This is a genomic window from Dyadobacter diqingensis (assembly GCF_024220585.1).
GTDB lineage: Bacteria > Bacteroidota > Bacteroidia > Cytophagales > Spirosomataceae > Dyadobacter > Dyadobacter diqingensis.
In genome coordinates this window covers 1-57671 of the sequence record NZ_JAMXKF010000016.1, presented here as the reverse complement: position 1 = coordinate 57671, position 57671 = coordinate 1, and the positions used below count along the sequence as shown (strand labels likewise).

Annotated in this window: 47 protein-coding genes (1 of these 47 running past the window's edge); 20 read left to right on the top strand and 27 right to left on the bottom strand. The window is 43.6% G+C overall.

Annotated elements, in window-relative coordinates:
- The 5 genes from M1L62_RS28610 to M1L62_RS28590 form a co-directional block, all read right to left on the bottom strand.
- Positions 1-1053, bottom strand: partial view of a Gfo/Idh/MocA family protein gene (locus M1L62_RS28610; protein WP_254563067.1) — the 5' portion only. Its footprint begins 93 nt before the window's first position; 1053 of the gene's 1146 nt are visible here — the first part of the coding sequence; it begins with the start codon at positions 1051-1053; its stop codon lies beyond the left edge, outside the window.
- 74 nt (positions 1054-1127) lie between these two features.
- The gene (locus M1L62_RS28605; protein ID WP_254563066.1) at positions 1128-1943 is read right to left on the bottom strand and encodes a sugar phosphate isomerase/epimerase family protein; all 816 of its coding nucleotides are present in this window, start codon (positions 1941-1943) and stop codon (positions 1128-1130) included.
- Between the two features lie 196 nt (positions 1944-2139).
- The gene (locus M1L62_RS28600) at positions 2140-3531 is read right to left on the bottom strand and encodes a glycosyl hydrolase (RefSeq protein ID WP_254563065.1); all 1392 of its coding nucleotides are present in this window, start codon (positions 3529-3531) and stop codon (positions 2140-2142) included.
- A gap of 90 nt (positions 3532-3621) precedes the next feature.
- The gene (locus tag M1L62_RS28595) at positions 3622-4539 is read right to left on the bottom strand and encodes a helix-turn-helix domain-containing protein (RefSeq protein WP_254563064.1); all 918 of its coding nucleotides are present in this window, start codon (positions 4537-4539) and stop codon (positions 3622-3624) included.
- Between the two features lie 9 nt (positions 4540-4548).
- The gene (locus M1L62_RS28590; RefSeq protein WP_254563063.1) at positions 4549-5106 is read right to left on the bottom strand and encodes a DUF4126 domain-containing protein; all 558 of its coding nucleotides are present in this window, start codon (positions 5104-5106) and stop codon (positions 4549-4551) included.
- 204 nt (positions 5107-5310) lie between these two features.
- Here M1L62_RS28590 and M1L62_RS28585 point away from each other — a divergent pair, with 204 nt between their 5' ends.
- Positions 5311-7080: an ABC transporter ATP-binding protein gene (locus M1L62_RS28585; RefSeq protein WP_254563062.1), complete on the top strand. Its 1770-nt coding sequence runs from the start codon at positions 5311-5313 to the stop codon at positions 7078-7080.
- A gap of 688 nt (positions 7081-7768) precedes the next feature.
- Here the strand turns inward: M1L62_RS28585 and M1L62_RS28580 are convergent.
- The 3 genes from M1L62_RS28580 to M1L62_RS28570 form a co-directional block, all read right to left on the bottom strand.
- Complete coding sequence (locus tag M1L62_RS28580; RefSeq protein ID WP_254563061.1) at positions 7769-10324, bottom strand: penicillin-binding protein 1A; 2556 nt, start codon at positions 10322-10324, stop codon at positions 7769-7771.
- A gap of 82 nt (positions 10325-10406) precedes the next feature.
- Entirely contained in the window at positions 10407-10802 is a 396-nt protein-coding gene (gene msrB, locus M1L62_RS28575; RefSeq protein ID WP_254563060.1) for a peptide-methionine (R)-S-oxide reductase MsrB, read from the bottom strand.
- A 73-nt stretch (positions 10803-10875) separates the two neighbouring features.
- The gene (locus tag M1L62_RS28570) at positions 10876-12423 is read right to left on the bottom strand and encodes a DUF5723 family protein (RefSeq protein WP_254563059.1); all 1548 of its coding nucleotides are present in this window, start codon (positions 12421-12423) and stop codon (positions 10876-10878) included.
- Positions 12424-12778: 355 nt separating this feature from the next.
- Between M1L62_RS28570 and M1L62_RS28565 the strand changes: the two genes are divergently transcribed.
- Positions 12779-14209, top strand: coding sequence for a circularly permuted type 2 ATP-grasp protein (locus M1L62_RS28565; protein ID WP_254563058.1), 1431 nt, complete (start codon positions 12779-12781; stop codon positions 14207-14209).
- 143 nt (positions 14210-14352) lie between these two features.
- Positions 14353-15084: an esterase family protein gene (locus tag M1L62_RS28560; RefSeq protein WP_254563057.1), complete on the top strand. Its 732-nt coding sequence runs from the start codon at positions 14353-14355 to the stop codon at positions 15082-15084.
- 73 nt (positions 15085-15157) lie between these two features.
- Here the strand turns inward: M1L62_RS28560 and pheS are convergent, their stop codons facing one another.
- On the bottom strand, positions 15158-16198 hold the full coding sequence (pheS, locus tag M1L62_RS28555; protein ID WP_256527792.1) for a phenylalanine--tRNA ligase subunit alpha: 1041 nt from the start codon (positions 16196-16198) through the stop codon (positions 15158-15160).
- 484 nt (positions 16199-16682) lie between these two features.
- Here pheS and M1L62_RS28550 point away from each other — a divergent pair, with 484 nt between their 5' ends.
- The gene (locus tag M1L62_RS28550; protein ID WP_254563056.1) at positions 16683-16997 is read left to right on the top strand and encodes a LytR/AlgR family response regulator transcription factor; all 315 of its coding nucleotides are present in this window, start codon (positions 16683-16685) and stop codon (positions 16995-16997) included.
- 115 nt (positions 16998-17112) lie between these two features.
- Here M1L62_RS28550 and M1L62_RS28545 read toward each other — a convergent pair whose 3' ends face one another.
- A complete protein-coding gene (locus tag M1L62_RS28545) occupies positions 17113-17826 on the bottom strand; it encodes a porin family protein (protein WP_254563055.1) in 714 nt (237 codons plus the stop codon).
- Positions 17827-17994: 168 nt separating this feature from the next.
- Between M1L62_RS28545 and radA the strand changes: the two genes are divergently transcribed.
- A complete protein-coding gene (gene radA, locus M1L62_RS28540) occupies positions 17995-19368 on the top strand; it encodes a DNA repair protein RadA (protein ID WP_254563054.1) in 1374 nt (457 codons plus the stop codon).
- A 393-nt stretch (positions 19369-19761) separates the two neighbouring features.
- On the opposite strand, the gene M1L62_RS28535 is transcribed toward radA, so the two are convergent.
- From M1L62_RS28535 to M1L62_RS28525, 3 genes are read right to left on the bottom strand one after another with little or no spacing between them, the layout of a single operon-like run.
- Positions 19762-20907 carry a hypothetical protein gene (locus M1L62_RS28535; protein WP_254563053.1) on the bottom strand — a complete coding sequence of 382 codons (1146 nt, stop codon included), beginning with the start codon at positions 20905-20907 and terminating at the stop codon, positions 19762-19764.
- Between the two features lie 57 nt (positions 20908-20964).
- Complete coding sequence (locus M1L62_RS28530) at positions 20965-21879, bottom strand: DUF58 domain-containing protein (protein ID WP_254563052.1); 915 nt, start codon at positions 21877-21879, stop codon at positions 20965-20967.
- 17 nt (positions 21880-21896) lie between these two features.
- The gene (locus M1L62_RS28525; RefSeq protein WP_254563051.1) at positions 21897-22349 is read right to left on the bottom strand and encodes a septal ring lytic transglycosylase RlpA family protein; all 453 of its coding nucleotides are present in this window, start codon (positions 22347-22349) and stop codon (positions 21897-21899) included.
- Between the two features lie 271 nt (positions 22350-22620).
- Here M1L62_RS28525 and M1L62_RS28520 point away from each other — a divergent pair, with 271 nt between their 5' ends.
- Positions 22621-22941 carry a DUF3276 family protein gene (locus M1L62_RS28520; RefSeq protein ID WP_090335433.1) on the top strand — a complete coding sequence of 107 codons (321 nt, stop codon included), beginning with the start codon at positions 22621-22623 and terminating at the stop codon, positions 22939-22941.
- A 186-nt stretch (positions 22942-23127) separates the two neighbouring features.
- Entirely contained in the window at positions 23128-24231 is a 1104-nt protein-coding gene (ychF, locus tag M1L62_RS28515) for a redox-regulated ATPase YchF (protein WP_254563050.1), read from the top strand.
- Positions 24232-24309: 78 nt separating this feature from the next.
- Here the strand turns inward: ychF and M1L62_RS28510 are convergent, their stop codons facing one another.
- Together M1L62_RS28510 and M1L62_RS28505 are read right to left on the bottom strand one after the other, a co-directional pair.
- Positions 24310-24708 (bottom strand): hypothetical protein, encoded by a 399-nt coding sequence (locus M1L62_RS28510; RefSeq protein WP_254563049.1) that lies wholly within the window; start codon positions 24706-24708, stop codon positions 24310-24312.
- An 84-nt stretch (positions 24709-24792) separates the two neighbouring features.
- A complete protein-coding gene (locus M1L62_RS28505) occupies positions 24793-26076 on the bottom strand; it encodes a type IX secretion system plug protein (RefSeq protein WP_254563048.1) in 1284 nt (427 codons plus the stop codon).
- A 104-nt stretch (positions 26077-26180) separates the two neighbouring features.
- Between M1L62_RS28505 and M1L62_RS28500 the strand changes: the two genes are divergently transcribed.
- Complete coding sequence (locus M1L62_RS28500; RefSeq protein WP_254563047.1) at positions 26181-26762, top strand: Uma2 family endonuclease; 582 nt, start codon at positions 26181-26183, stop codon at positions 26760-26762.
- Between the two features lie 73 nt (positions 26763-26835).
- On the opposite strand, the gene M1L62_RS28495 is transcribed toward M1L62_RS28500, so the two are convergent.
- A complete protein-coding gene (locus M1L62_RS28495; protein WP_254563046.1) occupies positions 26836-28791 on the bottom strand; it encodes an ABC-F family ATP-binding cassette domain-containing protein in 1956 nt (651 codons plus the stop codon).
- 243 nt (positions 28792-29034) lie between these two features.
- Between M1L62_RS28495 and M1L62_RS28490 the strand changes: the two genes are divergently transcribed.
- Positions 29035-29619, top strand: coding sequence for a precorrin-2 dehydrogenase/sirohydrochlorin ferrochelatase family protein (locus M1L62_RS28490; protein ID WP_254563045.1), 585 nt, complete (start codon positions 29035-29037; stop codon positions 29617-29619).
- 23 nt (positions 29620-29642) lie between these two features.
- On the opposite strand, the gene M1L62_RS28485 is transcribed toward M1L62_RS28490, so the two are convergent.
- From M1L62_RS28485 to cobA, 7 genes are all read right to left on the bottom strand, one after another.
- On the bottom strand, positions 29643-30116 hold the full coding sequence (locus M1L62_RS28485) for a nitrate reductase associated protein (RefSeq protein ID WP_254563044.1): 474 nt from the start codon (positions 30114-30116) through the stop codon (positions 29643-29645).
- Positions 30117-30128: 12 nt separating this feature from the next.
- Entirely contained in the window at positions 30129-31592 is a 1464-nt protein-coding gene (locus tag M1L62_RS28480; protein ID WP_254563043.1) for a rubredoxin, read from the bottom strand.
- Between the two features lie 37 nt (positions 31593-31629).
- The gene (locus M1L62_RS28475; RefSeq protein ID WP_254563042.1) at positions 31630-31812 is read right to left on the bottom strand and encodes a hypothetical protein; all 183 of its coding nucleotides are present in this window, start codon (positions 31810-31812) and stop codon (positions 31630-31632) included.
- Positions 31813-31823: 11 nt separating this feature from the next.
- Positions 31824-35387, bottom strand: coding sequence for a nitrate reductase (locus M1L62_RS28470; RefSeq protein ID WP_254563041.1), 3564 nt, complete (start codon positions 35385-35387; stop codon positions 31824-31826).
- 24 nt (positions 35388-35411) lie between these two features.
- The gene (locus M1L62_RS28465; RefSeq protein ID WP_254563040.1) at positions 35412-36725 is read right to left on the bottom strand and encodes an MFS transporter; all 1314 of its coding nucleotides are present in this window, start codon (positions 36723-36725) and stop codon (positions 35412-35414) included.
- Positions 36726-36792: 67 nt separating this feature from the next.
- Positions 36793-38154: an alginate export family protein gene (locus tag M1L62_RS28460; RefSeq protein ID WP_254563039.1), complete on the bottom strand. Its 1362-nt coding sequence runs from the start codon at positions 38152-38154 to the stop codon at positions 36793-36795.
- A 234-nt stretch (positions 38155-38388) separates the two neighbouring features.
- Positions 38389-39147, bottom strand: a complete 759-nt coding sequence (cobA, locus tag M1L62_RS28455) for a uroporphyrinogen-III C-methyltransferase (protein WP_254563038.1) — start codon at positions 39145-39147, stop codon at positions 38389-38391.
- Between the two features lie 279 nt (positions 39148-39426).
- Between cobA and nirB the strand changes: the two genes are divergently transcribed.
- The 10 genes from nirB to M1L62_RS28405 all read left to right on the top strand — a co-directional run bounded on the left by nirB (position 39427) and on the right by M1L62_RS28405 (position 53103).
- Positions 39427-41943 carry a nitrite reductase large subunit NirB gene (nirB, locus tag M1L62_RS28450; protein WP_254563037.1) on the top strand — a complete coding sequence of 839 codons (2517 nt, stop codon included), beginning with the start codon at positions 39427-39429 and terminating at the stop codon, positions 41941-41943.
- Between the two features lie 125 nt (positions 41944-42068).
- Positions 42069-42422 (top strand): nitrite reductase small subunit NirD, encoded by a 354-nt coding sequence (nirD, locus tag M1L62_RS28445; protein WP_254563036.1) that lies wholly within the window; start codon positions 42069-42071, stop codon positions 42420-42422.
- Between the two features lie 5 nt (positions 42423-42427).
- Positions 42428-43855: an ATP-binding protein gene (locus M1L62_RS28440; RefSeq protein WP_254563035.1), complete on the top strand. Its 1428-nt coding sequence runs from the start codon at positions 42428-42430 to the stop codon at positions 43853-43855.
- 18 nt (positions 43856-43873) lie between these two features.
- The gene (locus tag M1L62_RS28435; protein WP_254563034.1) at positions 43874-44548 is read left to right on the top strand and encodes a response regulator transcription factor; all 675 of its coding nucleotides are present in this window, start codon (positions 43874-43876) and stop codon (positions 44546-44548) included.
- 400 nt (positions 44549-44948) lie between these two features.
- The gene (locus tag M1L62_RS28430) at positions 44949-48203 is read left to right on the top strand and encodes a SusC/RagA family TonB-linked outer membrane protein (protein WP_254563033.1); all 3255 of its coding nucleotides are present in this window, start codon (positions 44949-44951) and stop codon (positions 48201-48203) included.
- A gap of 14 nt (positions 48204-48217) precedes the next feature.
- Complete coding sequence (locus tag M1L62_RS28425) at positions 48218-49702, top strand: RagB/SusD family nutrient uptake outer membrane protein (protein WP_254563032.1); 1485 nt, start codon at positions 48218-48220, stop codon at positions 49700-49702.
- Between the two features lie 49 nt (positions 49703-49751).
- Positions 49752-50666, top strand: a complete 915-nt coding sequence (locus M1L62_RS28420; protein WP_254563031.1) for a zinc-binding metallopeptidase — start codon at positions 49752-49754, stop codon at positions 50664-50666.
- 27 nt (positions 50667-50693) lie between these two features.
- The gene (locus M1L62_RS28415; protein WP_254563030.1) at positions 50694-52010 is read left to right on the top strand and encodes a DUF4302 domain-containing protein; all 1317 of its coding nucleotides are present in this window, start codon (positions 50694-50696) and stop codon (positions 52008-52010) included.
- A gap of 117 nt (positions 52011-52127) precedes the next feature.
- A complete protein-coding gene (locus M1L62_RS28410; RefSeq protein WP_254563029.1) occupies positions 52128-52385 on the top strand; it encodes a hypothetical protein in 258 nt (85 codons plus the stop codon).
- A 280-nt stretch (positions 52386-52665) separates the two neighbouring features.
- Entirely contained in the window at positions 52666-53103 is a 438-nt protein-coding gene (locus tag M1L62_RS28405; RefSeq protein WP_254563028.1) for a hypothetical protein, read from the top strand.
- A 16-nt stretch (positions 53104-53119) separates the two neighbouring features.
- Here the strand turns inward: M1L62_RS28405 and M1L62_RS28400 are convergent, their stop codons facing one another.
- A complete protein-coding gene (locus M1L62_RS28400) occupies positions 53120-53890 on the bottom strand; it encodes a glycosyltransferase family 2 protein (protein WP_254563027.1) in 771 nt (256 codons plus the stop codon).
- A complete protein-coding gene (locus M1L62_RS28395; RefSeq protein WP_254563026.1) occupies positions 53887-55176 on the bottom strand; it encodes a glycosyltransferase family 4 protein in 1290 nt (429 codons plus the stop codon). The genes M1L62_RS28400 and M1L62_RS28395 overlap by 4 nt, the downstream gene beginning before the upstream one ends.
- Positions 55177-55389: 213 nt before the next feature.
- On the opposite strand from M1L62_RS28395, the gene M1L62_RS28390 reads away from it, so the two are divergent.
- Positions 55390-56298, top strand: a complete 909-nt coding sequence (locus M1L62_RS28390) for a class I SAM-dependent methyltransferase (RefSeq protein WP_254563025.1) — start codon at positions 55390-55392, stop codon at positions 56296-56298.
- A gap of 115 nt (positions 56299-56413) precedes the next feature.
- Here M1L62_RS28390 and M1L62_RS28385 read toward each other — a convergent pair whose 3' ends face one another.
- On the bottom strand, positions 56414-57223 hold the full coding sequence (locus M1L62_RS28385) for an FkbM family methyltransferase (protein WP_254563024.1): 810 nt from the start codon (positions 57221-57223) through the stop codon (positions 56414-56416).
- Between the two features lie 59 nt (positions 57224-57282).
- Entirely contained in the window at positions 57283-57480 is a 198-nt protein-coding gene (locus M1L62_RS28380) for a hypothetical protein (protein WP_254563023.1), read from the bottom strand.
- Between the last annotated feature and the right edge of the window lie 191 nt (positions 57481-57671).

The following is a 57671-nucleotide window of genomic DNA, read 5'->3' as shown; positions in this document are numbered from 1 at the left end:
CCACGGGAAAGGTGTATCTTTTACAACGTGTTTAAGGAATAGCTCCCATTGCGTTTTAAAAGCATTGTCGAAATTCTCCTGTTCCGGTACCTTCGACCAGCCTTCGAAAAATGGAATGGGCTGGGCAATATCCGGATTCCATACCGGTTTAGGCGTATTGCCATAATGCTGGGTATAACACTCGCGTAAACCTGCCACGGCCGAGCCTTTTGTGCCGTCTACCTGCAATGTCAGCAAATCGTCGCGACGAACACGTACCGTCCAGGATGAATTGAATTGTGCAATAACATCGTCTTCCAGCTCGAAAGTGGCATAACAGGCGTCGTCTGCGGTACAGTTGTAAGCCTTTCCGTTTTCGTCAATTCTTTCCGGGATATGGGTTGCGCCCAGACAAGAAACCGCTTTTACTTTTCCAAAAAGATTGTCCAGCACATAACGCCAGTGACAAAGCATATCGACGATAATGCCGCCGTCATCTTCCTTACGGTAATTCCATGACGGACGCTGCGCCGGAACCGAATGACCTTCGAAAACCCAGTAACCGAATTCCCCGCGAACGGAAAGAATTTTTCCGAAAAAGCCGTTTTCCATCAATCGCTTTAATTTAAGCATACCCGGAAGCCATAACTTATCCTGAACCACGCCATTTTTTAGTCCGGCTGCCGTAGCCAGTTCGTATAATTCCAGTGCTTCTTCGGTTGTCGTGCCGGTTGGCTTTTCACAGTAAATATGTTTACCTGCGAGAATAGCTTTTTTTACTGCCGGAGCTCTGCGGCCGGTAACCTGTGCATCGAAATAAATCTGATAATGAGGATCGGCTAAAACAGAATCCAGATCCGTTGTGAATTTTGTGATATTGGATTGTTTTCCCAATGCTTCGAGCTTAGCCAGGTTGCGGCCAACCAGGATGGGATCGGGCATAATGATTTCATCAGCTGAAATTTTAACACCACCTTGTTCAATAATTGCTTTGATGGAACGAAGCAAATGCTGGTTAGTTCCCATACGGCCCGTTACGCCGTTCATGATAATGCCAATGGTATGAGTCGTCATGTTTTAGGTTTTAGTGGTTGGCTATTAGCTTTTAGCTTATAGATAATTCAGATTTTTTGAAGCTTGTGCTTTTATTAAACATGTTGAACAAAAGCGTCCGTAATTTCTTTCAGGAAAATATCCTGATCTTTTGCCCAGTGAATGTTGGAGAAAATCTCAACCTCGCAGAAACCGTTAAAACCGGTAGATTCCACCCAGCCTCGGATTTTTTTGAGGTCAATACAGCCTTCTCCCATCAGCCCGCGGTCGTTTAACAGATCTATGGTATTTACTTTCCAGTCGCAAACGTGGTAGGCAAAAAGATTTCCGTTGGCTCCGCAGCGAATTATTTCTTTTTCCAGATCCTGGTCCCACCATAAATGATAAACATCCACGGCAACACCCACATAATCCGATCTGAAAAATTCTGCCATATCGTTGGCCTGTCCAAGTGTATTGATCGCAGAACGGTCCGCGGCGTACATCGGGTGCAAGGGCTCTATGGCAAGTTTTACGTTAAGTTTTTCAGCCAATGGTAAAATGGCTTCAATCCCTTCGCGGATCTGATTTCTGGAAACATCCAGCGATTGGTCAGGAGATGCCCCGCAAACCAGCACGATCATCGGTGCACCCAAAGTTGCGGCTTCTTCAAGTAACTTTTTATTGTGATCAATCGCTTGTGCACGTCCGGCACTGCTGGTATGGGGGAAAAAGCCGCCACGGACATAAGAAACAATTTCAAGCCCGGCCCCGCGGATGATTTCTCCGGCACGACGGGGGCCAATTCCCTCGGTCGCATTCTGCCAGACGCTGATCCCTTTAACCCCGGCAGCCGCATATTTCTCAACCGCCTCCGGTAATGCCCACGGTTTGGTAGTAATGGTATGAATACAGCAGCGATCGAGAGACATTTTTTAATGGTTAATGGTAAATTATTAATGGTTAATGACGGCGCGAGAGGGTAATTATTAATTGTTAATTGTTAATTGTTAATGATTGGTTTGGTCGTTGGTGTCATTGTGTATTGACCGTTGCTTTGACCACTGACCATAAATGGTTGGTTAACCATCTCCGTTGTTCCAGTCATTAACCCTTAACAATTAATAATTAACCATTATTTCTCGCTGCCCCCAGGTATGTGTAATACGGTAAGCCCTTGTTGATTCTGTGCAGATACAGGGCTACTTCACGGGCGTGATAGTCTCCCCACATGCTGGATTCGCCGTTGGGTACCTTTTGTCCTGCCGGAATATTATCCCAGCCATTTGGGCGGTGATAAACCGAATGCAGGATGAGTCCCTGATGCGTTGGATTGGTCGATAAATAAGGTTCTTCAAACAGGGTATTTAACGTTGTAAGTCCTGCCTGCCAGTATTTATTTCCTTCTTCTGTTGCATTTTTGTCATTCAAATATTTTCCCAATCGTAATAATCCCTGCGCACCAATGGCGGCCGCGGAGCTGTCGATCGGTTCAAAATCGTTATAGGGGTCGGATGTACGGCTTGTGTAATCACCCAATTTGTAAAGCTCGGGAGCTCCCGTATCCCAGTAAGGAATTCCGTCGGCAGCGGTGTTCGTGATATAAAAGTCGCAGGTTGCTTTGGCTGCTTTCAAATATATTTCCTCAATCAGCTGGCGGCCTCCCAGAGGTGCCAGTTCATCATCCGAGAATAAAGGAAGTGATTCAAGCTGCTCGGCAAATCCTGTCATGGCCCATGCAAGTCCGCGGGTCCAGGTTGTAAACCCTGAAAAACCCTGTTGCGAGTTCGGGCAGCGGAAATTTCCGTCGTTGGTGTTAAACACGCTTTCATGCGCGGTTCTTCCCCATAAATCATAACTGTCACGGCCTTCTCCGTAAAAGACAGAATATTTTGCCGTCGCCAGGGAATGATAAGTCCCTCTTTCAAGCAAACTGGTTTTGACGTCATTTTCACCCATGAGTCCATGTCCCAGCAGATGTGAAACCACAAGGGCACGAACGGAACGGATGGTATCCACAAATAGGGAATGAGGACCGTTGAAAGAGTGTATGTAACCCTGGCCGTCGCTGGTGTTGGTCCAGCGTTTTGCCTGTACCGCGCCTGAGATTTTCAGTGCAAGTTCGTAAAAATCCCGCTCCCATTTATTTTCGGCGATGCGGCCCTCGTTCATCAACCGCAGCAGGTTTCCATAAGTACTTACATTATTGAATCCGTGGTCATGAACCCCGAAATGTCCGACGTGCGATGCCATGTAATCGACTGTATTTTTTCGGGCTTTTTCCAAAAAGGATTCGTCGCCAGTGACATCGAATTGAAGAACTTCGGCACCATACTGAAATCCCTGTGTCCATTCAGTCCATCCGCGGGTGGTATACTTCCCGTTGACGGTAAAAACAGGAGAACCTTTCGAGGTGTCGTACTCTTTTGAAATAAGGTTAATTTTTTCAGCGGAAAGTTGCCACAACCGATCTATTTTCGGTTGAAGCGATGCTGCGGACAGGTCGTTACGAATCTCCATGATCTGATATCAAAAGTATTATTTAGCCTTTTTATTTTAGGATAATACAAAGATATGTTTCAGGAGATGTGTCGGCAAGGTACATTTTTGTTAAAAAATGGTACTTTTCCGAACATGTTCACGGTATTCATTTGGTGTCAGTCCGGATTTTCGTTTGAAGATCCGTCCAAAGTAGGACGGATCGTCCATATGGATGTGGTAGGCAATTTCCTTGCTGCTGAGGTTGGTGAAAACCAGCAGTCGTTTGGCTTCCAAAAGCAGTTTATCCAGAATGTATTCCTGCGTTTGCACGCCAAGGAATCGTTTTACAATCTTGCTCAGATAGTCGGGAGAGACATTCAGGATGGTAGCATACTGTTGTACTTCGTGCATTTCCCTGAAATTTTTCTCCACCAGTTCCTGAAAACGCCCGACCATTTCGGGTATGGAAGAGCTCGCGTTGGCTGTGGTATGTACTGTATTTTGGTTAATGATGGCACATTTTTGCAGGAGCAGACCCAGGTACTGCCCAAGCATATTCTGGTCGGTATCCGGGCCCAGATGGTCTTCTACCATGTTTTCCAGAATGTTGTGAAAATAGTGACGTTCCGTTTCCGTTAACCTGAGAACCGGCTGTCGTTTGTTAATCTGGAAAAATGGAAAATGAGATAAGGAAGGACTGGTGGGGTTGTAAAAAGTATAAAAATCTTCTGAAAAGGCCACAATAAATCCCTGGCATGGCGCTGCAAAAGTGAGCAGATGTACCTGGCCGGGTGTGATAAAGTGCATCCCGGTGCCCTGCATGGTATAGGAATGGAAATCAATCTCGTGAAAGCCCTGTCCTTCCTCGATAAAAAGAATTTCGTAATAGGTATGACGATGTGGCGTGTCCGTCGGAAGAGGGGTTATTGGCAAAGCTTCCGGTGCTTGCGCCGTGATTTCGTTGCTGTTTTTAAATCTGTAAATTTTGAGTGCCGGAACCGGACTTTGCGACTTTGGAAGCGAATGAACTGGTATGGCATCAGACATGAAAGTACGCTATTTGGTTTTTCTTAAATTGGCTATTTTTCTAAAAAGCCATAAGATCAGCAGAACTACCAGCACCATGGCGATTATTGGCAAAAAAATAGCCAGTCCTGATAACCCAAAAGAGGCAACATTTTCAGCGGTAGACACCACTGGATTTCCTAATCCTGCTGTTGTTTTTGACGATAATAACCGCAGCAGACCCGTACCCACCTGAACCATGCCCGCCGTTCCGCCGCCCAGAATAAGTCCCAGGCCCCATTGCAGCACGGGATTGTCGATCTGTATGAAGGAGGTGGATAACAAAGTACCGGCGATGATTGCGGCTGGTGTAGCAATGGTATCAAGCAGATTATCGATAAAAGGGACATAATAACCTCCGATTTCTGCGATGGTTGCTGTGAGTAATGCAAAAAATGCAGGCCAGGTCGCCAGCCAGGCAAAACTTTCAGCCGGTGATATCCAGCCGCTCATGGCGGCAATATTGGCAATGAGCATCGGGAGAAATACCCTGAAACCACTGCTTGCGCTGAGACCTAATCCGAGGCAGATACTAAGAAAAACTTCCATGGTCGTAGTGGTTTTAAATCATGATTTCAGAGGAAGACAATGAAGAAAGTTAGACAAAAAAATGAATTCTTCGTTTCTTTGGTGACGAATTTTACTTTTTCGTTGTTGATCAGTAGATATAAGTTAATGCGCTGAGTTTAATAAGCATGCTTGCAGGGCTCAGTTTAAAACAGCAAGAAAACCAGAACAAACAACCACCAGTCTGTGAATCAGGAAACCAAAAGCGGCCAGATATTTGATCTTCCCACCCTTAAACGTTTATATACGTTCGTTAGGCCTTACCAGAAGCAGTTTTATTTGTTGATCGCTATCATCATGATCAATGCTGTGCTGGCACCTTTGACACCACTTTTGATTAAATATACGATTGACAAACCTATCGCGGAGGGGAATTATAACCAGCTGGCTTTAATGCTGGTTGTTATGGTCGTGGTGTTGATTGTTCAGGGATTTGTGCAGTTCTGGAATACCTACATGGCCGGGTGGCTCGGACAATACATCATTCGTGATATCAGGGTGCAGCTTTATGAAAAGATTATCGGTTTACGGCTGAAATTCTTCGATAATACGCCGATTGGCCGTTTGGTTACCCGGACGATTTCCGACGTAGAAACGCTGTCGAATGTGTTTAGTGACGGTATGGCGGCCATTGCCGGTGATATTCTTCAACTCGTTTTGATCATTGGCGTGATGTTTTATACGGATTGGAAATTGTCAATCATCAGCCTTTCCATGATTCCGTTGATGCTGTTTTGTACCTATGTTTTTAAAGAGAAAATCAAGGATGCTTTCAACGAAGTCCGTGCCGCCGTTTCCAACCTGAATTCTTTTGTTCAGGAGCATATCACGGGTATGAGCATCGTGCAGATTTTCAGCAGTGAAGATATTGAATACAAGAAGTTTGAAGAAATAAACAAGGTACACCGGGATGCCAATATCAGGTCGATTTTGTACTATTCGATATACTTTCCGGTGGCGGACGTCATCTCTGCGGCGGGTACCGGTTTGGTGGTCTGGTATGGTTCAAAACAGATTTTAAATGCCGAAGTAACCTTTGGTACGGTGACGGCATTTGTAATGTTTATCAACTTGTTTTTCAGGCCGATACGCCAGCTGGCCGATCGTTTCAACACCTTGCAGATGGGTATTGTCAGCACCGACCGGATATTGACGCTGCTTGACAGTGACGAATTTACATCCAATGACGGAACTTATGTGCCCGAGAAAATTGGTGGAGAAGTAGAATTTAAAGACGTATGGTTTGCTTACAACGATGAAGATTATGTTTTGAAAAACATTAATTTCAAGGTGAATGAGGGCGAAACCATTGCTTTTGTCGGTGCTACCGGAGCTGGTAAGTCATCGATTATAAATCTGTTAAGCCGTTTTTACGACATCAACAAAGGGAAAATATTTATTGACGGAAGAGAGGTTCACGAGTATGAACTTACGGCGCTGAGGAGAAATATCGGTGTGGTTTTACAGGATGTCTTCCTGTTTTCTGATACGATTGAAAACAATATTCGCTTGGGTGATGATACGATAACACATGACAAGATCGTAGAAGCGGCCAAACTGGTTGGTGTTCATGACTTTATAGAAAGACTTCCGGGGGGATATACCTACAATGTAATGGAGCGTGGCGCGACTTTGTCCGTAGGCCAGCGTCAGCTGATTTCGTTTGTAAGGGCGATGGTTCATAATCCAAAAATAATCGTGCTCGACGAAGCCACTTCGTCTGTTGACAGCGAAACAGAAGAACTCATCCAGAAAGCGATTGAAAAGCTGATGAAGGGCAGAACCGCGATCGTAATTGCGCACCGTTTATCGACAATCCAGGAAGCCAACAAGATTATCGTGGTTGACAAAGGAGAAATTATGGAAGAAGGAAACCACGAACAACTACTTGAAAAAGAAGGTTTCTACGCCAATTTGTACCGGATGCAGTATAAAGAGGTTTTGAAGATTGGGTAGGGGATTCTCTTTTATAAGGCCCGGTGTTAACGACACTGACTTTTTTAATCGGATTTGGAATAAGCTTTGGTTGCAGATCATTTATTCTGTAAAATTGAGGCGGATTTCCGGGCTTGACGTGTTTGGAGATCATTCCAAATCAAACGTAAAATCATGGAAAAATATCCAATTCGTTTAACTGTTATTTTGAGCCTGTTTTTATTTACGGTTGCGCGTGCAATAGCTATCGTGGCTTATGAGGATTTTCATATATCATTGAGGGTTTTCTTTACGGGACCACTATTCTTCTATGTCTGTATGACATTGTGTTTTGGCATAACATTGTGGACAGGTTACAAACGCTCTCGGATACCGAGATAAATATTGCCTCTCACACACTTGTTATCAGACAACAACCATGGAACTTAAAAATCCTTACACACGACTATTCTTTTTCTCTGTCTTATTCCTGTTAGAAGCCGGAATTTTAATATACTATCTACGCAAGGATATACATTATTCTTCCTGGGCTGATTTCTTTACAGGAAAAGTTTTTTTGAATGCTATTCTTGTACTTAGTTTTTCAGTCCAGACTTGGCGGGCTTATCGGGCGACAAAAAAGGGAGGAGAGGAAGCAGAAAAATAGAATTGGATTAAAAGCAAAGGCGCAGAGATCAATTTCTCCGCGCCTTTACATTTTTATAACTTACTAATTCCTTTTTCCGGTATCCAGCGGAATCGGCGGGGGACCTATCAAAAAGTCGTCATCAGCGTTTTTGGTGCCGGAACTATCACTGCCTACGTCAAGCGAATCGCTCTGACTTGGCTGGTAATAGGTTGGGCAATTATATTCTTTGCTGATCTTGAAACTTGGTTTCGGGAAAGGTCCGGGCTCTATACCTATGGATTTATCACGATAGATTTTTTCAAGGAAACTGCCGACGATAGGGAGGGCTGTCTTGGCCCCTTCCCCGAGATTGGTTGTCCGGAAGTGAATACTTCTGTCGTCACCGCCAACCCAGGCACCAATGACGAGGTCGCGTGTGATACACATGAACCATCCATCCGAATTGTTGGATGTGGTTCCTGTTTTACCGCCAATCTCGTTATTATTTTTAGCCACATCGAATCTCCAACGGATACTTCCGGATGTTCCACCTGGCTCTTCCACGCCGCCTTTTAGCATGTGAACCATCAGGAATGCAGATTCAGGACTGATAGCCTGTCGTGGTTCCGGTGCAAATTCCTGAATGATTTTACCTTTTTGGTCTTCAATTTTTGTTACCAAAATGGGTTCTGTGTATTGTCCATTGTTGACAAAAACGCTGTACGCTGCCACCATATCATAAAGGGTTACGTCAAAAGGTCCAAGGCCTATGGACGGAACCGCCTTCAAAGGCGTCGTAATACCCATTTTTTTGGCGTAACGAACAACATCGGCAGCACCGACATCTTCGGTCAGCTGTGCCGTAACCGAATTCACCGATTGAGCCAGCGCGCGGCGAAGGGTCATGTTTGAATACGTGAAATACCCCGTGGCATTTTTTGGTTTCCACTCTTTTTCCACGCCATCTTCCATGTAGGTCTTCTCAAAAGGCTTATCCTCGATCTGGTCGCAAGGCGTCATGTTGTACGTGGAATCGTCGATCGCTGTGGTATAAACAAAAGGTTTGAATGTTGATCCCGGCTGACGTCGGCCCTGTTTTACGTGATCATATTTAAAATAATTATAGTCCAGACCACCAACCCAGGCTTTAATCTGCCCGTTATGAGGATCCATGGCCATCATCCCCGCACGCAAAATGCGTTTATAATAATCAAGCGAGTCCATCGAACTCCAGTATTTCGTTATCTCGCCGCTGGTTTTCCAGTCGTAAACGGTCATGCTGTCCTTCTTGGTAAGATAATAGGACACGCTGTCAGGGCTGTTTGGGAATTTGGCAATCAGCGACTTGTATCTGCTGGTACGTTTGATAACCGTCTCCAGGAAATTAGGAATCTCGTCACCGTTCTCATCGATCCACGGATTTTGTTTACCCCAATGGTCTTCAAAAACGCGTTGGAGCTGCTTCATGCGCTGGGTCATGGCTTCTTCCGCTTTTTCCTGCATACGGGAATCGATGGTGGTGTAAATTTTCAAACCATCCGTATAAAGGTCATACCCATTTTCATCACCCCATTTTTTTACAAAATCAACTACTGCATTTTTGAAATAATTGGCATTGCCATCGTAAGGCGTTTCAAATTTCGTTTTCAGTTCAATCGGTAATGCGCTGATGGAGTCTGCCTGTTTTGCTGAAAGATAACCGTATTTCTGCATTTGCCCGATCACTACGTTTCTGCGTTCCAGCGAACGTTTGATGTTTCGTACCGGGTTATAGGTCGTGGTCGCTTTTTGCAAACCGACCAGTACCGCTGCTTCCTGCACGTTCAGACTGTCCGGTGTTTTGCTGAAATACGATTTGGCAGCGGTGTTAATTCCGTAAGTATTGTTACCGTAGTCCACTGTATTGAAGTACATCGTCAGAATTTCCTGTTTCGTGAAATTCCTTTCCAGCTTAATCGCCGTTAACCATTCCTTGGTTTTATAGATCAGCGTGCTAACGCCGGGAACATACCCCAATAGGCCACGTGCGTCTCTCTTTCTTGTTTTAAAAAGTTTTTTTGCCAGCTGCTGCGTTACGGTACTTCCCCCTCCGCGGTCCGTTTCACCACTTACAATTCCAACAGCAACACCGGCCATAGCGCGGTAGTCGATCCCGGAGTGTTCATAAAAACGAATATCTTCCGTGGCAATAAGTGCTTTGACGAGGTTGGGGGAAATTTTTTCGTAGGGAACCGGCGTCCTGTTTTCGGTATAAAACTTACCGATCATGACACCGTCGGAAGTATAAATTTCAGACGACTGAGAAACTTTCGGGTTTTGAAGATCTTCCACACTTGGCATGCTGCCCATCAGCCAGAGAAAATTAGTTTCCACGCAGAAAATGTAGAAAAACGCTCCTATAAATCCGTATAAAAATAATTTCCAGGTGAAGACTACCGGCTTATAAAAAGCGGAGTTTTTATCAAGTTTTCGGTCCCACCATGCGTTGTAAGCAGCTCGTTTTTCGTGGATTGCAGCGATATAGGCATCCGTTTTCGCTTTGCCGACAAAGAAGGCGCAAAGTTTGTAAACGGAGCTGCTGATGATTGTTTTAAGCTGTGTTCCAATGAATTGAAACAATGCTTTTAATTTATTGTAGAAGGTTTTGATAACTTCCATCAAACGTTAAGGTTCATAAGGGTGTCAAAGATAAGAAAAGCCGGACATATCTCTGTATGTCCGGCTTTTCGATCAGCTCATACTACGCCGTTTTGTTAAATTTTAATGCCAGGCCATTCATGCAGTAACGCAATCCTGTTGGTTTGGGTCCATCGTTGAAAACGTGTCCCAAATGGCCTCCGCATTTCCGGCATACGACTTCTGTGCGGATCATACCATGGGCTTTGTCAACAATCTCTTCCACACTTTGCTCCCCGATTGGCGTATAAAAACTTGGCCATCCTGATCCGGAATCATATTTGGTTTCAGAGCTGAACAAAGGCGTATCACAGGCTGCGCATACATAAATGCCTTCATCTTTGTTGTCGTTCAAAGGGCTCGAATACGGTCGTTCTGTTCCTTTTTCACGCAAGATAAAACACTGCATTCCGGTCAGCTCTTTTTGCCATTCCTCCTCTGTTTTTTCTATCTCTCTCATCCTATTGGTTTGAAGTTGATGTTGTTCGTTATGCTAATTACCAAAATTGTGGTGTATTCACTACTAAGAACGATCAGCGTCTGCTGAAAATTCGCCTTAACCAGGAATTTTCCGGTGGCCAGCATTTATTACCGATATCCGGCGGTTTGCGGAACAAGCCGGCTGATATACCAAAATACAAATTGAAAGATTTCGGATTCCCGATGTTCAATAAACCGGTGATATGATCAGTTCCAATCCAGAACGGTCCTGCACGTCCGGCAAGCCCTATGGCCGGCGAACTGTACCGGTTCATGATCGAAACCGGTACAGAAACTTCATACCATTTATGCTCATACCGCGGCGTTACCGACAGCATGGATTCGCTTTTCATTCCAAAGGCACTCTGTGGAATGAGATTTTGCACCCATAAAGCATTTACATAAACTTTGGGGCGCACATTGTAGTCGACACTTGCCTGGAAAGCCATCGGCAATACGGAGTAGAAATGTGCGGCCTGAGATCCCGAAACACCGAAAGCCTTGTTGACTGCATCAAAAGCCCCTTCTGATCCTTTCAGCTTTTGGAAATCATCGTACCGTAATATTTTATTGGAGGTAACCACTTCCTGTTGCAGCAGGTATGTCGGATTTTTGAAATGAACCCGTCCGACATCGGTTAACGAAACCGCCACCCGATAGAGATATTTGTTTTTGCTGGCGTCTTTTAACCTTACACCTTTTTCGGTGTAGGAGTATTTATGGACATCAGGACGATATTCGTAAACCGCGCCAAGGTCAAACCCCCAGCCACTACCGGCAGGTGCATTACCTAATAGCCACGAAACGTTCGGTTTAATATTTTGAAAAGCTTCGTCTCGCGTTATTCCATATTTTACATCGATCTGGTCACCTACGATCATATGGCGCCTGTTTTGCCAGGCAGGATCAGGCTGTATCGAGTATGAGGAATTATTGATTTCCACATGTGCGTTGTAAAGGCCAATCAGCCTTTTAATAGTGACACCCACTTTCAGGAAGTCGGTTTCGTTATCCATCACTACGCCACCGACCGTCATCGCCAGTTCCCCCAGTGCATTTACATGAAGGCGTCCGGACTGGTTATCAAAATGCTGGCCCTGCAATTCTTCAAGCCTGGTCGTTTTGCTGATCAGCCGGGAAAGTGGTTCTGTAATGCCCGATGCATTTACATAATAACGGGCACGCGTTGAAAAACCGACACCTATTTTGTTTTTAAAAAGCCCGAACATGATGGATGGCAACCGGGTATCTCCGCCTGCATTCAGCCATTTGTCCCTGCCGTTCAGCCTTTCTTTCAGGTAAGCACGCGGAAACAAAACGGCTCCTTTATCATTCCGGTATTCAGAAGAGACCTGATTGGTGATCAGCCCCAAAAACGAATAAGGGGCGTTGTACCTGACGCCGCTGTTTGCAGTGTAAAGCTGTGAACCGACGAGGTTAACATATACACTGTAACGGGAGTCAGCAACAAACGCGGGATTATGATATAAGGCTTGTGTCCCGGAATAGTTGCCCATCGCAATTCCCTGAAGATGTTGCGCCAAGACAGTATTCGTTATTCCAAGTAATATCCCTCCAACAAGCAACCAATTTTTAGACATGTGGTTAAAACGGTAAACCTTCACTTTCATTATTCCCGGTACAAATTAAACATGAAGCGGACTGACATCCAACGTTTGTTTATTTAAGGGGAAAATAATAACCGTCCGGAAATGCTTGTGGCCTTTTTTTATGAATATATTGCATAAACCGGAAATCTTATTCAGCGGGAAATTGCATTATTCTTTTTTATAAGCATTTAACTGCTAAATAATTGATGTCAAATGTCGCCGCGCTTTTTAATAAATTAATTGACTTTTTATACTGCTCTATTGTATAAATGTTTTGCAAAGAGAAACATATACCATATATTGTTCTGTAAATAGTAGAAGTATACTTATTCAAATTTTGTATTGTATGAATTTTTCATTCTCTGATTATCAAAGCGAGGATTTCTTCGATGAGATGTTTACGCCCGATGGACAAATCCGTCCGGGATATGAACATCTAAAAAATAAATTTGAAAATTTAACCAACGAGGATCTTACCAACAGACAGCTTGCAACAGAACGGGCTTTGCTTTCGATGGGGATAACTTTCAATGTGTATTCGGAAGGGGAAGGTACAGAACGGATTATGCCGATAGATATCATACCGCGCGTACTTCCAAATGCAGAATGGGAATGGCTTGAAAAAGGGCTTAAACAACGTATCAAAGCGCTCAACATGTTTATCCATGACGTGTATAACGAGCAGAATATATTAAATGACGGTGTTGTACCAAGAGATCTGATTGAATCCAGCAAGTGTTTTCTTAAACCTTGTATTGGTCTCAATCCGCCGAAAGGCATTTGGTGCCATATCACCGGAACCGATTTAATTAAAGGAGACGACGGTAGTTTCATGGTTTTGGAAGACAATCTCCGTTGCCCGTCGGGGGTTTCCTACATGATTGAAAACCGTGAGCTATCCAAGCAGATTTTCCCGGATGTGCTGGCGCGCACCGGTGTGCGGCCGGTTTCGGATTATCCGACCAGGCTTTTGCAAATGCTTCAGCATTTGGCGGACAGGCCAAATCCGACGGTAGCTGTGCTGACGCCTGGAATTTACAACTCCGCGTATTTTGAGCATTCTTATCTGGCACAGCAAATGGGGGTTGAGCTTGTGGATGCCCGCGATCTTGTTGTTTCAGACGGTTATGTGAAGATGCGTACCACAAGCGGCCTTCAGATCGTCGATGTGATTTACCGCCGTATTGACGACACATTTCTGGATCCGGAAGCTTTTAATCTGGATTCACTCATTGGGATTCCGGGTATTTTTGAAGTGTATAAAAAAGGACGGGTTGCTTTGGCCAATGCGCCGGGAACGGGCGTGGCGGATGATAAAGTGGTTTACGCGTATGTACCGCGTATCATAGAGTATTATCTTAAGGAAGAAGCGATCATCCCGAATGTAAAAACATACATCTGCCGCGAACCGGAAGATTTTGAATATGTTTTGGAGAACATCCATGATCTGGTAGTGAAAGAGGCTAATGAGGCCGGTGGATATGGAATGATGATCGGGCCGAAAGCCACGCCGGAAGAACATGAGATTTTTAGACAAAAAATAAGGGACAATCCGCGTAACTATGTAGCGCAGCCAACCATTTCGCTATCAAGAGTACCTTGCATGGTGGATGGACATGCAGAAGGACGCCACGTTGACCTTCGTCCATATATCTTGTATGGTGACGAAATTAATGTGATTCCGGGCGGACTTACCCGCGTTGCACTGCGGAAGGGTTCTCTCGTTGTGAATTCGTCGCAGGGAGGCGGAGGGAAAGATACCTGGGTGCTTTATTAAGTACCGATCCGAAGTTTTTTGTGAGTCGTTTTGAAAAAATTGATGCCAGTGCAGGATTTCAGGGCACTGGCATCAATTTTTTAATGTTGGTTTTAAAGACAGCAAACGTTGTCTGAAACTTTATCAACTTAAATCAAAACGAGATGCAACGTGAAGTAGCCAGCTGGTACAGCCCGTCGCTTAATAAACAGATGGACATAGCGGTTTATGGCCATTATGGATTTGCTTTGTTATTAATTCCCACGGCGGCATCGGATTACCTCGAATATGAGCAAAACGGACTTATCGAAAGCATAGCCCCTTACATCAATTCGGGAAAGGTCAAGGTTTATTGCATCAACAGCATCAACGGGGAAAGCTGGCTCAACCCGCATATGCATGGGTATGACAAAGCGGTGCGCCACCAGCATTTTAACGATTATGTAATCCGCGAAGTGATTCCTTTTATAAAAGATACAACCAGTCAGAGAAATCAGATTATAACGGGTGGGGCCTCTCTTGGCGCTTTTCATGCGGCAAATTTATTTTTCCGTTATCCTGATTTTATCCACGGCGTGATTGCCATGAGCGGGTGTTATGATCTGAGCGCTTATACGGATGGTTATTATGATGACAATGTCTACTTTAATTCGCCAGTTCAATATCTGTCTCAACTAAAAGCCGAGTGGCAGTTGTCGCTTTATCGGGAAAGCAGGCATATTCACTTTGTTACAGGTTCGGGAGCTCATGAACATCCGGCGTGTTCCCGGCAGATATCTGATATTTTAAATGCTAAAAATGTACCCCACGAACTGGATATCTGGGGGGAAGATATACCCCATGACTGGTGGGCCTGGAAGAGAATGTTGCCTTATTACCTCGAAACAAGATTTTAAGAGAAAATCCGGTTTCCATTCTGAAAATTGATTTCAGCTGGAAAACCGGATTTTTATATGAATTAAATGTTGATCAGGCGCCTTCGAATTGTCTGAGGAACCTCACATCATTTTCTGTAAATAACCTTAAATCGCTGATTCCGTAACGTAGCATTGTAATACGTTCGATACCCATTCCAAATGCGAAACCGGTAAATTCTTCGCTGTCGATACCAGCATTTTCCAAAACAGCCGGATCCACCATTCCTGAACCTGCAATTTCTACCCAACCGGTATGTTTGCAAATATTACAGCCTTTTCCTTTACAGATAAAACAGCTCACATCGATTTCTGCACTTGGTTCTGTGAAAGGGAAATAAGAAGGACGCAGTCGGATCTTCGAATCTTTACCAAACATTTCTTTGGCAAAGTGAAGAAGTGTATCCTTTAAATCCTTGAAGCTAACGTTGCGGTCTACATAAAGGCCTTCTACCTGATGGAATACACAGTGCGCACGTGCCGAAATCGCTTCATTACGGAATACACGCCCGGGCATGATCGAACGGATCGGCGGTTTTTGCCTTTCCATCAGACGTACCTGAACATTGGAAGTATGCGTTCTCAGCAGCACATCATCTTTTACAGCGCCTTCACCTTTTGAAATAAAGAAAGTATCCTGCATTTCACGTGCCGGGTGGTTATCTGCGAAATTAAGTGCACCGAAATTGTACCAGTCCGTCTCGATTTCCGGTCCGTAAGAAACATTGAATCCCATACGTTCGAAAACCTCGATAATTCTGCGACGAACAATTGTCAGCGGATGGATACTACCCTGAAGATTAGGAGCGACCGGCAAAGTCAGGTCAATCTGACTACCTTCGTTATTATCTGCGACATCTTCAAGTTTTGTAGTGAAATCCTGAAAACGCGACTGTGCAAGGTTTTTTAATGTATTTAATTCCTGTCCAACAGCACGGCGATCTTCCTGAGGAATATTTTTAAGCCCGTCAAATAATTCGGTCACAACACCTTTCTTGCTAATGTAGCGTAGACGAAATGCTTCAAGTTGTTCTTTATTGTCAACCTGGCTTATTTCAATTTCTTGGAGTAATTCCTTTACCCGATCAGTAATCATAAATTTTATTGGTTGTAAAGAACCGTAATCGGATCCAGATTTCTGGCTGCCAACTGCCGTGTTCCAGTAATTTCTATTTCTTCTAAACCAGCTATCGAAGAGGCGATATCGGTGTAAAAACTGCTGCAAAGATAGATAAAGTTACGCGGCCTGAGAGGAGATTTTTTAAGACTCTAAAATTTAACCTCAAAAAGAGCCCGTTTTGACCGTTTTGGGCACTAGGTAAAATTACGTGTTTTGATAAGGTCAGTTACGTCATTTCACTTCTACGTATTCATTTAAGTTTCTTTAAATCAGATAATTACTGAAAAATACCTAATTGTGGGTACTTTATTTACATGAATATTCCTTCTACATTTGAATCATAAAACAACGTCAGAAAAACCAGCCCCAAAGCATTATGAAAACCTTAGGAAGCTTTACTCACCAAACATTGTCAGACAATTCATCAGCTGACAGAACAGTTCACATTTCAGTTCAGTCTATGGGCAGAACGATATTTCTTACTCCTGACATTATTACATTTTTGGAGGGAGAAGGAAACTATACCTTTATTTATACCAATGCAGGTAAAAGATATCTGGTTTCCAAAACACTGAAATCTCTTGCAGAGCTTTTGGCAAACAATTTTATCAGAGTTCACAAATCGTACCTGGTTAATTCAGACTACGTAGTAGAACGTATGGAAGATGATCGTATGTTAAAAATGGCCTGCGGCAAAGAGGTGATTGTATCCCGTAGAAAAATCAAAGAAATAACCGGCATTCTTGATCATACGAACCGTCGTATCAGTGCCTAACGAAACGCGCATTCTATCGATAAAAATATTTACTAGGTAAAAATTAGTGGGTTATTCATAAGGACAGCAGCCATCGCCAGATCGACGGCTGCATGTTTTGTTGTATACCGGCCAATTAGAAAAGTTTAAGTCCCAGCGTTACCTGCCATGAAGTTATTTTCTGGCGTACCGTTGCACTGCTTCCTTCAATGGGTTTGCCATTTAACTTAAAAGTGGCCAAATCAGTAAAAGTACCTTCCTTGCGGACATCGAGACTAAAACTTCCAAGATCCAGCCCGGCGCCAAATTGATAACCCACCACGGCATTTGATAGCGAGTTATCCCTGTTTGAGGAATACTGCTTGAAAGCATCGCTGAGTTTCTGGTTATCTCCGACGCGAAACGAGAATAATGGCCCGGCCAAAATCCGGATCGGCCCGCCCTTCAATCCGATCAGCAATGGCACGTCGATATTACTGTACTTGATTTTTACGCTTTGCGCAGTGGTAGATCCATCGGGGATGATGTTAAAAGATCCTCCTTTTGTAGAAACCAAAACCTCTGGCTGCACAAATATCGTGCGCCCAAACCTCATCCATGCACCTCCAACCCAGCCGGTTTTTGTGTCAAAACTTTGTTTAAGATTATCCCTGACTTCGGAACCGTCATATTTTAGATAGGCATTTCCGTTGTCGTCGTACCGGGTTGTCAATACATTACCCATTGTCAGGCGGGATAAATTGACACCGCCCTTTAACCCAAAAGCGAAACCTTTCGACTGAGCCTGGGCAGAAATTGCCGTGGTCAGGAATAAAAGGCCTGCAAAAATTGTTGTCTTGAATACGTTCATACGGAAAAATTGTTGATGACTAAATCCGATTGATAACGTGTGGAAATAAAAAACGGTACGTAAACCTACTGTTTTTTGATTTAACGTGAAAAAGGTTTGCATATTTGGCAAAAATTAAGAGACGATATCATAACACCTTATACGACAACAAACTAAGAGAAAACCCTTATGGCCAAAGCCAAAACAGCATATTTTTGTCAGGAGTGCGGATACAATTCACCCAAATGGGTGGGAAGATGTCCTTCTTGCGGCGAGTGGAATACGATGGTGCAGGAAGTGATTGAGAAAGAGGATAAAAAGACGACAGTTTCCTGGAAGGCCATTAACCTTGCCAGCAAACCGAAAGCAATTGCGGAGATCGAATACGCCAATGAACCGCGGATCATTACCGATGACGGGGAGTTGAACCGTGTTTTGGGAGGGGGAATTGTGCAGGGATCGCTGGTGCTGATCGGAGGGGAGCCGGGGATCGGAAAGTCGACGCTGATGCTGGAAATTGCACTGACACTTACCAAAAAGAAGGTTTTGTATGTCTCCGGGGAAGAATCGGAACAGCAGATTAAGATGCGGGCCGAGCGGATGTCGTCCAAAAGTGATAACTGTTTTATCCTCACGGAAACCCATACGACCAATATTTTTAGACAGATTGAAGATTTTCAGCCTGAAATCCTGATCATAGATTCGATCCAGACCATGCAGTCGGCATACATTGAATCGGGAGCCGGGAGTGTTTCGCAGGTGCGAGAATGTACCGCTGAATTTATGAAATATGCCAAGGAAACCGGTGTTCCGGTGTTCCTGATCGGGCATATTACCAAGGATGGCTCGTTGGCGGGACCAAAGGTATTGGAGCATATGGTCGATACGGTTTTGCAGTTTGAAGGAGACCGCCATACTACATACCGGATTCTAAGAACAGTGAAAAATCGATTTGGAAGTACTTCTGAACTAGGTATTTACGAAATGCATGCGGCCGGTTTACGCCAGGTTAGTAATCCGTCGGAAATACTTATTTCTCAGCGTGATGAACCGATCAGCGGGATTTCCATTGGCTCTATGATGGAAGGGAATCGTCCGCTTTTGATTGAAATTCAGTCGCTTGTCAGTGTTTCGACTTACGGAACCCCGCAAAGGAGCGGGACTGGTTTTGATGCAAAAAGATTACAAATGCTGTTGGCAGTTCTGGAAAAACGCGGAGGTTTCAGATTGGGCGTTCAGGATGTATTTTTAAATGTTGCAGGCGGATTACGTGTTGAAGACCCGGCTATTGACCTGTCCGTAGTAGCTTCGATTGTCTCTTCTTACGAAGATTCGTTTATTCCACCGTCGGTATGCTTCGCAGCAGAAGTCGGGCTTGGCGGTGAGGTACGTGCCGTAAATCGCATCGAAAGCAGAATTTCAGAAGCAGCAAAATTAGGTTTTAAGAAGATTTATATATCAAAATATAACGGAAAAGGTCTGGATTTTAAAGACGCGAAGATAGAAGTGGTAATGGTCGCGCATTTGGATCAGCTTTTTATGGAGTTGTTTTTGAATAAGTGAGGGAGATTTGCACGACGTTCCTGTGTTGTGGACAAGAATACCGTTTTCTATAAACAGGAATTTCCTGCGGAAATATGGTATTTACAATTTGCTGGAAAGTTTGAAAAAGGTTAAATATTGCCCATTGATGGGCATCAGTTTCTAGTCAATCGTTCTTGTTTTGAAATCTGGCTCTATCAGAATTTCCTGATTATTAACAGGAGGCTCCGATGGAGCCAGTTTCGCAATCTACATTATTTTCTATAAACAGGAATTTTCTCCGGAAATATGGTATTTGCAATTTGCTGGCAATTTTGACAGGGTTAACATTGCCTATTGATGGGCATCCTGTTTCTAGTCATTCGTTCTTGTTTTGAAATCTAAGTCCATCAGAGTTTCCTGATTGAAAATTTGCTAGTATTTTGCATAAAAATTCCGCAACCTATCTGTCAGCCGATCATAAATCGGTTTACTAAACTCGACGAAAAGCTGCTGGGGGTCCGGAGGTAATAATTCCTGGCTTTTGCACATTCTCAGTTGCGCAGCGGTGAGCGCTCGTTCGTCGCCATTGAAATTTGCCCATTCACAAACCCAATTGTATTCGCCGCTGAATTTTTCCTGATTGACCTGTTGTCTTGTTTTGAAATCTACAATGCGCATGTCCAGCAAGCCGCTGGAATGAACCGTTTTTCGGTTCTTTGTAAGTTTGGCCTTTACCTTGTCGTAAAACTCAACCTTTTTACGGTTCACGGTTTTCTCTCCAACCTTCACGCTGTCCTTGCTGGTCACTGTCTCGGTATTTTTTTCTATGAGTGTCTGCCCGACTACGAAATCGTCAAATTGAAGGGTGATAACATGGTCTGGTTTTAATTTGCTGTTGGTTGCCTCATCAGGCGTGTAGAACTGTACAAACTTGTTGATTCGCTGATTGGTTTTCAGGAAATCATTAATGCGGTCCTGAAAATAGGCGTTGCTGAGCTGATAAACTTTTGAAGTGACTAAAACCTGTTCAACCACAACTTTGAAAGACGCGATGTTGTAAGAAACATCCAATTTCCGTTGATTATCATTGTAATCAGGGGTAAGTTCGTTGACTCTTTCAAAATGATCGTAAGCTGTCCGCGCATTTTCCCGATCCCCGAGCGACAAAAATTTTACGCCTTCTTCATAATGCGTTTCAACGGCCTTTTGCTTTGTATTTCTTTCTTCCTCGTAATAACTCCGCGCACTTACTACTTTCATGCAAACAGAACAGGGTTTTACGGCGTCATAAAGTTTGTTCAGTTTTTGATAAGAAGCCATTAATAGCTCCCATTTCTGCAAATCAGGTGCTGTTTCGTTTCGTGTAATATCGTCCCGATGTTGGGCTACGGCGCTTGGGAAGGCTTGTTTTAGGATTTCCAGCGATGAACTGTGAGTTGGATTACTTTTTAGTTTGTCGGCTGCCCGAAAAACCGAATCATCAAAATCACCGCGTTTCAGCGATTTTTTTGCAGAATGACAGCCACTAAAAGCAATGGATAAGATCAGGAACAGATAGTATGCGGAAAGTTTATTCATAGAAATTATCCGTATAAACGGATGTAAAGGATTTAGATCCGTAAATTTCTATAAATTTTACCTCATTTTCGAATGCTTTACTAAATAGGCCATCAAAACCGGATCGAAACCTTTGGCGATATCAGCTTCGATAAAATCGATTTTGTACTGGCCGCATTTCAGTTTGAGTTTCTGATAAAAATCCCCGACGAATTTCTGATAAGATTCGCGCACCTGCTCTGGTTGCACCTTTATTTTTTCTCCCGATTCCAGGTCAACGAATTCATAGGGGCGGTTTTCAAAGGCAAAAGTTTCTTCTGTTTTTTTGTCCGTTACGTGAAACAGAAGAACTTCATGCAGGTTGTGCCGTAAATGCTGCAAAGCCGAAAAGATCTGATCAGCCTCTTCAATATTGTCAAACATATCGCTGAAAATAACAACCAGCGAACGTTTATGTATTTTTTCTGCTAGTTGATGCAACACCTCGGCAACGGACGTTTTTTGCAGTGGTCGGTTTTTTTGCAAAAGCGCATTAAGCTCCTGCATGATCTTGTGCACGTGCGATGGCGTAGATTTTACGGCAGTCTGGATTTCAACCGCATCCGAAAATGTACACAAGCTGACAGCATCTTTCTGTCTTTGTAAAAGATAGGTAAGGCTTGCAGCAGCCATCAGACTGAAAGTCATTTTGCCATAACTTTCTTCCGGATAATACATCGAAGATGACGTATCCAGCAAAATGTGACAGCGCAGATTGGTCTCTTCTTCGTAACGTTTCACATACAACCGGTCTGTTTTTGCAAAAACTTTCCAGTCAATATTTCTTGTTGATTCACCGGTATTATACAATTGGTGTTCGGCAAATTCTACGGAAAATCCGTGGAAAGGAGATTTGTGCAAGCCGGTTATAAAGCCTTCGACCAGCTGTTTAGCCAGAAATTCAAGGTTACCAAATTCTCTTATTTTTGCTAAATCCAGCTGTCGGTTGTTCATACAGATAAAAAACGGAGTTAATCTTTTGTACGCATCGAAATAATCTTACCGGCCTTGTGATCTACCTCTTCATTTGCGTCGAGCATCACCATTCCCTCCATTCCCACGATTCTCATGGACACGCTGGCAACACCGTTAGAAATAATTCCGATCAGTCGGGCTGCTTCTTTGCTGATATCGACCATTCTGTTTTTGGAATAGGGGCCGCGGTCATTCACGCGAACGATAACTTTTTGATTATTAGCCAGGTTTGTAATTTCCAGCATGGTGTTGAGTGGTAGCGTGCGATGGGCAGCGGAGAGTTCTGTACTCTTGTGAACTTCTCCAAAAGAGGTTTTTCGCCCATGAAAGCGAGATGAATAGAATGAAGCACGACCAACTTCAGTTTTGCCAAGGCTTATCTGTGCGTTTGCATCAGGGAGTCCGGCCAGGGACAAAAACAATAGAATCAGAATCCGATGATAAGTCATATCTGAGCGTTTAGGTGGAACATAAATATGGCTCAACGAGCCCTATTCTTTACCATAATAGCGGTGCGCCACTGGCGCACATTCCCGCATATTATTCAAATGTAACGGAATAAACACACAAATGCATGTGTTATGTTGATAAAGTACAAGATAAATCCATAAAGTTTTAATTTTTGAGGCATTAAGGATTTGCTAATATCTCCTGGTTTTTTTGTTCGCAGCAATAAACTTTCTATTTTAGCGTTTGCAAACCTATTAAAAACTAAACATAGTGGAAGACAGAGAGCAAATCTACTCCAAAAGGGTCAGGGCGGGAAAACGGACTTACTTCTTCGATGTTCGCTCTACGCGATCCAACGATTACTACCTAACCATTACCGAAAGTCGGCGTCATCCGCAGGGAGAGGGCTTTACGTATGAAAAACATAAAATGTTTTTGTACAAAGAGGACTTTGATAAGTTTGTAGAAGCTTTGAAAGATGCGGTTGATCACGTGAAAACAGAATTAATGCCAGAAGTTGATTTTTCTCAGTATGAGGCCAAAGCGGATGAAGTAGACGCCATTGGAGAATCAGATTTGAAGTGGGAATAAGAAAACTTTACGTTTTTAAGAGAAGCCTTCGCAATCATTGACGAAGGCTTTTAGTTTTTCTGTCAGCTAATTGGTAATTTTGCGTAAAAATTATCAGGGCTTGCTATTTAGGTACAGCCGTTTACCATTTACTATGATGAGAATTTTGGCTTAAATAGTCTTCTCATCCCATTTGTCTTAGTTTTTATGAGCCTTCAATGTGGAATTGTTGGATTACCGAACGTTGGGAAATCCACTTTATTTAATGCTATTTCTACCGGTAAAGCCGAAGCTGCCAACTATCCTTTCTGTACGATCGAACCTAACGTCGGCGTTGTAACCGTTCCGGACGAGCGTATTGATGTATTAATCGGATTGGTGAAACCGCAGAAAGTGATCCCAACAATCATGGAGTTTGTTGATATCGCCGGCTTGGTAAAAGGCGCAAGCCAGGGTGCAGGTCTGGGAAACAAGTTCCTTGCCAATATCCGTGAAGTTGACGCGATTGTACACGTTGTACGTTGTTTTCAGGACGAAAACGTGGTGCACGTGGAAGGAAAGGTCGATCCGGTTTTTGACAAAGAAATCATCGATGCTGAATTGCAATTGAAAGATTTGGAGTCGGTAGAGAAAAAAATGCAGAAAACCGAAAAAGGAGCAAGAGCCGGCGATGCGAAAGCAAAGGCAGAACTTGAACTTTTGAAAAAATATAAAGAAACGCTGGAAGCAGGCCGTAACGCCCGCAGCCTTGTGGTTGACGACGCAGATCTGAAAGAAGCAGCGGTTGGCGATTTGAAATTGCTGACGGACAAACCTGTACTTTACGTTGCGAATGTTGACGAAGGTTCTATGCTTTCAGGAAATGAGTATTCTGAAAAATTAAGAGAAGCCGTAGCGCACGAAGGTGCCGATGTTATTGTGCTTTGTGCAGCCATTGAGTCACAGATTTCTGAAATTGAAGATCCGGAGGAGCACGAAATGTTCCTTGGTGAATATGGTTTGAAAGAATCCGGTTTGGCCAAACTTATTAAAGCTTCTTACGCATTATTAAACCTGATCACTTATTTCACTGCGGGTGTTAAGGAAGTTCGTGCCTGGACGATCGTGAAAGGCTGGAAAGCGCCACAGGCAGCGGGTGTGATCCATAGTGATTTTGAAAAAGGATTTATCCGTGCAGAAGTTATCAAGCTTCCTGATTATGAGCAATACAAATCAGAAGCAGGGGTGAAAGAAGTTGGAAAAATGGCTGTTGAAGGAAAAGAATATGTTGTTGTGGATGGTGATATTATGCACTTCCGTTTCAATGTGTAATTGACATAACAGGATATAAAATCAGAAAGGCTGAGTCAATGTTGATTCGGCCTTTCTGATTTTATAATGATCTGAATATTAATTGTCCTCAAAATGATCCGCTAAATCTTTGTGCAGCATTGCCCTGAATGTCCTGGACATGGAAATGATGTGATCGATGCGGTACTGTGCTTTTTGCAATACCAAAACGCTGAATCCATCGGTGATCAGTCTGCCGAAAAGTTCACGGAGAAGGATCATATCATCGACATGGACTGAAAAATCCTTAATAACGTACATTTGGAATCCTCTGTCTTCCTGCTTGGAAAAGTAAAGCACCAGGTGCAGGTCGGTATTGTTAAAGAAGGAAATGACGTGATTTTCTTCAAACTCAGCGGGCATTTCGTGATGGTCTACCAAACAGTCGATAATTTCAGATTCATTTCTGGTGAGATATAAGTTTGGTGTTAAATCCCATGCCGGTGAATTTGTTTTCATACGTACCGCGATTTAGATGAAATGTATTTGTTGATGAATATTATTCACTAATCTAATAAGTAGGAAGTTGCAATCATAGGAAATTTATCTTCTTCTATTCCATTCGATCGTTTTATATCCGATCAAAAGGTCGGATCTGCTGGTTGGCGGGCGGTGGTAGATCAAAATGTCGTAATCATTTTCGGTAACGCCGTAGTTGCCCTCCACATATCCGTCGTCAGCTTTTGGCGGATTTCCTTTTACCGCCGTATACTCATAATTGATCACCCCTTGTTTGATCAGGATATCGGCCTGATAGGCCTTCGTGTCGGCATTATATTCCATGCGATTGCGGTCATTGAGCTGCCAGAGGTTAAAGGCTCCGTTCACATAAAAAGTTACGTCAGGATCTTCAGGGACTTTTAATGTAAACAGAACGGGTGTATAATCCCCTTCCACGCTGCCCCGACCCGATTCTTTTTGGTCGACAATATACTGGCCGTTCAGGTCTTCAATTTGGAGATAACCATTGTCGGCACGGGAACGGTCCGGGGTTAGTGTCAGGCTGGTATTCTCTGTTGAGCGTTCCAGGGCATAAACGCCATAACCGCGACCTGACAGCGTGCGGCTATCGAAATAACGGAATTCGTTGCCGCCTGGAAATGTATTTTCAAGGTCAAAAAAAGTGTATTCCAGGATCTGGTCAAATGGCCTGACATTGGTTGGTTTAAAACCGGACCGGGTTTGGTCGAAGCGGAAGTTTTTGCGCAGGATCACTTTCAGGTCCTGTTGCGGAGAAATGAGGTTGTAGCCCTTGTAGTCAATGCTGAAATCGATTTGCTGGTCGGAAAACTGCTGCTGGATTCCCTGTGAAAAACGAGCCTGTGCCGTAATGTTAACTTTGGAATCATAGATCATGAATTTTCTGGTCAGCAATGTTCTCCGGCCCCGGTCGGTCGAAACCACCAGGACATAGTTTCCCGACAGTTTAAGTTTCGGCACTTCAAAGCGATAATGGGTATAAGCCACTTTGGTACTGAACGATTGCTCATAGGTTGTAATAGGGTAGTCGTTGTACTCATACGTGAATTCGATGTCGTTCAGATTTGACTTGGTCCAATCCGCATTGCAGTGAATTATTTTGGCCCGTAATCCTGACAGATTGGTTGTCATGTCGTCAAATTCAAGCACGAGTGGAAAACTGCTTTGTATCGGGATAATAGGTGGCGCGATCAACCTTGTGGGATTTTCCTTGTCTTCAATGCCGGGGTATAAAAATACGGTTTTGATATCGTCCGTATAGATGAAATCATCCAGACGCACATCCGGATTCTGTGCTTTGGAAATAAAAAAAGTTAAACTGAACAGTATGACGAAGAGATAGCGCATAGATTTTTTTATGACAAATGGTAACTTTAATACAAAGACAACGTATCAAGGGCGACGATGTTTTTTAACATAATTAACTATTTTTGTTGTAGAACCGAAACATTATGACAGCACAACCTCAAAAATATTACTCAGCCGGAGAATATCTTGAACTGGAACGTGAGGCTGAATACAAAAGCGAGTATTATAAGGGTGAGATTTTTGCCATGGCGGGTGCCGGGCATAATCATAACCGCATTGTGGAAAATTTGAGTGGAGAATGTTATATTGCTTTCAAAGGAAAATCGTGCCGGACTTATTCCAGTGACCAGAGAATTCATATTCCGGAGAACAGTCTTTACACGTATCCGGATTTGATTATTGTCTGTGATAAAAATCAATATCTCGATGATAAAAAAGATACGATTTTAAATCCTTCTGTCATTATCGAAGTGTTGTCTGAAAGCACCGAGGCTTATGATCGCGGGCAAAAGTTTCATTTTTATCGTAGTATTCCATCTCTCAGTGAATATGTTTTGATTAATTCTCGCTCGCTGGCAGCAGAAGTTTTTCGGAAAAATGAAGAAGGATTTTGGGTTTTGGCGTCCGAAGCATATCAGCTTCATGATACTTTGGAGCTGGCAACGGTAGGCCTGACATTATCTATGGCAGATATTTACGCGCAGACGGAGGATTTACTTTTGTAGACTTTTAAGCAAAAAGCCATTTTAAACATCGCGTTTAAAATGGCTTTTGATATATCAGCGATTGAAAAGTGGATTATCCCAGTTCCTCAACCTCCATCATCGCAGTTTCCCACGACTCGGTTGCTGCTTCCAGCTTTTTCTTTACGTCTGCGTAGAATCGGTTCAATTCTGCAAGTTTCGCAGAATCATTGTAAACCGACGGCTGTGCCAATTTTGCTTCTGTTTCCGACTTTTTCGTTTCAAGATTATCGATGGTCGCTTCCAGCTCTTCTACCTGCTTTTTGGCTTTCTTTAATTTCTGGGCGTCTTCTGAGGAAATAGATTTGTTATTATTGTTCTTTTGAGTGTTTCCGTTATTGTTGGAAGCCTGGTTGCTCTTTACCTGTGGCGGTGCACTGCTCACCGTTGCTTTGTCACTTACCGCCGACTGTAAACCACGTTCTTCAACCCATCTTTCGTACTCAGCATAAGTTCCGGGATATTCTTTGATCTGATGATCTTCGATATACCAGATCTTATTGGCAATCGATTCTACGAAATACCTGTCGTGAGATACTACGATGTAACTACCTTCGTATTGCTGCAAAGCCTGGATCAAAATATTCACAGACTGCATGTCCAAGTGGTTGGTAGGCTCATCGAGCAGCAGGAAATTGGCTTGCGAAAGCAAAACTTTTGCTAATGCCACACGTGATTTTTCACCTCCGGAAAGTACTTTGATCTTCTTGAATACGTCATCACCGGAGAAAAGGAAACAACCCAGAACGGTACGTAATTCCGTTTCTGTTTTGGTTGAATTGGCGTATTTAAGTTCTTCCAGAAGGTTATGGTTAACGTTCAGAGATTCCAGCTGGTGCTGCGCATAGAACGTAAACATTACATTGTGTCCAAGTCTTCTTTTTCCTTCGATAGGCTCGGTTCCTGCAACCACACGCAAAGCCGTAGATTTACCACGTCCGTTCGCACCGATCAACGCAATTTTATCACCGCGTTCCATGGTTATACTCGTATGGTCCAGAATTACTTTATCACCATAGGCTTTCGAAGCATCTTCCAACTGGAAAACGTGACGGCCAGGCTGTGTGGTAAACTGGAAACGGAAATGAACTTTTGCATTTTCGTCAACAACAGCATCCACAACTTCCATTCTGTCAAGTGCCTTAACCCTGCTCTGTACTTGCTTGGATTTTGTTGCTTTTGCCTTAAAACGTTCGATAAAACGTTCTGTCTGCTTAATTTTGGCTTGTTGGTTTTCAAAAGCTCCGCGTTGGATATCGTTACGCAACGCTTTTTCTTCCAGATAGTAAGAATAATTTCCGGAGTATAAATTCAATTTTCCCCCTGAAACTTCAACAATTGTATCAACGGTGTTGTCAAGGAACGCCCTATCGTGAGAAACTACGATTACGGCGCCTTCATAACTCTGAACATATTTTTCCACCCACTGAATAGACGGTAAGTCCAAGTGGTTGGTAGGTTCATCGAGCATTAACAACGAAGGTTTCTGCAAAAGCAATTTGGCAAGCATCACCCGCATACGCCATCCCCCTGAGAATAATCTTAGCGGTCTGTGTAAATCATCGGTAACAAAACCAAGACCTTCGAGAATTGCTTCTGCTTTTGACTGAATGGTATAACCATCCAAGGCATCAAACTCATCCTGAACTTTCGCCAGCTTATCCACGAGTTCATCGCGGTAGTTGTGCTCCATTTCATGAAGAATTTTATCAATTTGTACCTGAAGTAAATTCTGACGTTCGAAAGCCTGCATGGCTACCGAAAGAATAGAATCGTCACTTTGGTAAGAGAGTAAATCCTGATTTAAAAAGCCAATCGTGCAATCCCCTGATTTAGAGATGCGTCCTTCATCCGGCTGGTATTCGCCATCGATCATACGGAGCAGGGTAGATTTACCCGTCCCGTTAAGGCCGATAAGGCCAATTTTCATTTTTGGCTTAATATGAAGCGACGCGCCATCGTACAGTGCGCGGTCGCCAAGATAATAACTGAGGTTCGTAATCGCGATCATGCCGCAAAGGTACGGATAAGATAGAGATAGTAAAAATCCGAATTGTTGGAATAGTTATAAAATCAAGACGTTAATCCGAAATATGACATTAATCTTGTAAATTTGTGTTGTAGGTTACACAGAGTTTCTCAGAGGATAGGAAAGAACCACAGCATTTTTTATTTGTTAAGAGAAAACTCTGTGGTTCTCTTTTTTATCTCTGTGGTACTCTGTGTAACCTTTTAATTTTTAACCAGCCAGATTTTGAATAACCTATTTCCCATATTCCTGAAACTTGAAAACCTACACACACTTATTGTCGGTGGGGGATATGTTGGTCTGGAAAAAATAACGGCTGTTTTGGACAATTCGCCGGAAGCGACTGTGACACTGGTATCTCCCGAAATCAGACAGGAAATCAGGGATATTGCCATGGATAACGCTCGAATAACCTTGATCGAACGCAAGTTTCAGGATAAGGATCTTGTTGAAAAGGATCTGGTGATTGTCGCTACAAACGATAAGGAGGAAAATAAGCGGATTAAACTCGTTGCACGTGCCAAACATATGCTTTGCAATGTAGCTGATACTCCTGATCTCTGTGATTTTTACCTTTCTTCGGTCGTTCGAAAAGGAAATTTAAAGGTTGCGATTTCAACCAATGGGATGTCTCCGACAATGGCAAAAAGGCTTAAAGAAGTCTTGAATGAGGCGCTTCCTGATAACCTTGAAACGGCCATGGAGCAGCTGAAAGCCGTTCGGGATATGCTGAAAGGTGATTTTGCTTATAAAGTGGATGAATTAAACCGGATTACTTCTGTTTTGGTTGAGAAGCCTGAGGGTAAGTGATTTCCCTGAACACCGAAAAGGAATTAATGAATAATTCCAAATTCTCTTAAAGCCCTCGGGAAGTTTTTTCCTTCATGTCCGGACCTGCTAAGTTTAACCAGGGCAAATCTTTGCAAAGTATCCAGTTCAATCCATTGTTTTAAGGTTGGTGCCGGGCAATTCCATTCTACTGATTTTTCTTTTATTTCCTCAGGAATTTCATTGAGATTGTTCCAGCTGTCGTCGACATTGGGTAACAGGCTTGCTTCGTGGTTTGCGTATTTCCAAACCAGGTTACTGACATACTGCCCATACTGATTAACCTCCGTATTCATGTAACAGGGAAGATAGGCAAGCTGTTTTTTTTCTTCAACGCTGATTTTGATCCATTCAGGGAGTTTTAATTTAATTCCGCAGGTATCGAGCTTGTAGCGGACAATCATGGGTATACAACGAAGTGACTCAACAAAATCACTTTCAAAATCGAAGAAAAATGGATTGATGATTTCGGCTTTCATTGTCTTTCAGGTTTAAATTAAAACAGCGGTTGGAAACTGAATTTCTTCCAGCTCATTTTTTTCTGTGCCGCAGGTAGGGCAGCAATATGTTTCAGGTAATGCTTCAAAGGCGGTTTTAGGCGGAATGTTATTCAGTGTATCGCCGTACTCCGGATGGTATATCGTCATGCAATTGGGGCACTGATGCGCCGTCAGCGTTGCAGGAGAGGCATTTTTTATTTCTTCTTTTTCAATAAAAAATGCGTCTGTGTTCTCACTGGTTTTGCGTGTGTTGTATTGGCGACAAAGTCTTTCGAGTTGCCACGGCAAATGGATTTTGAACAAGCCTTTCTGAAAGAGAATATGTTTTCTACTGTTGGGATTAAAATTTTCGGTGAAATATAAATCGTAAACACTGAAAAGCGATAACTGTGCAATTTGAAATAATGGACGTTTTCTGATCAGCACGGATCCGAAAACTTCTGATTTGGCACGTGTCTGAATTCCAAAACAAAGCCCGAAGGTACGGGTATCATTTTTTTCAACATAGCGAACAAGGTAATCTTTCAGGATTGTGCCGTCTTCGGTATGGTCTTCGGTTTGCCAGGCAAGTTCGTTGGCGGCGTGACGAACATTGATATTGTGTTTGCCAAGAATACTGCTCCATGTGTTGCGATGGATGTCTTCAATTCCTTTGATAATCAGTGATTTCCATGGTGTTGCGCATATTTCCCCAACACGTGTTTTAAGGCACAAAAGGCATAGGTCAATTAAAAATTCTACCGAGAAAAGTTCATCCCGGCGATATAATCCAAGCCATGTCCTGGATTCGTACCGGTTAAAACCTTCGTAATAGGGCAGGGTAAAGGCTGGTAATTCCAGTTCCTGAGTGGCCGGAATGGAAATGTAGTCCGTTTGCTTTTTTACCGCATCATATAGCGTTTCGAGGTTTTGACACCCTTCGTTAAGCATGCAGTCCTCTGCAATTTTTGCCAGGCGGCCAATTTCGTTGGTGTATATCAATTCGGGCCAACGGAACAGGTTGTTACTTTGTTTTGACCGGATGTACAGATACCAGAAATGCGGCTCAGGGGACGAAACGAAGTTGAGGTTGCCGGTGAAAAACGGGGTGAAACTCTGGTTGGAATCTGAGATATTTACTTTTAAAAGTGGTTGATAATCGAAGCTGTCCAGTACGGAATGGTATTCGTTTGCACCAAGCCATTGCCCCGTACGGAAAACTTCTTCACCACAGTAAGAGCTTATAATATTGGGATATGTCTCTGAATTTAATTCATAGCTGACACCCAGTTTTTGTAAATCTTTTTCAAGAAAACGAACAACTTCATAATGAACAGTCATCAGTAGCTGCTGACGGGCACCAAAGCGTACTTTTCGAACGCCCGATTCCCAGGCGGCGGTAAGGATGTCTTTGAGATATCCCGGTGAAACGATGCCTCCCGGTAGATTGATTTTTATGGTATAATAATCTCTCATGATGCGTTGGCGATTGATTCAATGTGTCGATAATTGGTTAAATAATAGGGCGTTGCCCTATTTTAAGGTATTTCGCCCTTTCAGGGCTTGTCTTTATAATAGCCCTGAAAGGGCGAAATATCTGAGCGATGGGCACCGCCCATCGTTCGGGATCGTTCGGGATCGTTCGGGTGCCGCCCATCGAATTGGAACCGCCCATCGTTTTGATGTCACCCATCATATTGACCCCGGTCATATCGTTTCCAACAAATTCATGTTTTCCAAAATTGCCCGCACCTCGGGGCGACAAGAACCACAACCAGTTCCGGCCCCGGTTTGCTGACAAAGTTTTTGAAAATCGTTACACCCTCCCTTGATAGCCTTTTCCAGATTTCCCTGTCCTACGTTATTACATGAACAGACCAGCTTGCCTTCCATCGGATCTGCTTTCTGGCTTGCACGCAATAATTGAAGGCGTTTTTCAGAGAGTTCCGTCCCTTTGGCTATCAAATCCCTGAATTCCAGGAACTCATTTTTATCACCGATCAGAATCGCTCCAACCAGCCTGTCCTGATGCACGATACATTTTTTGTAATATCGTTTTGACTTATCTATAAATACAATTTCCTCGTAGGCCGGATCATTTGCAGGCGTTTCCGTCATGCCGATACTGCTCATGTGTAACCCCTCCATTTTCAGGATGTTCATGGACACGCTGCCTTTGTAAGGCTGAGCGATATCACCGGCGATGAAATGTGCCGCAACCTCTGCCTGTTGTTCGGCAGCCAGCGTAATACCCCACATTTGCCCGCGCCATTCCGCAATTTCTCCCGCCGTGAAAATCGATTCATCGGACGTTTGCATGTAGTCATTGACGAGAATGCCGCGTTTGTGTTCAATGCCCGCCTCGCGTGCCAGATCTATCGTCGGTACCGTTCCGATCGCCATTACGACAACCTGACAGTTTATTTTTCTTCCCGATTTTAACAAAATACCTTCCACCTTGTTATTGCCGTAGAAAGTAGAAACTTCATCATTAAAATAAATTTCGATTCCCCGGTCGGTCAGATCCTGGTATAAAAGTTCGCTGGCCAGCGGATCAAGCTGGCGTTCCATTAACCGGCCGCTGCGCTGGATTACCGTAACTTTTACGTCGATTTTCCGGAAAGAAGCCGCTAGTTCCAGTCCTAAGATACCCCCGCCGACAATTACAGCATGCGAATCTGCCTGATTGATGAATGGCAAAAGATTATCCGCGTCGAAACGCGACCGCATATTGAAAATTCCCGGAAGTTCAGGTACCCCTTTTGGCATAAATGCCTTGCTGCCCATACCCAGGATTAACTTATCATAGGTATGCTCATTCCCTTCGCTGTCTGTAACAATTTTGTTTTTTCTATCAATATGGGCGATGCTGATACCTTTGTGAACTGTAATGTTCGAATCAGCAAACTGATCTTCCCGCAGTTTTACAAGTTGTTCCCAGGTTTGTTCGCCGCTGATGTAGTCCGGCAAAAGTACCCGGTTGTAGAACGGGAATATTTCTTTTGAAAAAACATGAATTTCATCTTCCTGATTAAGCGTGCGATAAGCGTTGATAAAACCCAAACCAGCTGAACCAGCTCCGATAACAATTATTTTTTCAAAAGGCTTTTTATATAATTCAACTTCAACCGCCGAAAACTTGAAATCCGGCTCCTTGGACTTAGGATCCACCAGATTATTGGTCAGGTTATTAGCTCTTCCCAGATTACTTCCCAGAATTTTCCCCCAGTGCATAGGCAGGAAACACAGGCCTTGGCGAACGTCATCGCTTAGTTGTGCCTTAACACGTACTTCCCCGCGACGGCCTTTTACAACCACCAGCGCGCCTTCTTTGATGTTTCTTGCCTCTGCGTCTTTAGGGTGGATTTGCAAAAATGGTTGTGGAATATGTTGTTTAAGTTTGGTAACCCGTCCCGTTTTGGTCATCGTATGCCATTGATCCCGGATACGGCCTGTGGTCAAAACCAGCGGAAAATTTTCATCCGTTGGTTCAGAAGTATTTTCATCGGCAACAGCGAAAATCTGTGCACGTTTATTGGCTGTGTAAAAAGTATGATCCGTAAACAGTCGTTTCGTGCCGACTGAATTGGCCGTACTGATTATATTTTTAGAAATATTTTCTGCCGCAGTATTCAGGTCTTGTGTACTAAGCGGCCATTGCACACTGCGGTTGCTTTTTAAAAGGTCATAATCAACACCGGTTACATCCACATTGGTGTTGGCCGTAACTTGTTTGTATTCATCATAAACCTCAGAAGTGTTTTTGTAATTAAACGCTTCTCCGAAACCCATTTTTTGCGCAAATTTCCAAATGATTTCCGAATCCGGCAAAGCCTCTCCCGGCGCTTCCAAAGCTTTTGGCAAATAGGTAATGCGTCTTTCTGCATTCGTCATGGTACCTTCTTTTTCCAGCCAGGCAGCAGCAGGTAAAACCACATCGGCAAAATGAACCGTATCTGCCAGATTGGAGATATCCTGCACCACGACAAAACGTGCATTTTTTAATGCTTTCTCGGCCACATTGATATCCGGCATACTCACCAACGGGTTGGTATTAATAACCCATATCGCTTTCAGACGGTCATCAGCAAGCGCCTCAAACATTTCGGTTGCCGTGAAGCCAGGTTTATGGGCAATCTTAACCGGTGCGTTCCAGAAAGACTCCATTTCTTCCCGGTGTGTAGCGTTGGTCACATCACGGTGCGCGGGAAGAATGTTGGCGAGTCCTCCGGTTTCCCTGCCTCCCATGGCGTTAGGTTGGCCGGTCAAAGAAAATGGGCCGTTTCCTGGTGTGCCGATTTTGCCTGTGATCAGGTGAAGGTTAATCAACGAAAGATTTTTGTTAACGCCAATCACAGACTGATTCAGCCCCATCGTCCATAAGGAAAGGAAACCCTTCGACTGACCGATCCAGTCGGCAGCCAGATATATATCATCAGGATTTATACCGCATATTTCGGCAGATTCCTGTACTGTTCTCTCAAAAACTTTTTCCTTAAAAAGTACATAACCATCTGTATGGTCTTCAATGAACTGTTGGTTGATATAATTTTTCTCAACCAATATCCGGCCGATGGCATTGTTCAAAACAATGTCAGTGCCCGGAACGATCCCCAGATGAAGATCAGATGAGCGTGCAGTATCCGTGCGGCGCGGATCTACACAAATAATTTTAACATGAGGATTTGCATTTTTATGTGCTTCGATGCGTCTCCACAAAATAGGATGGCACCAGGCCGGATTTGCACCCGTTACATAAAATACATCAGCTTCTTCAATGTCGTCATAACAAACCGGCACACAATCCTCTCCAAGGGCCAGCTTGTATCCGACAACCGCCGAACTCATGCAAAGTCTGGAATTGGTATCGATGTTATTGGAGCCGATAAATCCTTTGATCAGTTTGTTTACCAGATAATATTCCTCCGTAAGGCATTGTCCGGAAACGTAAAAAGCGACCGAATCAGGGCCGAATTTTTTAATAAATGTCTTAAAAACGGCAGCAGTTCTTTCCAAAGCTTCATCCCATGACACGCGTTGTAATGGCATGGACCGGTTGTGCCGCATTTGCGGGTACAACAACCGGTCCGACTGATCCATTACTGTATAGTGCAGGTTCATTCCTTTGGAACAAAGCATTCCTTTGCTGGAGGGGTGTTCTTTGTCTCCCTCCAGACTCAGGCGTCCGTTCTCTTCCTTCTTTACAACTACGCCGCAACCCACGCCGCAATAGCAACAGGTAGATTTATAGGTATCAGAGGAAGTTTTCATACTCGTAAAAGATTATTGATGGAATTATGAATTAGCAGTTTCAAGCGTATTGGCTTCGGGTACTGCTGTTCTTATTTTGTCAAAATTGACTAAGGCTACGATGGCTGCCACACAGGCGATCGCTACGCCGATGTATACAAATGCCTGAGAATAAGTGATTGAGCTTGATTTGAAAAGGAATCCGGCCAAAACTGCTCCAACATTTCCACCTGCCCCAACGATTCCGCTCACAGATCCGATCGCTTTCTGGTTTACAAAAGGAACGATTGAATAAGTAACACCATTGGCCATTTTCAGGAACATTGCGAAACACAACATGGTCGCTACCGCAATTACCAGACTGCCGCTCTGTGCGAACAATGCAATACCGATTCCTTCCAAAGCTAGCAAAAGCGCAAGCAGACGGCCTTTCCCTAGCATTCCATATTTCAAGCCGACTTTGTCAGCGACGATACCTCCCAATGCCCGGGCAAAAAGGTTCATGAAACCAAACGTTCCGGCGAGGATACCTGCTACTGCAAGTGTGGTGTCAAAGTTTTCAAAGAAATATAAAGCGGCAATGTTATCAAAGGTGATCTCGATTCCGAAACAAGCGCCGTAGGCAAGGAAAAGTGCCCAGGTACGTGGATCCTTCATCGCCAGTGTCAAGGTTCCTTTTGTTTTAACAGCCGATGTCTGGTTGTATTCCGGCAGTTCATCAAAGTTACCAGCCGGCGTGTCTTTTGTGTAGAAATAATAAACAAAAGCAAAGATCAAAAGCAAAACACCCGGTACAACCATGGCTAGTCTCCATGCCGACTCAGGTAAATAACCTGCGCCTACGAACCCTGCAAAAACCAACGGCATAACCATGTTCGTAACTCCGCCGCCCAAATTTCCCCATCCACCGGCAACGGCGTTGGCAGTTCCTACGATCTTCTTGTCAAACATGACCGAAGTGTGGTATTGAGTAATGACGAATGAAGCACCGATCACCCCGATGGCAAGTCTGAAAAGTAAAAAACCTTCATAAGAATGAACCAAACCGACTGTCATAACCGGGATGGAACAGATTCCAAGCAGCGCGGTGTACGTTTTCCGTGGTCCCCAGGTATCGCAAAGTTTTCCGATTGCGATCCGGGCAATAACCGTGGCTGCTACCGATGCAATAATGATATTCCCGATTTGTCCTTTCGTTAGTCCAAGATCAGTTTTGACTACCGTCATTAAAGGGGCCAATCCGAACCATCCGAAAAAGCAAAGGAAAAATGCCATCCAGGTCAGGTGAAAGGTTCTCATTTGAACACCTTTAACACTGAAAATATTTAGTTTCTGTAACGGTTTATTTGTCGTTTCCATAGTTCAATGAGATTTGAGGCTTTTATAATAAGAGTGATGCGGCATTCAAATTCTTGATGTATTCGGATTATTTAAGGAAATCAGGTTTGATGCTGATCATCAGATAGGCCCAGTTGGCCATCTTCTGAGGATCGGTTACGCCCTTAACCTGGGCCAGTGAATTCGTTGGTAAAAATGTGCAATATCCTCCCTGGAAGCTTATCGTTCTTGTTAAATTAAAAGTGGCAATGATATCCAGTTCCTCTCCAAAATTGCTGCTGAGTTTTTCGTCTTTGGCATTAATAACCTGCGAAGGGCTCGAAAACTGGTGAAGATCCGCCTGTATCGAAAGTTTGGGTGACGCTTTGATTGTGCTCGTCAGATATAGGTCGGACAAACCGCCTTTCCCGAATCCGTTGGCTGCGTAGAAATAATCCATCTGTCCCCAGAACTTGTGCGGTGTTCCGTATAACGGGTCAAACGTTTTGTTCTTGGTACTGCCGGTGCCGCTGCCTGAGGTATAATCAAATCCGGGACCCACTGAAATGAATTTATTTACATCATAAACTCCTTTCACCGAATACATATAGGCTGAGAGTTTAGCTCCGTCCTTATCCTTACCCTGCTGCATGTACGCGCTTGCCGTCAGATTCCAGCTTTTTCCAAGTTTTGTTTGCAAGTACGGGCCAAATGTTACTCTGCTGTTCACCCCTTTTTCGAGATTTTTCGTACCAGTCTGTGTTAACGTATATTTTTGAAAATCGTCCTTTAAAACAAGTAATGAAACGATACCCTGTTTTAATTTTTTACTCGCATAACCAAACTGCATCGACTTGTACATCGTGCCGATTCCGTTGGTTCCGGCAGGATACCCATTGGGTACACCGTTGTATAAAGTACCTGTTTTTAACTCACTGTTCTGGTTATACGCAAAACCGAAATGTGCGGTAAAACCCTGGTTACTGTATTTAATTAAAGCAGCGTCATGTCTTCTTGCCTGTTGCAGCCAGTCCAGATTCCCAAGTAGACGGCTATCATCATAAAGCAATTCCTGACGTCCGATTTTCAATGAAAATTCTTTGCCGGCCTTGATCTGGTTTGTGTCCAGTAAACTGATCTCTCCCCAGGCTTCATGTAACATAAAGCCATTTTGAGCGGCATTCGTAACGCGGTTGTTGGTGGAAGCATCCTGTCCCCAGACCCTTACATCCTGCGCTGAAATGAAAAACTGCGTGCGATATCCCTTGTACCCCACATTCAATCGTGTGCGTTGCGATGTGAAAAATGCCGGCTTGCTTCCTTTGGAAAGAGGTGATCCCTGACCGGAAAGTAGTTCGGAACGTGTACGGAGTTGTCCGGAAATGCTAAGCTGTGCCATCGTTTCCAACGACAAAAGTGCAGAGATTCCCAGTGCTGCTCCGGTAATAAAGAGGTAGCGAATTGTTTTCATTTGGATCATTGGATAAAATGAAAAAAGATAACCAGTGCCATTCTAGTGGCTTAATTCAGGCTTAAAGGCGACGTTGCGCGTTCAAGTAATTTTTTAGAATTTGCTTTATGTTCTTTTTTCCATTTTATTTGATCTGTTTATTTGAAACATGAACAATATCCCTTGAGTTTGAATAGCCCTGTTGGGATAATACATTAGCCGATTTGGTGTCCCCACACCTGATCGGCTTTTTTGCTAAGAAGCCAGATTTATACTCTGCAGATATTCCATCGCGTAAGATGGATGCAATCCTACAACCTCTCCAAGTACGATGATTGCCGGCGTACCCAGATTATTTTCTTTTACCAGTCTCGGCATTTCCCAAACCTGGCCCATTACGCTTTTTTCATCCGGGCGTGTGCCGTTTTGAATCACCGCCATAGGCAAATGTCCGCGTCCAAAATATTTATACAGATCACAAATTTCGTTCAGCTTATTCATACCCATCAATACAACGATCGTTGCTTTGGATTGAGCAGCCAGTCTCATATCGTCAGATAACTCACCGTTTCTCGTTGTGCCGGTGATGACCCAGAAACTTTCGCTTACACCTCTCCGCGTTACAGGAATTTCCAGAGAAGCAGGCACCGCGATGCAGCTTGAAACACCAGGTACAACTTCACAAGGAATATCATAGTCACGTGCGTACTCCATCTCTTCATGACCGCGTCCGAAAACAAAGGAGTCTCCGCCTTTCAAACGAACCACATGTCCGCGTTTACGTGCAAGTCTTACGATCAGTCCGTTGATTTCGTCCTGAGAAAATGACGCCGCACCTGATTTTTTTCCTACATATATTTTCAACGCTTGCTCTGGTGCGAAATCAAGTATTTCGGTGCTGACCAGCTCGTCATACAAAACGACGTCGGCTGTCTTTAAAACCTTGATTCCTTTTAAGGTGATCAACTCTCCGTTTCCCGGACCTGCTCCCACGAGTGTAAGTTTCGGCTCCATCTCTTATATATATGTTCTGGTGAATATTAGAAATGTACTATACATAGTAAATGTTCACTATGTCGATTTATTGGTTCAAAATTAACAGCAATATTTTACAAAACAATACTTTTGCCAAAAAATAAGTGTGTAAAATGATCATTAATAGAATATAAAGTTAGGAAAATAGAAAAACACAGTTTAATTTTGACATGTAATATTTGGTGGTAAATAAGGGGTATTATTAGAATATTACAATAAAACAACAGGGTTATTCAAAATTAATAGTTAATTGTAACTATGAAAGCAAACACAAACACGCATATCGTTGTCATTGGTAATGGTATGGTCGGCTACAAATTCTGCGAGAAATTGCTAGCCAGGAAAAAAAATGATCAGGAATTTACACTGACGGTTTTTGGGGAAGAGCCTCGTGTAGCCTATGATCGCGTTCACCTTAGTGAATATTTTGCTGGTAAAACTGCTGATGATCTTACTATGGCCAGTGTGGATTGGTACGCTGAAAATGGTATCAGACTGTTCCTTTCTGACCCTGTTGTAGATATCGACAGAGAAGAGAAACTGGTAAGATCTCACCATGGACACGTAGTGCATTATGACTATCTGGTCATGGCCACGGGCTCCGGTGCGTTTGTTCCGTCTATTCCGGGTGTGGAAAAAGATGGTGTTTTTGTATATAGGACTATAGAGGATCTTGAGTTGATCCAAGCGTATGCCAAAAAGGCAAAAAGAGGTGCCGTGCTTGGTGGTGGTTTGCTGGGGCTGGAAGCTGCCAAAGCATTGCTTGACCTTGGCCTGGAAGAAGCTCACGTTGTTGAATTTGCCTCACGTTTGATGCCAAGACAGATTGATGATGCGGGGTCCAAAATTTTACAAAGTCAGCTGGAGTCGTTGGGTTTGAATATTCATCTGGCTAAAAGCACGCAAGAGATTGTTGGAGGTGATTTTATTAAGGGGATGCAGTTTGCCGATAATTCCTTCCTGGATGTGGATATGCTGGTTATTTCCGCAGGTATTCGTCCGCGCGACGAGCTTGCTAAAATTGCCGGGCTGGATACGCACCCTCGCGGCGGGATTGTAGTGGATAATGGTCTACGTACTTCGGATCCGTACATCTTCGCAATCGGCGAATGTGCTTTGGCGCACCATATGATCTACGGATTAATTGCGCCGGGTTATGAAATGGCTGACGTGGTTGCCGGTGCTTTGACCGGTACGGAAAAGGAATTTTTGCCGTACGATATGTCCACCAAGCTAAAACTGATCGGAACGGATGTGGCGAGTTTCGGAGATCCTTTCATAGAGGAGCCTGCTTGTAAAACGATTCGTTATGAAAATAAGGCGAAAGGCATTTACAAGAGAATAAATGTGTCGCCGGATGGTAAAGAACTTTTAGGCGGAATTTTGGTAGGTGACGCAGAGCAATACAACATGCTGCTGCAAACCTGTAAGAATAAAACAATACTTCCGCCGGACTCTGAAGACCTGATCCTGGGTTCAAGAGGTGGGGAGGATGCCGGTGCTGGTGTGATGAGCCTGCCTGATGACGCGCTGATTTGCTCTTGTGAAGCGGTGACGAAGGGAATGCTCTGTCATGAGATTGGTGAAAACGGTCATACAACGATTGATGCGCTGAAAAAATGCTGCAAAGCCGGAACCGGTTGTGGCGGCTGTATCCCGATGGTGAAAGATATCATTCAGGGCGTAATGAAGCAAAATGGCCAATATGTGAGAAATGTGGTTTGTGAGCATTTCGATCATTCACGCCAGGAACTGCTTGATCTCGTGAAAATGAATGGCCTGAGAACTTATGGCGAGGTGTTGAATGAGTTTGGTCATGGTGATGGCTGCGAAGTTTGTAAACCCGTTGTAGCATCCCTTCTGGCAAGTCTTTGGAATGAAAATGTTTTGACAAAAGACCGTGCGCCAATTCAGGATTCAAACGACCGTTATCTGGCCAACATTCAAAAAGGTGGTACCTATTCTGTCGTGCCGCGTATTCCGGGCGGTGAAATTACTCCGGATAAACTGATTGTGATTGGGCAGGTTGCGAAGAAATATGGCCTTTATACCAAAATAACGGGTGGTCAGCGTATCGACTTATTCGGTGCGCACGTCAATGATCTGCCACTGATCTGGGAAGAGCTGATCGACGCAGGTTTTGAAAGTGGTCATGCTTATGGAAAAGCGTTGCGTACTGTGAAAAGCTGCGTAGGTTCTACCTGGTGCCGCTTTGGTGTGCAGGATTCTGTTTCGTTTGCTATCGAGGTAGAAGAAAGATATAAGGGGATACGTGCGCCGCATAAATTTAAATCTGCGGTATCGGGCTGTATTCGCGAATGTGCAGAGGCGCAGAGCAAGGATTTTGGTATCATCGCCACTGAAAAAGGCTGGAACTTATACGTTTGTGGAAACGGAGGCTCAAAACCACAGCATGCACAATTGATTGCTTCTGATGTGGACAAGGAAACATGTATCAAGCTGATCGATAGATTCCTGATGTTCTATATCAAAACTGCGGATCCGCTGACAAGGACTGCCACCTGGCTGAACAAGATGGAGGGCGGGATTTCTTACCTGAAAGCTGTTGTTGTGGATGATCTTCTGGGGTTGGCAGCAGAGTTTGAAAACGAAATGCAGTCGCTGATCAATAACTACAAATGCGAGTGGAAGGAAGTGGTTGATAGTCCTGAGCTTCGTAAGCGTTACAATCACTTTGTTAACGTGCCGGACAAAGATCCAACAGTTGCATTTGAAGATTTACGTACCCAAAAACGAGCCAAAGAATGGGTTTAATACCCAGGCCTGAAAGGCCGTAATACCTTAGCACCGGGCAACGCCCGGTGACTCCGGGTGAACGTCGGGTAATGCCCGGCGATTCCGGGTGAATGCATCGGAAACCAATCAAATCAGAAAAAATCATGGAACCAACAACAAATACAAAAGACAGAATCGTTTGGCATTTAGCATGCAGTGTAGAAGATATTCCTGAGGATGGCGGCGGCTGCGCATTAATCGAAGGAAAGCAAATTGCGATCTTCAATTTCGCCCGCCGCGGCGAGTGGTACGCAACGGATAATGAATGCCCGCACCGTCAGCAAATGGCAATTGGTCGCGGGATGATCGGCAGCCAGGGCGAAGAGCCAAAAGTGGCCTGTCCGTTCCACAAAAAAACTTTTTCTCTTAAAAATGGCCAGTGTTTGAATGATGACGACTATAAGATTAATACCTTTCCTGTCATAATCAAGGAAAATCAGGTATACATCGGTTTGTAAACAGTATGGAGAAACTCGAAAGTCAGGTTGCAGATCGTCTCACCCGTTATTACATTGTGGCGCTTACGTTGGTAGCCATTCTTACCGTTAGCGGGCTTTTTTTAATACGAAGGACAATCAATAATCTCAACCATGACAGTCGGGTAGTCAATGTGGCCGGCCGCCAGCGCATGTTAAGCCAGCGGCTGACCAAACTTGCAATCCTCCATACAGAAGGCATTCCAACGGACGATTCCGTCAAGATAGACTCATTGCTCACCATCTGGAAAATCAGCCATGAGCAGCTGCTTCGCGGCAGGATCAAGATGGAGAGTGAGTTCGTGGTCCTGAAAAGCGACTCAATCAAGGAAATGTATCGGAAACTCGAACCGGTGTTTCAAACGATCTATCAAAACCTTGTCGTTGTGAGCAGCCCAGGGGTTTCGGATACCGACAAAAAAAAAGCGCTTCAGATCATTCTTGCCACAGAACCGGTATTTCTGAATCAAATGGAAGCGATTGTTTTTCAGTTTGATTCTGAAAGTTATGGGCGGATAAAAATCCTGGAACAGATCGAATGGATTTTAGATGTACTGACACTGCTGGTTCTTTTGGCCGAAGGGATATTAATTTTCAGACCCGTTGTGAATACGACACGACGGGTTGTTCGTTTGCTGGCCGAATCGGAAGATGCGGTAAAAATGGCGAACGATAAACTGAAAATCACCAACAGTCAGCTGTTAAGAGCACAAAATGATCTCATAAGAAGCGAAGAGGAAAAATATCAGTTGCAATTATCTGAAAACCGGGTTCGGACCTCGGCTTTGATAGAAGGACAGGAGGAAGAGCGGAAACGTTTCGCGCTAGAACTCCATGACGGCATAGGGCAAATGCTCACGGGGCTTAAACTGCATGCTGAAAAATTGAAACAGGTGCAGTTTGCTGATGAAAAACAACGGCTTCGTTTTGATAAACTGGTCTCCTTAATTCAGGAGACGATTCAAACGACCCGTCAGGTTTCTTTTAATCTGATGCCTTCGGTATTGAGTGATTTCGGACTTAATGCAGCGCTTCGTGTACTTTGTGAGCAAACGGCAGACTTATCAGGGATCCGGGTCAGATTTGAAGGCGACAGCGAGAGAATTAAACTTAATGCACAAATGGAAATTGGCTTGTACAGGATTGCGCAGGAAGCGCTCAATAATGCAGTTAAACATTCCGGATCGGATAATATAAAGATTAAATTAGAACAAAAGATGAATCGGATTCTTTTGGAGATTGAAGATGATGGGAAAGGATTTTTAATTAGTAATTTAAAAAATAAAAACGGATCCTTTTTGACCAGAAATGGAATTGACAACATCCGGACGCGTACGCAATTGCTCAACGGTGAAATGAAAATTATTTCCAAAGTGGATAAAGGTACCAGGCTGGTTATCAATATTCCTGTGTAAATCATAAATCTGAACGAGATGCCAATACGTATACTTATTGTTGACGATCATTCTGTTGTAAGACAAGGTATTATCACTTTGCTGGAAGATGAGGAAGATATCCTCGTTGTGGGTGAGGCATCCGATGGGGATGAGGTGATGGACAGCGTCAAAGCTTGTAATCCGGATGTAATATTACTGGATCTTACAATGCCGCGTATGTCGGGACTCGACGCTATCAAAACGCTCATGCCGGTTTATCCTGAAATGCGGATCCTTGTTTTTAGCATGCACAACAATCCTGATTATATTCTCTCGGCTGTAAAAAGCGGAGCGGCCGGTTATTTGCTGAAGGATACCGGAAGGGATGAAATATTACGCGCTGTTCGCAGCGTGGCTGCGGGCGAATTGTATTATCCGCCTAATGCTTCATCTATTATTATCCGCAGTCTTATTTTGCCTCAGAAAGACCACGAAGAGACTGAGGTAAAAGTTATCTCCGGCGGACCCTCCGTCTGGAATAAAATGACGCCACGCGAACAACAGATTTTACAATGCCTGACCGAAGGCATGAGCAGTAAAGATATCGCAGAACATTTTGCGATCAGTTCCAATACTGTGGCCAATCAAAGAGCCAGTATTATGAGAAAAGCCAATGTGAAAAATACAGCTGAACTGATAGGGCTGGCACTTCGTGACCGTCAGAAAGTTTAAGTCACCGTATTTAATCATATGAATCTTTATTGCAGATAGAATTTTTTTTAGTAAATTTAACTGTTACCACCCCTACATTTCCTGATATTGTACAAACTAAGCTCTTTATTTAGTACATATTCGGTATTTTGACCGATTTTAAAAATATTATTGGTCAAAATAATACTGTCGGCAATTATAGACTCCGCCGAAAAAAATCTCGTTTTTTATTCCGATTATGTGTATAATTGGATTCATTAAAGTTGAAGACCTATTTAATAAAGAACTTTACTTTCATTCACATATGAGGATTTTTTATCGGATCAATGGTTTTCGACCATTCTTTGCGTTCTTATTAAGTACTTTTTTTTGCACAGTTTTTACAATCGTTTCATCCCAGGCTTCAGCTGCAAATATTGAAGTGCGTGGTGTCGTAAAAAGTAAAACCGGCGAGGTGCTAATCGGTGCTACGATACGGGTCAAGGGGTTATTGAAAGGAACAGTTACCAATGAAAAGGGAGAGTTTCAGATACCCGATGTGAATGAAAGCGCAACGCTGGTTGTGAGTATGATCGGGTTTTTATCCAAAGAAGTTCCCGTTTCCAGATTTGTATCAATTGAACTTTCGGAAGATGCGGTCGGGTTGCAGGATGTGGTAATTACCGGTTTTCAGCAAATTGACAAAGATAAATTTACTGGTTCTGCCGTAACTTTAAAAACCGACGACGTGCGTATCGACGGGCTTCCTGACGTAAGCCGTATGCTCGAAGGACGTGCTGCCGGTGTATCCATTCAAAACGTTTCCAGTACATTTGGTGCGGCTCCCAAAATCCGTATCCGTGGTGCTACTTCCTTAAATGGAGATAACAAACCGCTTTGGGTTGTCGACGGGGTGGTTTTGGAAGATATCGTTAATATCTCCAATGATCAGCTTTCAAGCGGTGATCCGACTACGCTGTTGGGATCAGCCGTTGCAGGTCTGAACCCGAATGATATTGAAACCTTTGATATCCTGAAAGATGCGGCCGCTGCGGCGTTGTACGGTGCACGTGCTATGAATGGGGTTATCGTTATTACAACCAAAAAAGGGAAATCAGGAAAGCCTGTCGTAAGTTATTCCGGCAATTTCAGCACCCAGCTAAAACCTTCTTATCGCAACTTCAACATCATGAATTCCGCGGAACAGATGTCTGTTTTGGTCGAAATGAGCAGAAAAGGTTATTTGAATTCGAATGTGCTGGAAAAACCGGATTACGGTGTTTACGGGAAATATTACACGTTGCTCGCCGGTAATGATGAAGGTGGATTTGGTGTAGTCAATAATCAGGAAGGCAAAAACAAGTTTTTATCCCGTTATGCTGCTGCCAACACAGACTGGTTCGATATCCTGTTTAAAAATAACTTTGTTCAGGAGCATTCACTAAGCGTTTCCTTTGGAACAGATAAGTCTCAATCTTATTTCTCAACCAGTTTTTTAAGTGACAACGGCTGGACCGTTGCAGATAAGGTAAAACGATATACGCTTAACTTCCGGAATAACTACAAGTTTTCTGATAAGTTGTCGGTTGGTTTTTCGACCTTGTCATCTGTACGTCAGCAAAAAGCGCCGGGATCTTTAACACGTCAGAGCAACCCGGTTGAGGGGACTTATGACCGTGATTTTGATATCAACCCTTTTAGTTACGCCTTGAATACCAGCCGGGTGTTAACGGCCTTTGATGCAAACGGAAACCGTGAATATTTCAGAAGAAATTTTGCCCCGTTCAATATCCTGACCGAGCTGGAAAACAACCACATCGACCTTAATCTGGTTGATATTCGTTTGCAGGGCGATTTGACCTACAAAATCACACCGAGTATCCAGTATGACTTTATGGGTGCTTTACGCTATATCAAAACCGGCAGGGAGCATCAGATCACAGAAAATTCGAATATGGCTAACGCTTATCGCGCAGCTGAAACCTCAACCATCGCAAGAGCCAACAAGTTTTTATATACCGATCCGGATGATCCTGACGCGTATCCGGTCATCGTGTTGCCACGCGGCGGTTTTTATAATCGTAATGAAGATGAAATGAGTTTCTATAACATCAGAAATAATTTTCGCTTCAATAAGATTTATGCAGAACGACACGCTGTGAATGCTTTGGTAGGACAGGAAATAAAATATACGAACAGGCAAAACGCCAACAATACGGGTTATGGTTATCAGTATGACCAGGGCGGCGTGCCTTTTGTCGATTACCGGATTTTGAAGCAAACCATCGAAAGCAATTTCCAGTATTATGGAATGGAAAAGACGTATGACCGTTTCGCTGCGTTCTATGCCAGTTTGGGGTATACGCTTGATGACAAATACAACTTTACCGCCTATGCCCGATACGACGGATCCAACCGATTCGGTAAATCGGCTATCGGACGCTGGCTACCTACCTGGACCGTTGCGGGATCCTGGAACCTGGATCGTGAAAGTTTTATCAAGGATCTGGGATGGGTTAGTTATGCCAAATTAAGAGGAAGTTATGGATTGACAGCCAGTACGGGTCCTGCAACAAACTCGGCAGTTTTGCTTAAAAGTTTAATCACTAACCGTCCGTATACTGATGAGAAAGAGTCCGCAATTGACTTGGCATCGCTGGCGAACTCTGAATTAACCTGGGAAAAACTTTACAGCGGTAACCTGGGACTTGATCTGGGCTTGATGGCAAACAGATTTAACCTGACGGTTGATGTGTATTTACGAAACAGCTTTGATCTGATCGATCGTTTCAGAACGTCAGGTATTGGCGGACAAACCTTCAAAATCGCCAATTATGCCGATATGCAGTCAAAAGGGGTTGATTTATCATTAGAAGCAGTTATTTATAAATCAAAGGACTGGTCATGGCGCTCACGGTTAACCGCTGGTTATGCTCATACCAAAATTACAAATGTGGATAACATCCCGAGTATTTTTGATATGGTAAAGGCGGAAGGTGCCAATATTCAGGGTTATCCGGTGAGAGGGCTTTTCTCTGTTGATTACAGAGGGCTCGATCCTAAAACCGGCGTACCGACTTACATCAATGAAAAAGGTGAACTTAGCTCTGACGTTTATATTCAGGATCTTACCACGAGTTACCTGAAATATGAAGGGCCGGTTGATCCTCCGTTAACCGGTGGTTTGAACAATACTTTCACGTATAAAGATTTCACTGTTAATGTTTTCCTTACCGGACAGGCTGGAAACAAAATCCGTTTGAACCCACTTTTCAAAGGAAGCAACACCAGCAGACCTGCTTTCAGCGATCTGGATGCAATGCCCAAGGAGTTTAACGACCGTTGGGAAATGCCGGGAGACGAGAAAATTACGAACATGCCTGCCATTCCTGACTTATTGAGAAATCAGTATCTCGCCGGAACTTATCCTTACACCACCTATAACTATTCGAGTCAGCGTGTTGCCAAAGGAGATTTTATCCGTTTGAAATCGGTATCGCTGGCATACAAACTGCCGGTTGCGACGATCAGACGCCTGGGCATGTCAAGTGCTTCCGTTCAGGTTTCAGCAATCAATCCGTGGCTGATTTATGCTGACAAAAAGCTGAAAGGCCAGGATCCTGAGTTCTTTAACACGGGCGGGGTGGCTCAGCCTATTCAAAAACAGTTTACGGTAGCTCTTAAGTTTACGATATAATTGAAGAAATGAATATGAAAATTAGTAGACTTCTAATCAGAATATTTCTTTTACTGCCTTTGTTCTTTGTGCTGGGCTGTAATGATTTTTTAAGTACCGAACCGGACAGTACCAGAGCCAATATCAAAACGCCGGAACAGGTGTCACAGCTTTTGATCACGGCTTATCCGCAGGGCAGTTACGTCACCTTCGGAGAATCGATGAGTGATAATGTCGCCGATAAAGGCAGGGGACAGGACGACCGTGTTAACAGGGGTTCTTATCTTTTTGAGGTAGTGGACGCGCCCGTTGATAAAGAGGATGCACCCGACATGTATTGGGCACAGGCTTATCGCGCGATTGCAGCAACCAATCTTGCTTTGGAAATCATAGCAAAAGCCGATAATCCGGGCAGTTTCAGCGCGCAAAAAGGCGAAGCTTTGGTAGCGAGAGCCTATGCTCACTTTATGCTGGTCAGTTTTTATTCCAAATTTTACGATCCTGCGACGGCGTCTTCTGATCCGGGGATTCCTTATGTGACTGAGTCCGAAGATGTCGTAGTGAAAAAATATGAACGTAAAACGGTGGCTTATGTTTATGAAATGATCGAAAAAGATCTGTTGGAAGGCTTGCCGTTGATTGCTGATTTTTCATACACGGTTCCCAAATATCACTTCAATCAGGCTGCGGCGAATGCTTTTGCTTCCCGCTTTTATCTGGTAAAACGAAATTATGCCAAAGTGGTTGAATATGCCAACAAGGTATTTCCGAGCGGCGATATTGCCTCCAATCTGCGTCCATGGAACACGGAGTACATCACGCTCTCCTACGATGCCATATGGAAAAGATATTCCCGGGCCAGTGAAAATGCCAACCTGCTCCTTGTTGAAACCAATTCATTGTTTGGTAGATATGCGCCGTCGTATCGTTATGGTCTTACAAACGCCAAATGGTCTGAAATTAACCAGGTTAGCGGTTTGACGGGTACTTCTGCGGGTTGGGCTTACCCTATTTATACGCAGGGGGAGGAAAATTTGTTTATTCCCAAGTTGACGGAATATTTTGTGAAGGAATCGGTGAATGCAGAAATCGGTATGACGTATGTAATGGTTCCTTTGTTCACCACCGAAGAAGTGCTCTTCAATCGTGCGGAAGCCAATCTTTATCTGAATAATTCGGCAGCTTCATTGGCGGACATCAATTTGTTCATGAGCAAAAGGATCAGAAACTATAACTCTGCGACGCATGCGGTAACGGCTGCGAAAATCAGAAGTTATTACGGCCTTAGCAATACCACTCAGAATAACTTATTGGGTCTGCTGATCTCCATCGCTGATTTGAGAAGACTGGAATTTTCACAGGAAGGGATGCGTTGGTTCGATATTCTTCGTTACGGTATTGACGTGGAGCATCCGACAGCGGAGGGACAGGTGATCACGGTCAACAGCGATGATCCGAGACGGGTTTTGCAGTTGCCGCAGGCCGCCGTTTTATCGGGTTTGGAATTAAATAAGCGATAAAGTTTAAGCTGGTTAAAACAGGGTAGTTTAAACTAAAAATATTCAAAGCATGAAAACGAGAATAACACTTAAATCTTTCCTCTCATTGATGGTTCTTGCTGTTGGTTTGAGCGCCTGCGGTGAAGATGATGTTGATATCAGCAAAATCCCTGAGGAGCCTGTTCCGGTGGAAGGGCCGATTGACCTTTGGTTAAAGGATAGTTTGCTGGCTCCGTATAATATCAGAATGCAGTACAAATGGGACCAGTTTGAGTTTGGCGATGTTACAAAAACGCTTGTGCCTCCTAAAGAAGAATTGATTTTGCCCGTTTCCCGGGCGGTAATCAGCACCTGGATAAATCCGTATGTGGTTCAGGCAGGAAAGGTGTTTTTTAATAAATATTCTCCCAAAACATTTGTGATGTCGGGCAGTGTACAATATCTGTCTGATGGCTCTGTTATTTTAGGACAGGCAGAAGGTGGCAGAAAAATTGTGTTGTTTGATGTGAACAATTTTCGAGTGCGGGGTATGACGGGGTATGTTGCGGCGAGAGATTCCAATAATGTAAAACAGTCGACGCATACGCTGCAACATGAATTTGGGCACATTCTTCACCAGACGAAGTTTTATCCCGTTGAGTTCAAAACCATTTGCAAGGGCTTGTATCAGGGGCAAAACTGGATCAACGTTTCGGATGCAACGGCCAGGAGAGATGGTTTTATTACATCGTACGCAAGCTCAGCTTTCGATGAGGATTTTGTAGAAACGATCGCGATGATGTTGGTGGAAGGTAAGGGAGGCTGGGATAAAATGATCAATGATATTCCGGCAGGTTTCAGTCCGAATGGAACAAGCCAGGCGGATGCGCAGGCGAAATTGAGACGCAAGGAGGCCCTGGTAGTGAATTATTATAAGACGGCATGGAATATCGACTTTTATGCCCTGCAAAAGAAAACAAGGACTGCGCTGATTCCATTGTTATAAGAAACTGATCGTTCAAAATTATTTAAGATGAAAAATAAGTATCTGTCCTATTGGCTATTGTTACTTCTTACGGGTCTTTGGTCTTGTAAAGAAGATGACGGCGTTTTTGAACAAACAGCGGATGAGCGTTTAAATCAAACGCTTTCAGCTTATCAGAAAGAACTGGCGGAGGCACCTTATGGCTGGAAGGGGATTATTTATCCCGGCGGCGGAGGTGTTTATAGTTTTTATTTCAAATTCAATGACAAAAACCGCGTGGTGATGTATTCCGACTTTGCACCGGAGTCTGCTGCTACGGCCAAGGAAAGCAGTTACAGGCTGAAAGCCATGCAAACGCCGTCGCTGATTTTTGATACCTATTCCTACCTGCATGTGCTCGCAGATCCGGATGGCAGTGTAAACGGCGGAAGTTATGGTGAGGGGCTTCAATCAGATTATGAGTTTTCTTTTGAAAAAGATACACTGAATACCGGCAGAATAACGCTGACCGGTACGAAAAACCAGAGTAAACTTGTGCTGATTAAAGCGACGCAGGAAGAAGCCACGGCTTATGGAAACGGTGGATTGGCCAAAAGTCTGCTTTTTAGCAATATTTCTAAATATCTGACCTATTTCAAACGGGTAACCGTTGGGGCAGTGACGTATGAAATTGCTGTAAATCAAAACGCACGGACGATCACATTGAACTGGCTTGACGGTACCACATTGAAGTCATTCACGACGGAGTATTATTACAGCTCAACCGGAGTTGCTTTTATAACCCCTTTTGTTAACGGTTCACAAACAATCAACGGATTCACTGATCTGACATGGGATGCGACTAAACTTTCGTTAGGCGTAACGGCTGTGGGTTCCAAGGTAACCATTGTGGATGCGGCTAAACCATTGAAAGTGGATGCAACGGCGGCGCGGAGATGGTATCAGACTGCTGTTGATAATGATGGATACTGGTTTTCATTTGACGGCTTTCACGTAAATGGCGTCGATGATGCTTTTAAAGTGAATTCGTTGAGTTATGAGGGTACTTCGCCCTATTATTATTATTTCTACTGGCCGCAGTTTGGAAGCAACTATGATGCCTACGGGCCTGCGTTTGTGACAGACAATGCGTTGGCATTGTATTATGCGGATGCCCCTAAATCGCCAACTTTTGCAACAGACGGGCGTATCGTATTTTCATCCAGCGGAACATTAGGGCAGTCTTATCCAACAAGCGGCCCTGCAATTGATTCCAGGAACTATTTATACGACACAAACGGGTTTTATATAGTACAGCTCGCAGATAACGCTTATGATATGGTAAGCGCGAAGGATGGAAAAGGCTGGATCAGCTGGCAGCGATAACCGATGATATATTGATAAACGAAAAAAGATCTTTTGAGCACCAAAAGATCTTTTTTCGTTTATGTGACTTTGTATAGATTTTAACGTAAATGTTAAGTAAGCTAATCATCATTTTCTATGGGAACACGCAACATATTAATCTTTTACGGATTGATTTTTATTCCTTTGGCTGCGCTGGTTGCAAGCGTGAAATTGGGTCTCGTTAGTGCAGAAATATTTATTATGCTGCTTCTGTTTTACCTGTTTGCGTACCACCCGTACATCAGCGGTCTTCGGCTGATCTCGATGAAAAAGGTTGACAGGAAAGATTTTTGGCGAACGTTTATTCCTTTTTGGAATACTAAATATTTCAAAACATTGTTTTTCGAAGTTTAATAATCTCACTGCAACTGACACAAGACAATGAAAATAAGACTCCGATTATTTTTGATGGGTGTAATGTCTGTACTAATCGGCTGTCTGCTGTTTGTTTCAACCGATTCGAAAACGTTTGGCCGTGCTTTTTTGAGTTTGGGATTGTTCATAGAGGACTATGTATTATTCCTTTTCATAAAGACCTTTTTGTCAAGTAAGGCAGGGGATAAGGTTTAAGTTGTGAGGGAACGGATCTCGCCGATTTGAAATAAATTATTTAAAACTTAGCCTGGTTTTGCCAATGCGGTCTTACAAAAAGATATTGTTCGCCTTATTTTTATGCTCACAGGCAATTGTGGCGGTGAGTCATATTGTTTTGGATGAAAACAGAGCATTGCATAAGCAGATCGATAGCTGGCAGAGATATGTTACCGCGGCAATTGGGCTGCTGTTTATTTTTGTTGAATTAAGATATTGGAATGATAAAGGAAAACAGCCTACCCAGGATGTTGGTGGAAACGTTGACGATACTTACAAATCAACAGTAGGGGGAAAATGGTTTGCTATTTTTTTGGTAGGTTTCGGAATAGCTGTGACGGGGCTGCTTATGATGGTGTTCTTCCATTTCGATTTTTATGGAAATATCGCGGCCAATCTTGGAGTACTGATCATCCCGGCATCTCAATATTTTCTCATGACGAAAAGTGCTGCACTTAATGCTTCTAGGAAAGAAAGTTAAACGGGATTGACTGCTCCTACCAATACTTCCCATTCTTCCTCGCAAACCAAAACCCGCGCCAGAAAATGATTCCGTGGTTCCAGAGCGCAGGAATAAGTCCGAAATGTTTTTTTAACACATTAAACCGGTCGAGTAGCGAGCGACGGTGATTTTGAATAGATAAGCCGCCCATCAGGTATCGACAAAGCGTAAAACTTAAATATTCAACCTTTCTGGCATTTTTCAGGCAGGTTATTTCCCAGTCGATATCCGCGCTAAGGTTGATGTAATCATACACCGGCGCGACTTCTTTTTTTGCAATGAACGACTGATGGCAGACTTTCATACCCAGCGCAAAATCCTTCCAGCTCAGGTTTTTAGGTAAATCGTGTGGTGTAAATTTACTTCGCAAACCGACTTCACTGCCATCTTCCCGAACGAGCAAGGCATCGCTGTAATATACATCCGCATTTTTGTCAAAAGCGGCGAGCAAACCGGATAGAGTCGTGTGATCAAACATTTCATCGCCGGCATTTAAAAACCAGAGATATTTCCCCGTTGCCAAAGCTTGCCCTTTGTTCATGGCATCGTAAAGGCCACGGTCGGGTTCGGAAATTATTTTTGAAATAAAAGGATACTCGTTGGCAATCGCGATGGTCTGATCTTTTGAGCCGCCGTCGATAATCAGGTATTCGACCGAAGTTTTGTTCGAAATTTCCAATAAGGCTCTTTCTGCACTTTTCAGCGTCCGGGGAAGGAAATGTTCCGCGTTATAGGTGATCGTGACGATGGTTAATAATGGCTTCATAACAGAGAATCATAAAGTTGACCATACTTTTTGGTAACCACGGTTTCGGCGTAATTTTCCAGAACTTTTCGTCTTGCGTTTTCAGAAAGTTTTCCTTCCTTATTATTTGTCAGGACCCATTTTATTCCTTCCGCAAGCGATTCGGATGATTTCAACGTGGCGATAAATCCATTGGCCTGATGGTCTATCATTTCAGGAATTCCGCCCGTTTCAAACCCCACTGCCGGTGTCCCGCAAGCCATTGCCTCCATGATCGTATTGGGCAGGTTGTCTTCCAGGGAAGGGACCACGATCAAATCCGCGGCATTATAAACATCAATCATTTTGGCGGTTTCTGTGATTTTGCCAAGGTAATGAACCGGAGCCGGGAAGGAATCGAAGCTGGCAGCACCTGATTTCCCAAAAATCAAAACCTCAATATCGTTGTGTGTATCCCGGATCAGCCGGATCGCTTCTTTGAAATAATGAAATCCTTTTCGCGGGTCCTGCGTGTTGGCCCCTGCAAAAAGAATCAGCGGTTTGTCTGTCGGCAAATTCAGGGATTGTTTGATTGCTTTCTTATCGCCTGGCTTAAACAAGGTCGTATCCAGACAGTTTGGAATGGTCAGATGCTGAATCGCTTTTGTCAGATGCGCATTGGCGGTCAGTTCATCCAGCCAGTGACTTGGCGAAACAAATGCCATTTTCCCCAGTTTATAGATATGCTCTTTCTTCAAAAACTGGGAAAAGGAAATATCATACCGGTCTGGTTTGGCCAGGAAAGGGCAGTACTGACAGTGCTTAACATAGTGCTCGCAGCCTCGGCTGTAATGGCAGCCTCCCGTTAGCGCCCACATGTCATGCTGCGTCCAGACAATCGGTTTCCCAAGTGAAAACAGTTTTTCAAGGGATTCCATGGACAAAAAGCCGAAATTGATCCAGTGCAAATGAATGATATCGGCTTTTTTTACAAGCGGATGCTCACTGATATCCGCGCCAGCGGCAGCCGGTGAAAATGCAAACCTGACGGTTTTGTCTTTTTCGTACGGATAAAAAGCAAGCCGTTCAAAAACGAAACGCCCGAATGCCTGATAGCTTTTCCATTTACTATCCGCCAACGGCACCACACCCGTTTCCGGATTTTCAACTTTGGGAATCAGCATCCATGAGTCTCTTCCGGAACGGAGCAATGCGCGATGTAAACGAGTGGCAGCAACGCCCGCTCCTCCTTCCAGATGAAACGTACTCAGATGAAGAATCATAAAACCGGTTAATGCGTGATGAGCGGCCTTTAATGTGCCGTCCATTCCAATTGGAATGCAAAATTAACGAGATATTGCGTTTAATCAGTTTTTATTGCTGAAAAGTGCGCAGATTGGTTTAATTCTATAACCGTGTAAAACGTTTTGGCAGGCTGAGGAATTAAACAGTTACTAAATTGGCGCGATGACAGGCAGGAGATGTAGCGAAAAATTATCCGTAAAAGTTATATTTGCCAAAACATGAGTAACTGAAAAATAATGTCTACTGAAAAACAAAGTCACGAAGCACATTCCGGTTGGTATGAGGTACAATATGCCACGAGAGAGGCGCAGGAAAAAGCTATTGCTGATTGGAAATATGATCAGGAAAACAAGACGATAAATAACTGGATTCACAGACGTTTGCTTGCATTAGCCGACCCGTTTGTATTGTCGAAAAAAAGCTGGCTGACAGTTGGGGACGGATATGGATTTGATGCCAATCATTTTTATAAAAAAGGGCAGGATGTAACGGCCACGGATATCTCTGATACTTTCCTCCCGCTTTCCAAAGAACACGGACTTATTGAAAAATATGCCGTTGAAAATGCGGAGAAACTGACTTTCGCTGATAATACCTTCGATTACATATTTTGCAAGGAGGCATATCACCATTTCCCGCGGCCATATATGGCGGTTTATGAAATGATCAGGGTGGCGAAGGAGGCCGTTATCTTGGTAGAGCCACATGACCCGATTGCCAAAATGCCGCTTCTACTTGCTTTCAGAAATATTTTTGATCGCTGGAATACGGCGCTTTTGCAAAAATACTGGAAGAACCGTTATTCGTTTGAAGAGGTGGGGAACTATGTTTTCAAGTTGTCTGAACGGGAGATGGATAAGCTGGCCAACGGGATCGGTTTGCCGATGGTTGCTTTTAAAGGAATTAACAACAATTATTACAATGCGGCAGCGGCGCAGGAAAAGGCGGATAACTCATCGGCTGCGTTCAAGAAAATAAAACGCAAACTGGCTGTGCATGACTTTCTGACAAAGTTTTCGCTGATGCCTTCCCAGGTTTTGTGTGCGGTTATTTTTAAGAAAATACCGTCAGATCAGGTGTTGGAAGCGATGAAAAAGGAAGGATTTCAGATTCATGTTTTTCCGAAAAATCCTTATTTGAAATAATAGAAAATTTGCTATCGGCAGTCAGCAATCAGCAATCGGCGGAGCAGCCCAGGTAATTGTCAATCATCCAAAATGTCGTTCTTACATTGATCTGACAGCCGATTGCCGACTGCCGTTATCGCACCCGCCAACCAAATATATTCAGTTGGAGGTCCATCACGTCGTTTCCACGATATTTATGGTTCACAAATGGTTTGCTGCGATGCTGATTGGTATCAATGAAATAACGGAAACCGTTTTCTTCGAATATCTGAATGACATCGGCCAGGCCTTGCGTATTTCCGATGTAGGAATGAAATTCAACAAACAAGTTCTCAACATGTGAAAGCGATTTTCGGCAGTCGTCCAGCACTGCCGTTTCCGCGCCTTCGATATCGATTTTCAAAAAGTCAATTTTTGCTTCCTTTTCCAGATAATCTTTAAGTCGTACGGAAGGGATTTTTTTCTTTTCGGCCTGCGAATAAATTGACGACGAATCAGCCGATTCACTGCCAAACCAGATACCTTCGGCATCTTTCCAGACCGCTTTCGAAATGACTTCCACACCGGTAATGTTGTTCCGCGAGAGGTTGGCACTCAGCAGCGCGCTGATGGCCGGCTCCGCTTCAAAGGCGATAACTTTTGATTCGGGATATAAATTTTTAAAATATAAAATACTCATTCCGATGTTGGCACCGCAGTCGAGTATCACCGGTTTCGGATTGGAGGCTTTGAAAAGATAGAATTCATCGACAAAAATTTCCTTATACTGCCAAAGAAAGGACATCACGTCAGGAACCTCAAAAGTGTACTTCCCAAAGCTGACCTGTTTTTGATCATGCCTTTTGGAATCACCGTATTTTAAAAGAAGTTTGATGAATTCTCTGTCACGCGATGTGCGCAATGCTTGAAATGGTTCTTTGAGCAGGTAGCGTAGCCAATACATTTTGGATGATATAAATTATAATATGCTGTCGATTGTCCGCCAAAGATATTACTATTGATTCACTTTGCCAGAAATGGATCATCATCCAGCCTGAATCCGATAGGGTTTCTTTCCGGATTTGGCGGGTTTAACAAAAAGTTTAATGCTTCATAGATATCTTTAAACTTGATCTGCATCTCATTTTCCAGACGTTCAATTCTTTGCTCCAATTCTTTTGAATCGTAATAATATTGACGAATCATGACAAATGCTCTCATGATGGTAATATTAACCTGTAAGGCTTTAGGGCTTTTTAAAACGCTGGATAACATAGCTACGCCCTGTTCGGTAAAGGCAAAGGGAAGATATTTACTATGTTCACCTCGAGAGGCTGTCTCAAAAAGGCAGTCTCTTTTTACTTTTATTAGTGTTGTTTATTTTTTTGAATTGCTTATCTTTAGGTATAAGC

What these genes read in the sequence shown, in the direction of transcription:
- cobA (WP_254563038.1), bottom strand. Translation starts at nt 39,147, where the DNA reads ATGGAGCCGAAACTTACACTCGTGGGAGCAGGTCCGGGAAACGGAGAG.
- M1L62_RS28505 (WP_254563048.1), bottom strand. Translation starts at nt 26,076, where the DNA reads ATGCGCTATCTCTTCGTCATACTGTTCAGTTTAACTTTTTTTATTTCC.
- M1L62_RS28390 (WP_254563025.1), top strand. Translation starts at nt 55,390, where the DNA reads ATGTCTACTGAAAAACAAAGTCACGAAGCACATTCCGGTTGGTATGAG.
- M1L62_RS28550 (WP_254563056.1), top strand. Translation starts at nt 16,683, where the DNA reads ATGGGCAGAACGATATTTCTTACTCCTGACATTATTACATTTTTGGAG.
- M1L62_RS28545 (WP_254563055.1), bottom strand. Translation starts at nt 17,826, where the DNA reads ATGAACGTATTCAAGACAACAATTTTTGCAGGCCTTTTATTCCTGACC.
- M1L62_RS28500 (WP_254563047.1), top strand. Translation starts at nt 26,181, where the DNA reads ATGACAGCACAACCTCAAAAATATTACTCAGCCGGAGAATATCTTGAA.
- nirB (WP_254563037.1), top strand. Translation starts at nt 39,427, where the DNA reads ATGAAAGCAAACACAAACACGCATATCGTTGTCATTGGTAATGGTATG.
- M1L62_RS28395 (WP_254563026.1), bottom strand. Translation starts at nt 55,176, where the DNA reads ATGGACGGCACATTAAAGGCCGCTCATCACGCATTAACCGGTTTTATG.
- M1L62_RS28590 (WP_254563063.1), bottom strand. Translation starts at nt 5,106, where the DNA reads ATGGAAGTTTTTCTTAGTATCTGCCTCGGATTAGGTCTCAGCGCAAGC.
- pheS (WP_256527792.1), bottom strand. Translation starts at nt 16,198, where the DNA reads ATGATTACTGATCGGGTAAAGGAATTACTCCAAGAAATTGAAATAAGC.
- M1L62_RS28530 (WP_254563052.1), bottom strand. Translation starts at nt 21,879, where the DNA reads ATGAACAACCGACAGCTGGATTTAGCAAAAATAAGAGAATTTGGTAAC.
- M1L62_RS28605 (WP_254563066.1), bottom strand. Translation starts at nt 1,943, where the DNA reads ATGTCTCTCGATCGCTGCTGTATTCATACCATTACTACCAAACCGTGG.
- M1L62_RS28380 (WP_254563023.1), bottom strand. Translation starts at nt 57,480, where the DNA reads ATGAGAGCATTTGTCATGATTCGTCAATATTATTACGATTCAAAAGAA.
- nirD (WP_254563036.1), top strand. Translation starts at nt 42,069, where the DNA reads ATGGAACCAACAACAAATACAAAAGACAGAATCGTTTGGCATTTAGCA.
- M1L62_RS28580 (WP_254563061.1), bottom strand. Translation starts at nt 10,324, where the DNA reads ATGGAAGTTATCAAAACCTTCTACAATAAATTAAAAGCATTGTTTCAA.
- M1L62_RS28560 (WP_254563057.1), top strand. Translation starts at nt 14,353, where the DNA reads ATGCAACGTGAAGTAGCCAGCTGGTACAGCCCGTCGCTTAATAAACAG.
- M1L62_RS28460 (WP_254563039.1), bottom strand. Translation starts at nt 38,154, where the DNA reads ATGAAAACAATTCGCTACCTCTTTATTACCGGAGCAGCACTGGGAATC.
- M1L62_RS28440 (WP_254563035.1), top strand. Translation starts at nt 42,428, where the DNA reads ATGGAGAAACTCGAAAGTCAGGTTGCAGATCGTCTCACCCGTTATTAC.
- M1L62_RS28535 (WP_254563053.1), bottom strand. Translation starts at nt 20,907, where the DNA reads ATGAATAAACTTTCCGCATACTATCTGTTCCTGATCTTATCCATTGCT.
- M1L62_RS28565 (WP_254563058.1), top strand. Translation starts at nt 12,779, where the DNA reads ATGAATTTTTCATTCTCTGATTATCAAAGCGAGGATTTCTTCGATGAG.
- msrB (WP_254563060.1), bottom strand. Translation starts at nt 10,802, where the DNA reads ATGAGAGAGATAGAAAAAACAGAGGAGGAATGGCAAAAAGAGCTGACC.
- M1L62_RS28570 (WP_254563059.1), bottom strand. Translation starts at nt 12,423, where the DNA reads ATGTCTAAAAATTGGTTGCTTGTTGGAGGGATATTACTTGGAATAACG.
- M1L62_RS28525 (WP_254563051.1), bottom strand. Translation starts at nt 22,349, where the DNA reads ATGACTTATCATCGGATTCTGATTCTATTGTTTTTGTCCCTGGCCGGA.
- M1L62_RS28475 (WP_254563042.1), bottom strand. Translation starts at nt 31,812, where the DNA reads ATGATGGGTGACATCAAAACGATGGGCGGTTCCAATTCGATGGGCGGC.
- M1L62_RS28385 (WP_254563024.1), bottom strand. Translation starts at nt 57,223, where the DNA reads ATGTATTGGCTACGCTACCTGCTCAAAGAACCATTTCAAGCATTGCGC.
- M1L62_RS28485 (WP_254563044.1), bottom strand. Translation starts at nt 30,116, where the DNA reads ATGAAAGCCGAAATCATCAATCCATTTTTCTTCGATTTTGAAAGTGAT.
- M1L62_RS28510 (WP_254563049.1), bottom strand. Translation starts at nt 24,708, where the DNA reads ATGAAAACAAATTCACCGGCATGGGATTTAACACCAAACTTATATCTC.
- M1L62_RS28495 (WP_254563046.1), bottom strand. Translation starts at nt 28,791, where the DNA reads ATGATCGCGATTACGAACCTCAGTTATTATCTTGGCGACCGCGCACTG.
- M1L62_RS28470 (WP_254563041.1), bottom strand. Translation starts at nt 35,387, where the DNA reads ATGAAAACTTCCTCTGATACCTATAAATCTACCTGTTGCTATTGCGGC.
- M1L62_RS28405 (WP_254563028.1), top strand. Translation starts at nt 52,666, where the DNA reads ATGCGGTCTTACAAAAAGATATTGTTCGCCTTATTTTTATGCTCACAG.
- M1L62_RS28465 (WP_254563040.1), bottom strand. Translation starts at nt 36,725, where the DNA reads ATGGAAACGACAAATAAACCGTTACAGAAACTAAATATTTTCAGTGTT.
- radA (WP_254563054.1), top strand. Translation starts at nt 17,995, where the DNA reads ATGGCCAAAGCCAAAACAGCATATTTTTGTCAGGAGTGCGGATACAAT.
- M1L62_RS28410 (WP_254563029.1), top strand. Translation starts at nt 52,128, where the DNA reads ATGGGAACACGCAACATATTAATCTTTTACGGATTGATTTTTATTCCT.
- M1L62_RS28425 (WP_254563032.1), top strand. Translation starts at nt 48,218, where the DNA reads ATGAAAATTAGTAGACTTCTAATCAGAATATTTCTTTTACTGCCTTTG.
- M1L62_RS28435 (WP_254563034.1), top strand. Translation starts at nt 43,874, where the DNA reads ATGCCAATACGTATACTTATTGTTGACGATCATTCTGTTGTAAGACAA.
- M1L62_RS28420 (WP_254563031.1), top strand. Translation starts at nt 49,752, where the DNA reads ATGAAAACGAGAATAACACTTAAATCTTTCCTCTCATTGATGGTTCTT.
- M1L62_RS28595 (WP_254563064.1), bottom strand. Translation starts at nt 4,539, where the DNA reads ATGTCTGATGCCATACCAGTTCATTCGCTTCCAAAGTCGCAAAGTCCG.
- M1L62_RS28415 (WP_254563030.1), top strand. Translation starts at nt 50,694, where the DNA reads ATGAAAAATAAGTATCTGTCCTATTGGCTATTGTTACTTCTTACGGGT.
- M1L62_RS28480 (WP_254563043.1), bottom strand. Translation starts at nt 31,592, where the DNA reads ATGAGAGATTATTATACCATAAAAATCAATCTACCGGGAGGCATCGTT.
- M1L62_RS28400 (WP_254563027.1), bottom strand. Translation starts at nt 53,890, where the DNA reads ATGAAGCCATTATTAACCATCGTCACGATCACCTATAACGCGGAACAT.
- M1L62_RS28600 (WP_254563065.1), bottom strand. Translation starts at nt 3,531, where the DNA reads ATGGAGATTCGTAACGACCTGTCCGCAGCATCGCTTCAACCGAAAATA.
- ychF (WP_254563050.1), top strand. Translation starts at nt 23,128, where the DNA reads ATGAGCCTTCAATGTGGAATTGTTGGATTACCGAACGTTGGGAAATCC.